The 57671-nt window shown below is 26.6% G+C and carries 50 protein-coding genes and 4 pseudogenes (1 of these 54 running past the window's edge); 39 read left to right on the forward strand and 15 right to left on the reverse strand.

Annotation, left to right across the window (positions count from 1 at the left end):
- Positions 1 to 452: MATE family efflux transporter (locus JWF52_RS04860; protein WP_286184009.1), on the reverse strand; the 452-nt coding region annotated here is incomplete at its 3' end.
- 84 nt (positions 453 to 536) lie between these two features.
- Here JWF52_RS04860 and JWF52_RS04865 point away from each other — a divergent pair.
- The 3 genes from JWF52_RS04865 to JWF52_RS04875 all read left to right on the forward strand — a co-directional run bounded on the left by JWF52_RS04865 (position 537) and on the right by JWF52_RS04875 (position 3486).
- Positions 537 to 1349 carry a MerR family transcriptional regulator gene (locus JWF52_RS04865; protein WP_208332219.1) on the forward strand — a complete coding sequence of 271 codons (813 nt, stop codon included), beginning with the start codon at positions 537 to 539 and terminating at the stop codon, positions 1347 to 1349.
- 42 nt (positions 1350 to 1391) lie between these two features.
- Positions 1392 to 2213 carry a MerR family transcriptional regulator gene (locus tag JWF52_RS04870; RefSeq protein WP_208332220.1) on the forward strand — a complete coding sequence of 274 codons (822 nt, stop codon included), beginning with the start codon at positions 1392 to 1394 and terminating at the stop codon, positions 2211 to 2213.
- A 73-nt stretch (positions 2214 to 2286) separates the two neighbouring features.
- Entirely contained in the window at positions 2287 to 3486 is a 1200-nt protein-coding gene (locus JWF52_RS04875) for an MFS transporter (RefSeq protein WP_208332221.1), read from the forward strand.
- Between the two features lie 194 nt (positions 3487 to 3680).
- Here JWF52_RS04875 and JWF52_RS04880 read toward each other — a convergent pair whose 3' ends face one another.
- Entirely contained in the window at positions 3681 to 4502 is an 822-nt protein-coding gene (locus JWF52_RS04880) for an AraC family transcriptional regulator (RefSeq protein WP_208332222.1), read from the reverse strand.
- 386 nt (positions 4503 to 4888) lie between these two features.
- On the opposite strand from JWF52_RS04880, the gene JWF52_RS04885 reads away from it, so the two are divergent.
- The 5 genes from JWF52_RS04885 to JWF52_RS04900 all read left to right on the forward strand — a co-directional run bounded on the left by JWF52_RS04885 (position 4889) and on the right by JWF52_RS04900 (position 11527).
- Complete coding sequence (locus JWF52_RS04885; protein WP_208332223.1) at positions 4889 to 6379, forward strand: amino acid permease; 1491 nt, start codon at positions 4889 to 4891, stop codon at positions 6377 to 6379.
- A gap of 123 nt (positions 6380 to 6502) precedes the next feature.
- Positions 6503 to 9616 (forward strand): beta-galactosidase subunit alpha, encoded by a 3114-nt coding sequence (gene ebgA, locus JWF52_RS04890; protein WP_208332224.1) that lies wholly within the window; start codon positions 6503 to 6505, stop codon positions 9614 to 9616.
- A gap of 305 nt (positions 9617 to 9921) precedes the next feature.
- Entirely contained in the window at positions 9922 to 10530 is a 609-nt protein-coding gene (locus JWF52_RS04895) for a TlpA family protein disulfide reductase (protein ID WP_208332225.1), read from the forward strand.
- Positions 10531 to 10532: 2 nt separating this feature from the next.
- Entirely contained in the window at positions 10533 to 10676 is a 144-nt protein-coding gene (locus JWF52_RS19215) for a CD1871A family CXXC motif-containing protein (protein ID WP_286184010.1), read from the forward strand.
- Entirely contained in the window at positions 10676 to 11527 is an 852-nt protein-coding gene (locus tag JWF52_RS04900; protein WP_286184011.1) for a 4Fe-4S binding protein, read from the forward strand. The genes JWF52_RS19215 and JWF52_RS04900 overlap by 1 nt, the downstream gene beginning before the upstream one ends.
- 180 nt (positions 11528 to 11707) lie before the next feature.
- Here JWF52_RS04900 and JWF52_RS04905 read toward each other — a convergent pair.
- From JWF52_RS04905 to JWF52_RS04915, 3 genes and pseudogenes are all read right to left on the reverse strand, one after another.
- A pseudogene (locus JWF52_RS04905) lies at positions 11708 to 12887 on the reverse strand (site-specific integrase).
- Positions 12888 to 12962: 75 nt separating this feature from the next.
- Positions 12963 to 13169 carry an excisionase gene (locus JWF52_RS04910; RefSeq protein ID WP_208332227.1) on the reverse strand — a complete coding sequence of 69 codons (207 nt, stop codon included), beginning with the start codon at positions 13167 to 13169 and terminating at the stop codon, positions 12963 to 12965.
- A gap of 16 nt (positions 13170 to 13185) precedes the next feature.
- Entirely contained in the window at positions 13186 to 13473 is a 288-nt protein-coding gene (locus JWF52_RS04915; RefSeq protein ID WP_208332228.1) for a hypothetical protein, read from the reverse strand.
- 306 nt (positions 13474 to 13779) lie between these two features.
- On the opposite strand from JWF52_RS04915, the gene JWF52_RS04920 reads away from it, so the two are divergent.
- From JWF52_RS04920 to JWF52_RS04975, 12 genes and pseudogenes are all read left to right on the forward strand, one after another.
- Positions 13780 to 14532, forward strand: coding sequence for an ABC transporter ATP-binding protein (locus JWF52_RS04920; protein WP_208332229.1), 753 nt, complete (start codon positions 13780 to 13782; stop codon positions 14530 to 14532).
- Between the two features lie 10 nt (positions 14533 to 14542).
- Positions 14543 to 16555, forward strand: coding sequence for an FtsX-like permease family protein (locus tag JWF52_RS04925; protein WP_353654875.1), 2013 nt, complete (start codon positions 14543 to 14545; stop codon positions 16553 to 16555).
- A 112-nt stretch (positions 16556 to 16667) separates the two neighbouring features.
- Positions 16668 to 18236 (forward strand): sensor histidine kinase, encoded by a 1569-nt coding sequence (locus JWF52_RS04930; protein WP_286184012.1) that lies wholly within the window; start codon positions 16668 to 16670, stop codon positions 18234 to 18236.
- Positions 18229 to 18828, forward strand: coding sequence for a response regulator transcription factor (locus JWF52_RS04935; RefSeq protein ID WP_353654876.1), 600 nt, complete (start codon positions 18229 to 18231; stop codon positions 18826 to 18828). The genes JWF52_RS04930 and JWF52_RS04935 overlap by 8 nt, the downstream gene beginning before the upstream one ends.
- Before the next feature lie 1719 nt (positions 18829 to 20547).
- Entirely contained in the window at positions 20548 to 21246 is a 699-nt protein-coding gene (locus tag JWF52_RS04940; RefSeq protein WP_353654877.1) for a Type 1 glutamine amidotransferase-like domain-containing protein, read from the forward strand.
- A gap of 234 nt (positions 21247 to 21480) precedes the next feature.
- A complete protein-coding gene (locus tag JWF52_RS04945; RefSeq protein ID WP_208332230.1) occupies positions 21481 to 22365 on the forward strand; it encodes a hypothetical protein in 885 nt (294 codons plus the stop codon).
- Positions 22366 to 23010: 645 nt separating this feature from the next.
- Positions 23011 to 25071: a rubrerythrin gene (rbr, locus tag JWF52_RS04950; RefSeq protein WP_208332231.1), complete on the forward strand. Its 2061-nt coding sequence runs from the start codon at positions 23011 to 23013 to the stop codon at positions 25069 to 25071.
- Between the two features lie 124 nt (positions 25072 to 25195).
- Positions 25196 to 26245 carry a [FeFe] hydrogenase H-cluster radical SAM maturase HydE gene (gene hydE, locus JWF52_RS04955; RefSeq protein WP_208332232.1) on the forward strand — a complete coding sequence of 350 codons (1050 nt, stop codon included), beginning with the start codon at positions 25196 to 25198 and terminating at the stop codon, positions 26243 to 26245.
- A gap of 16 nt (positions 26246 to 26261) precedes the next feature.
- Positions 26262 to 27637 (forward strand): annotated as a pseudogene (gene hydG / locus JWF52_RS04960) ([FeFe] hydrogenase H-cluster radical SAM maturase HydG).
- A 9-nt stretch (positions 27638 to 27646) separates the two neighbouring features.
- Positions 27647 to 28837: a [FeFe] hydrogenase H-cluster maturation GTPase HydF gene (gene hydF / locus JWF52_RS04965; RefSeq protein WP_208332233.1), complete on the forward strand. Its 1191-nt coding sequence runs from the start codon at positions 27647 to 27649 to the stop codon at positions 28835 to 28837.
- Positions 28838 to 29023: 186 nt separating this feature from the next.
- Positions 29024 to 29272: a hypothetical protein gene (locus JWF52_RS04970; RefSeq protein ID WP_208332234.1), complete on the forward strand. Its 249-nt coding sequence runs from the start codon at positions 29024 to 29026 to the stop codon at positions 29270 to 29272.
- 5 nt (positions 29273 to 29277) lie between these two features.
- On the forward strand, positions 29278 to 29643 hold the full coding sequence (locus JWF52_RS04975; protein ID WP_208332235.1) for a hypothetical protein: 366 nt from the start codon (positions 29278 to 29280) through the stop codon (positions 29641 to 29643).
- Between the two features lie 186 nt (positions 29644 to 29829).
- On the opposite strand, the gene JWF52_RS04980 is transcribed toward JWF52_RS04975, so the two are convergent.
- Together JWF52_RS04980 and JWF52_RS04985 are read right to left on the reverse strand one after the other, a co-directional pair.
- On the reverse strand, positions 29830 to 31089 hold the full coding sequence (locus tag JWF52_RS04980; RefSeq protein WP_208332236.1) for a M56 family metallopeptidase: 1260 nt from the start codon (positions 31087 to 31089) through the stop codon (positions 29830 to 29832).
- Positions 31090 to 31094: 5 nt separating this feature from the next.
- Positions 31095 to 31382: pseudogene (locus JWF52_RS04985) on the reverse strand (BlaI/MecI/CopY family transcriptional regulator); the annotation flags it as partial.
- A 276-nt stretch (positions 31383 to 31658) separates the two neighbouring features.
- Between JWF52_RS04985 and JWF52_RS04990 the strand changes: the two are divergent.
- From JWF52_RS04990 to JWF52_RS05000, 3 genes are all read left to right on the forward strand, one after another.
- Positions 31659 to 32132: a GNAT family N-acetyltransferase gene (locus JWF52_RS04990; RefSeq protein WP_208332237.1), complete on the forward strand. Its 474-nt coding sequence runs from the start codon at positions 31659 to 31661 to the stop codon at positions 32130 to 32132.
- A gap of 134 nt (positions 32133 to 32266) precedes the next feature.
- On the forward strand, positions 32267 to 32659 hold the full coding sequence (locus JWF52_RS04995) for a hypothetical protein (protein ID WP_208332238.1): 393 nt from the start codon (positions 32267 to 32269) through the stop codon (positions 32657 to 32659).
- A 294-nt stretch (positions 32660 to 32953) separates the two neighbouring features.
- Positions 32954 to 33211 (forward strand): DUF2695 domain-containing protein, encoded by a 258-nt coding sequence (locus tag JWF52_RS05000; protein ID WP_286184014.1) that lies wholly within the window; start codon positions 32954 to 32956, stop codon positions 33209 to 33211.
- A gap of 179 nt (positions 33212 to 33390) precedes the next feature.
- Here JWF52_RS05000 and JWF52_RS05005 read toward each other — a convergent pair whose 3' ends face one another.
- Together JWF52_RS05005 and JWF52_RS05010 are read right to left on the reverse strand one after the other, a co-directional pair.
- A complete protein-coding gene (locus JWF52_RS05005; protein ID WP_208332240.1) occupies positions 33391 to 34194 on the reverse strand; it encodes a MerR family transcriptional regulator in 804 nt (267 codons plus the stop codon).
- Between the two features lie 547 nt (positions 34195 to 34741).
- Positions 34742 to 36538 (reverse strand): M56 family metallopeptidase, encoded by a 1797-nt coding sequence (locus JWF52_RS05010; protein ID WP_208332241.1) that lies wholly within the window; start codon positions 36536 to 36538, stop codon positions 34742 to 34744.
- Between the two features lie 395 nt (positions 36539 to 36933).
- Between JWF52_RS05010 and JWF52_RS05015 the strand changes: the two genes are divergently transcribed.
- The 6 genes from JWF52_RS05015 to JWF52_RS05040 all read left to right on the forward strand — a co-directional run bounded on the left by JWF52_RS05015 (position 36934) and on the right by JWF52_RS05040 (position 43411).
- Positions 36934 to 37497, forward strand: a complete 564-nt coding sequence (locus tag JWF52_RS05015) for a GNAT family N-acetyltransferase (RefSeq protein WP_208332242.1) — start codon at positions 36934 to 36936, stop codon at positions 37495 to 37497.
- 106 nt (positions 37498 to 37603) lie between these two features.
- A complete protein-coding gene (locus tag JWF52_RS05020) occupies positions 37604 to 37744 on the forward strand; it encodes a hypothetical protein (protein WP_208332243.1) in 141 nt (46 codons plus the stop codon).
- A 429-nt stretch (positions 37745 to 38173) separates the two neighbouring features.
- Positions 38174 to 39313 (forward strand): AI-2E family transporter, encoded by a 1140-nt coding sequence (locus JWF52_RS05025; RefSeq protein ID WP_208332244.1) that lies wholly within the window; start codon positions 38174 to 38176, stop codon positions 39311 to 39313.
- Between the two features lie 215 nt (positions 39314 to 39528).
- Positions 39529 to 40938, forward strand: a complete 1410-nt coding sequence (locus tag JWF52_RS05030; RefSeq protein ID WP_208332245.1) for a VanZ family protein — start codon at positions 39529 to 39531, stop codon at positions 40936 to 40938.
- 150 nt (positions 40939 to 41088) lie between these two features.
- Complete coding sequence (locus tag JWF52_RS05035; RefSeq protein WP_208332246.1) at positions 41089 to 41721, forward strand: cysteine hydrolase family protein; 633 nt, start codon at positions 41089 to 41091, stop codon at positions 41719 to 41721.
- Between the two features lie 160 nt (positions 41722 to 41881).
- Positions 41882 to 43411, forward strand: a complete 1530-nt coding sequence (locus tag JWF52_RS05040) for a hypothetical protein (RefSeq protein ID WP_208332247.1) — start codon at positions 41882 to 41884, stop codon at positions 43409 to 43411.
- A 122-nt stretch (positions 43412 to 43533) separates the two neighbouring features.
- On the opposite strand, the gene JWF52_RS05045 is transcribed toward JWF52_RS05040, so the two are convergent.
- Together JWF52_RS05045 and JWF52_RS05050 are read right to left on the reverse strand one after the other, a co-directional pair.
- A complete protein-coding gene (locus JWF52_RS05045) occupies positions 43534 to 43710 on the reverse strand; it encodes an ATP-binding protein (RefSeq protein ID WP_208332248.1) in 177 nt (58 codons plus the stop codon).
- 12 nt (positions 43711 to 43722) lie between these two features.
- The gene (locus tag JWF52_RS05050) at positions 43723 to 44094 is read right to left on the reverse strand and encodes a pyridoxamine 5'-phosphate oxidase family protein (RefSeq protein WP_208332249.1); all 372 of its coding nucleotides are present in this window, start codon (positions 44092 to 44094) and stop codon (positions 43723 to 43725) included.
- Between the two features lie 260 nt (positions 44095 to 44354).
- On the opposite strand from JWF52_RS05050, the gene JWF52_RS05055 reads away from it, so the two are divergent.
- From JWF52_RS05055 to JWF52_RS05075, 5 genes and pseudogenes are all read left to right on the forward strand, one after another.
- Positions 44355 to 44858 carry an RrF2 family transcriptional regulator gene (locus tag JWF52_RS05055; RefSeq protein ID WP_208332250.1) on the forward strand — a complete coding sequence of 168 codons (504 nt, stop codon included), beginning with the start codon at positions 44355 to 44357 and terminating at the stop codon, positions 44856 to 44858.
- Between the two features lie 115 nt (positions 44859 to 44973).
- On the forward strand, positions 44974 to 45447 hold the full coding sequence (locus tag JWF52_RS05060; protein WP_208332251.1) for a MarR family winged helix-turn-helix transcriptional regulator: 474 nt from the start codon (positions 44974 to 44976) through the stop codon (positions 45445 to 45447).
- Between the two features lie 118 nt (positions 45448 to 45565).
- A pseudogene (locus JWF52_RS05065) lies at positions 45566 to 46858 on the forward strand (MFS transporter); the annotation flags it as partial.
- 250 nt (positions 46859 to 47108) lie between these two features.
- Positions 47109 to 47705 (forward strand): TetR/AcrR family transcriptional regulator, encoded by a 597-nt coding sequence (locus tag JWF52_RS05070; RefSeq protein ID WP_208332253.1) that lies wholly within the window; start codon positions 47109 to 47111, stop codon positions 47703 to 47705.
- A gap of 9 nt (positions 47706 to 47714) precedes the next feature.
- The gene (locus JWF52_RS05075) at positions 47715 to 48119 is read left to right on the forward strand and encodes a hypothetical protein (RefSeq protein WP_208332254.1); all 405 of its coding nucleotides are present in this window, start codon (positions 47715 to 47717) and stop codon (positions 48117 to 48119) included.
- Positions 48120 to 48306: 187 nt separating this feature from the next.
- On the opposite strand, the gene JWF52_RS05080 is transcribed toward JWF52_RS05075, so the two are convergent.
- The gene (locus JWF52_RS05080) at positions 48307 to 49176 is read right to left on the reverse strand and encodes a PhzF family phenazine biosynthesis protein (RefSeq protein WP_208332255.1); all 870 of its coding nucleotides are present in this window, start codon (positions 49174 to 49176) and stop codon (positions 48307 to 48309) included.
- Positions 49177 to 49455: 279 nt separating this feature from the next.
- Between JWF52_RS05080 and JWF52_RS05085 the strand changes: the two genes are divergently transcribed.
- Together JWF52_RS05085 and JWF52_RS05090 are read left to right on the forward strand one after the other, a co-directional pair.
- Positions 49456 to 50232, forward strand: a complete 777-nt coding sequence (locus tag JWF52_RS05085) for a nitroreductase family protein (protein ID WP_208332256.1) — start codon at positions 49456 to 49458, stop codon at positions 50230 to 50232.
- A gap of 16 nt (positions 50233 to 50248) precedes the next feature.
- Positions 50249 to 50614 carry an ArsR/SmtB family transcription factor gene (locus JWF52_RS05090; protein WP_208332257.1) on the forward strand — a complete coding sequence of 122 codons (366 nt, stop codon included), beginning with the start codon at positions 50249 to 50251 and terminating at the stop codon, positions 50612 to 50614.
- Between the two features lie 105 nt (positions 50615 to 50719).
- Here JWF52_RS05090 and JWF52_RS05095 read toward each other — a convergent pair whose 3' ends face one another.
- Positions 50720 to 51466 (reverse strand): EFR1 family ferrodoxin, encoded by a 747-nt coding sequence (locus JWF52_RS05095; protein WP_208332258.1) that lies wholly within the window; start codon positions 51464 to 51466, stop codon positions 50720 to 50722.
- Between the two features lie 111 nt (positions 51467 to 51577).
- Between JWF52_RS05095 and JWF52_RS05100 the strand changes: the two genes are divergently transcribed.
- The gene (locus JWF52_RS05100; RefSeq protein WP_208332259.1) at positions 51578 to 51859 is read left to right on the forward strand and encodes a DUF4180 domain-containing protein; all 282 of its coding nucleotides are present in this window, start codon (positions 51578 to 51580) and stop codon (positions 51857 to 51859) included.
- Between the two features lie 80 nt (positions 51860 to 51939).
- On the opposite strand, the gene JWF52_RS05105 is transcribed toward JWF52_RS05100, so the two are convergent.
- On the reverse strand, positions 51940 to 52503 hold the full coding sequence (locus JWF52_RS05105; RefSeq protein WP_208332260.1) for a cupin domain-containing protein: 564 nt from the start codon (positions 52501 to 52503) through the stop codon (positions 51940 to 51942).
- 293 nt (positions 52504 to 52796) lie between these two features.
- Here JWF52_RS05105 and JWF52_RS05110 point away from each other — a divergent pair, with 293 nt between their 5' ends.
- A complete protein-coding gene (locus JWF52_RS05110; RefSeq protein WP_208332261.1) occupies positions 52797 to 55499 on the forward strand; it encodes a cell wall-binding repeat-containing protein in 2703 nt (900 codons plus the stop codon).
- A gap of 331 nt (positions 55500 to 55830) precedes the next feature.
- Positions 55831 to 56196, forward strand: coding sequence for a tetratricopeptide repeat protein (locus JWF52_RS05115; protein ID WP_208332262.1), 366 nt, complete (start codon positions 55831 to 55833; stop codon positions 56194 to 56196).
- Positions 56197 to 56578: 382 nt separating this feature from the next.
- Here the strand turns inward: JWF52_RS05115 and JWF52_RS05120 are convergent, their stop codons facing one another.
- On the reverse strand, positions 56579 to 57671 hold the 3' portion of the coding sequence (locus JWF52_RS05120) for a Na+/H+ antiporter family protein (RefSeq protein WP_208332263.1). It continues 212 nt past the right edge of the window; only the last 1093 of its 1305 coding nucleotides appear in the window; its start codon lies off the right edge, out of view; the stop codon is at positions 56579 to 56581.

Here is a 57671-nt window from a genome sequence, read left to right on the forward strand (position 1 = left end):
AAAAATAGCTTTAATATTAAAGCAGGTGCAAATATTAAAAATACAATCAGATAATCAAAACAATTTTTATATAAGCTATCTGTTGCACCTAAAGCATATATTATATCCTTTATAAATACTACAGATATTAGAGCAACTATAATTCCAGTTGCTAATGCACTTAATGTAATAAGTGTAAAAGTTTCCTTAGCTTCCTGACTTTTACCTTCTCCCATATATTTTGCTACAATAGCATTTCCTCCAGTAGCAAACATAACGCTTATACCTATTAAAATATTTATTACAGGATAAACTATATTAGATGCAGATAATGCATTTGCTCCAACATATCTAGATAAAAATACCCCATCTATAATTGTACTTAGCGAAAAAAATACCATCATAATAACAGTTGGTAAAGTAAATTTAATTAAAGATTTTAAAGTTATATTATTATTTAATGAACTACTCATTATAATGTCCTCCTTGATATATCTATTTCTTTAATATATAATAAGGTATCCCGTTACAGGATAGTCAATAAGGAGAATAAAAAAATGAGATATTTTTCTACTGGCGAATTTGCCAAACTATTTAAAATTAATAAAAAAACTTTATTTCATTATGATGAAATAGGATTGTTTAAACCTGAAAAAGTAGAGGAGAATGGTTATAGATACTACGCTGAGAGTCAAGTTGACTTATTCAATGTCATATGGACTTTAAAAGATATTGGTATGCCTCTTAAGGAAATCAAAACTTTTATGGATAATAGAAATCCAGAAAATATTTTAGAACTTTTTAGTTATGAACATGAAGAAATTGAAAAAGAAATAAAAAATCTAAGAAGAAAGCAAGAAATGCTCTTTAACAAAATTAACATTGTTAAAGAAGGTAAGAATTTTAATAATGATATAATAATTGAAGAACAAGAAGAGGAATATCTATTACTTAGTAGACCAGTAAATAATAGTGAGGAGCCTTATGATTTAAATTGTTATATAGATCATTTAGATTATTGTTATAGAAAAGATTTATATATAGGCTATCCAGTTGGAGTTATTATAAGTAAAGATAGTATATACAATGAGGATTATGCTGATTATAGTTATTATTACACTAAGGTTAATAAAGATGCAGTTAATGAAAATATAATTGTAAAGCCTAAAGGGCTATACGTAGTTGGATATAAGAGAGGTTATTATGATAAAACTTATATTTTGTATAAAGAGTTGATAAAGTTTATTGAAGATAATAATCTTTGTATAGTTGGAAATTCCTATGAAAATGTAATATTTGATGAAGTGGTAGCGAAAAATATTGATGACTATATTATAAAAATATCTATAAATGTAAGCTATGAAAAATAGAGAATCTATATAAAATCATAAAAACTGAAAAGGATGAAATAAATGAAGCTTTCAATAGGACAAGTAAGTAAAATCTTTGATATAAGTAAAGACACATTAAGATATTATGATAAAATAGGAATTTTAACTCCTGAAGTAGATAAAAACAATGGATATAGATATTATTTATTAAAACATTTAGAAAAGCTAGGATTAATCCTTGGAATAAAATATTTAGGAATATCTTTAGCGGACATTAAAAAAACTATAGAAAGTGAAGATGTAAAAGAGTATAAAAATTTAGTGATAAGAGAAGAAGAAATAATTAAAAGAAAAATAAAAGAACTAGAAGGATTGCAAGAAATTATACATAATAGCAAAGAAATATTAGATAAAATAATAAACTTTGATAATGAATATGATTTTAGCAAACTTAAAATAACTGAAGAAAACTTTAATATTTATGGATTTGATACTAAAATTGTACTAAATTCAGATTTATATAAAAAAGATGAAGTGACAATTGAAAAAGAGTTAGTTCATTTAAATGAAGAGGCTTATATTTACATTTATAATATATTAGAAAATGAAGCTATAGAAGAAGATGAAACTATGGCTTTTATAAAAGAAAATGAAAATAATATAAGCTTAATACAACGATATTTAAAAGAAGATAAGATAGGACTTGTAAGGAAAAATGTAAGTGGTAAGTTTGTTACTACTAGTTTTTACGGAGCAATAAATGAAATAAATGATTATATAGTTTCCATTAATAAATATTTTAAGTGTGAAAAAAATAATATAGCGTATGTTAGCTATGAGTTTTATTTACCTAAGAAAAATGATGATGAGACGTATTTCGTAAATATAAGTTTAAGAATTTAAAAATATATATTGACCTTAGAGTTACTCCATTGTTTAGAATAGTAAATAAGCAATGTGACTTAAGGAGGATAAAATGAATTTAATTAAAAATAGAGTATTTATGACAATACTAATTACTGATATTATACAGCAAGCGGCTATATGGATAAGAAATATAGCTATAATGTTTTTTATTATGGATGCTACAAATGGAGATCCACTTGCTATATCATCATTAAATTTTATAGAGTTTTTACCAATGTTTTTATTAACATTTATAGGAGGGATAATAGCTGACAAATATAATCCTAAAAGATTGATGTTATTAGGAGATTCATTTAGTTTTATATCTTTTATAATATTAGGTTTATTTATTAAAAATGGTTATATAGGGGCTATATTTATAGCAACACTAATATCTGCTATTGTAACACAGTTTTCTTACCCAGCGTCTCAAAAGTATTTTAAAGAGTATGTAGATGAAGATAACATTGATGGGGCGATAGGAATATCTCAATTATTAGGTTCTTTATTTTGTGTTATAGGGCCTTTTATAGGGTCATATTTTTATTTTACATTTGGAATGGATAAAACTATTATTATAATAGCAGCTTTATTTTTAGTATCTGTAGCTTTAATATTTACATTACCGAGTAAAGAATTTTCAAAAATTGAAAGTGAAGGATTACTAGATGATGTAAAGCTTACATTTAAATATTTAAAGAAAAAGCCTATTTTAATGGTATTTACTAAGATGTTTTTAATACTATCATTTGCAATTGGAATAGCAAATAATTTAGATATATTTTTAGTGACACAAAGACTTGGGCTTGATGAAAGTTTTTATCAATTCTTTTCAGGAATAGCAGGTATTGGAGTTATTGTAGGTGGAGGTATTTATATATCTATATCAAAAAAATTAAACAATATTAAAATACTATATATGCTTATTGGAGTATTTGCTTTTACAGTATTTTTTGAAGGATATTCTACAATTGCATGGTTAACTATGTCACTTCAATTTATAGATAATGTTATAGGAGGAATATTAAGTGGATATGTTATGTCTATTATAACTAAAACTACAGATCAAGAATATCTAGGTAAAGTAAATGGATTAACTTCTACAGTTATGTATCTTGGAATAATGATAGGAACTTTATTATCAGGAATAATTGTAAAAGTTTCATCTATAGTAGTTGCATTTAGTATAGGGAGTATATCATTTGCTCTATGTGCTTACCTTTTGTATAATGCTAGTAAAAAAGGACTATTAAGTGATATAAAGGACTAGATTAAATATAAGATAAACCAAATGAAATGTAGCTATCAATTTAAAATTAATATAAAAAGAGTTATATTTAAATATTTTAAAGTATCTAAATATAACTCTTTTTATAATCCCAACATCTAAACTTGAGCAACGGACGCAGTCGTTGGCGACATGAAATTGTTCGCCCATACATGTATCAAGCGAAGCGAATTTTTCTATTTTATAAACAATTCTTTATACTTAATAGGGCTAGTATCCATATTCTTCTTAAAAGTCTTTGAGAAATAAGAAGGAGAAGAAAATCCTACCAAACTACTAATTTCTGATACAGAATAACTACTTTTTCTAAGTAAATCACAAGCTTGTTTAATTTTATAATTAATTATGTAATCTTGAGGGCTTATCATCATATCTTTTTTGAAAATTTTGAAAAAATGACTTCTATCAATATTCAAATAATCAGAAATATCAGATACAGATATATTTTTAGTGTAATTTTCTTTTATAAATTCTATTGATTTAGATATATAAACCTTAGATGGAATACTAGAACTTTGATAAGATGTTGAATGTTCTTTCATCAAAGTTGATAAAAATTGGTATAAATATCCTAAAGCTTCAAAGAGATTATTTGAAGTACAACTTTCATAAATATTTTTAAAATAGTTATCTATTTTATCATCTTTTGTATAATTGAATATAAAGTTTTTATCTTTAAATCCGCATAAAGATAAAAGTTCTTGTGCTTGTGTTCCATTAATGCCAATCCATCTATATACCCAAGGATTATCAGTTAAAGGGTAGTAGTTATTATCGGTAAAAGGTGGTATAAAAAATCCATCTCCCTTTTTTAAATGATGAACTTTACCGTCCATAAAGAAAAGACCTTCCCCTTCTAGTATGTAATGAAGTAGATAATAATCTATCTGTTCATATTGATAAGGGTCTCTAGGAGCACAATGCTCAAATCCACATTCATAAATATAAAGTTCACTGCTAGGTTTTGAATCTGTAGAAAATATACCGAACTTTTCCATAATAGCCCCTCCTATAATATGAGATTAAGTAACATATCTAACTTGTAGAAAATTTAACTTATGTCTATGAAAATAATTATATAAAATTAAGTTTTATACTTTGATTGTAGAAAAATTATGAATGATTGTCAACTTTTAATATGCAACAATAATACAAATCATTGCAACATTACTGTATTGATAAGAAAGTATTAAAAGTATATTATTAAAGTGTCAAGAAAACGTTTCACTAAAGAGGTATATATATGAAATCAAGGTATACTAGGGGAGATTTATAAATTTAAATGTATTTTGCTTAGTTTTAGCCATTATTATTTTTAAATTTGTTTTGTGTTTTTAAGATTTATTTATGTAACAAAAATACAATGATTAATAAGGAGATTATTATGAGTGAAAAAAGGGGAAGTCTTAGTTCAAGTGCTTTAATGCTTATGACATTTACAGCAGTGTTTTCATTTGGAAATATTATTGATAGTAGTGTAAACATTGGTTTAGCTACTGTACCATCTTATTTATTTGGAACAATATTTTACTTTTTCCCATTTGCATTAATGATAGGAGAGTTTGCATCTGCAAATTCAAATTCAGAGTCGGGTATTAATAGTTGGATAAAAACTTCACTAGGTGCAAAGTGGGCATTTTTAGGGTCATGGTCGTATTTCTTTGTTAACTTGTTTTTCTTTACATCATTACTTCCTAAAACTTTAATATATGCATCTTACGCATTAGTTGGAAAAAATATATTTGATGGAAAAACTGTTTTAATTTCAATATTATCAATAATACTTTTCTGGGGAGTAACAATAATATCAACTAAAGGGGTAGCTTGGGTATCTAAAATTACAAGTTTATCAGGGGCAGCTAGAATGGTACTTGGAATTGGATTTATAGTTTTATCTTTTGGAGTAATATTATTTTTAGGTAAAGAACCAGCACAAGAATTTAGCGCACAAACTATGTCACCAAAGTTTGATTGGAAATACTTTATGGTACTTGCTTGGGTACTTCAAGCAGTAGGTGGTGCTGAAAGTATAGGAGTTTATATAAAAGACGTTAAGGGTGGAAATAAAGCATTTATAAAAACAATGTTATTTTCAACAGTACTTGTAGGAACACTTTACGCATTAGGGGCAGCAGCAGTAGGTTTAATAGTTCCAGCAGAGACATTACATGGAAACTTCTCAAATGGTTTATTTGATTCATTCTTATTACTAGGTTCTCATTATGGAATAGGAAATATAATAACAAATATAGTTGGATTTATAATGCTACTTGCAAGCTTAGGTTCATTAGTACTTTGGACAGCAGCACCAGTTAAGGTATTATTCTCTGAAATACCAGAAGGTATATTTGGAAAATGGGTAGCTAAAACTGATAATCAAGGAAATCCAATTAATGCACTTTATCTTCAAGCAATGATAGTAACAGTACTTTTAATAATACCAGCACTTGGAATAGGTTCAGTTGATACTTTACTTGAAATATTAATAAATATGACTGCATCAACATCTTTAATCCCAGTACTTTTCTTCTTAGTAGGATACATTGTTTTAAGAGCTAAAAAAGAAAATACTGTAAAAAGAGATTTCAAAGTAGGATCAAGAGGATTTGGTATAGGAATAGGTATATTATTACTTGCATTATTCAGTTTTGTATTTGTAATATCTTCAATACCTTCACCAGCAGACATAATGGCTTATTTAAATGGAACTTTAGCAGAAGGTTCTGCAAATCCAATATTTGTTTTAGTATATAACGTATTAGGATTAGTGATATTTTTAGGATTTGCATTAATATGTTGGAAGAAATATGAAAATAAAGTTGGTAAAGATGTAGCTAATGAATTAGTAGATACAACTATAAAAGGTGCAAGATAGTAAAATTTGCTTGATTAAAATTTGTATGAAATAAAGGACCTAAATATAGTATTTAAATTAGGTCCTTTATTTAAAAATAGATAAATCTTTATTAAATAATATAAATAAGGGGAGATAAAAACTATGAAGCTATGGGAAAACATTAGTATTGATGGAGTTAATAGACTAGAGGCAAGAGCGCATTTTCAAAGTTTTGAATCTAGAGATCTAGCATTACTTGGAGAAAATAAATACACTCACAACTTTAAAAATCTAAATGGTAGCTGGAAATTTTTATTCTTAGATGCTCCAGAGTATTCACCAGAAGGATTTTTCAAAGAAGATTTTAATAGTGATTCATGGGATAATATATTAGTTCCAGGTAACTGGCAATTACAAGGGTATGGTAAAATGCACTATTCAGATTTATGGTATAACTTCCCTATAAATCCTCCATATGTACCAACAGAAAATCCAACAGGAATATATAAGAGAAAGTTTAATATAGATAAATCTTGGTTAGGAGAAAGAATAATACTTAAGTTTAATGGTGTTGACTCATCATATAACGTATGGATAAATGGAGTAGAAGTAGGATACAGTAAAGGTGCTAGAATACAAACTGAATTTGATATAACTGATTGGGTTAAATTAGGAGAAAATGAATGTTGCGTTCGAGTATATCAATGGTCAGATGGTACATATTTAGAAGACCAAGATATGTGGTGGTTAAGTGGTATATTTAGAGATGTTGAACTATATACTGAACCTGTTTGTGGAGTAGAAGATATAAAAATAGTTACTGATTTAGATAGTGAATATAAAGATGCTACTTTAAATATAGATTTAAAATTTAGAAAAACTAATAATCAAAATGTAAAATTTGAATTATTAGATATAAATCAAAATATAGTATTTGAAGATTTTGTAAAAACTCAAAATGGAGAAGTTAATTACTGTAAAGAAGTAAAAAATCCTTTAAAGTGGAATGCAGAAGAACCAAACTTATACACTTTATTAGTATCAGTTTATGAAGATGAAAAATTAATACAAGTAATACCTCAAAAGGTTGGATTTAGAAAAATTGAGTTAAAAGGTGAAGTATTCTTAGTAAATGGTGTTGCAATTAAATTTAAAGGGGTAAACAGACATGACTACAATCCTAAAAACGGAAGAGTTGTAGCAAAAGAAGAAATGATAAAAGATATATTATTAATGAAACAACATAATATAAATGCAATAAGAACTGCTCACTATCCAAATTCTCATTATATATACGATTTATGTGATGAATATGGAATGTATGTAATAGATGAAACAGACCTTGAGTGTCATGGATTTGAACTTACAGGAGATTATAAATGGATAAGTGATGACCCAGCTTGGGAAAAATCTTATGTAAATAGAATTACTAGAATGATAGCAAGAGATAAAAATCATCCATGTATATTAATGTGGTCACTTGGAAATGAATCAGCATTTGGATGCAATTTTAAAGCAATGGCATCTAAGGCTAAAGAAATAGATCCGACAAGACTTGTTCATTATGAGGGCGATTTTAATGTTGATGAAAGTGAAGGGCCAGTGTCAGAAGTTTATAGTACAATGTACACTTGGTTAGAACATGATAGTAAATTATTAATGGATAAGGTAATAAATGATATTAAAAAGCCTCATATATTATGTGAATACTGTCATGCGATGGGAAATGGCCCAGGAAATCTTAGAGAATATCAAGATTTATTCTATGCTTATGATAAATTACAAGGTGGATTTATATGGGAATGGTTTGACCATGGTATAGAAAGTAAAGGCGAAAATGGAGAAACTTACTATAAATACGGAGGAGATTTTGGAGATGATCCAAGTAATATAAATTTCTGCATAGATGGACTTATAATGCCAGATAGAAGTGTATCTCCAGGATTATTAGAATATAAAAAAGTTATAGAGCCAGCCGAAACTCATGTTGTTGATTTAGAAAAAGGATTAATAAAAGTAATAAATAGATATGACTTTAAAAACTTAGATTGCTTAGATTTAGTTTATAGTATAAAAGAAGATGATAAGGTTATAAGTTCTTCTAGAATACCAATGCCATCAATAACTGGTAGAAGTGAAGCAGAGATTAAATTACCATATAACTTAGACTTTGCAAAAACTAAAGGCTCAACTTATTACCTAAATATATCTTATGTATTAAGAGAAGCTACTTCTTGGTGTGAGGCAGGTCATGAACTTGCAACAGCACAATTTGAATTGCCAATAGTAACTGAAAAGATTAAAGTAACTCCAAAAGGAAGTTTAGAAATTATAAAAGAACATTGCAAATTAACGGCTAAAGGAGAAAACTTTAAAGTAGTATTTGACTTAGTAAGAGGTAATATTTTAGAAATAAGTAAAGATGATTATTTATTGGTTGAAGAAGGCCCAAGACTTAATTTCTGGAGAGCTCCAATAGATAATGATATGTATGTAGTTGAAGACTATAAGAAAAAGTATTTTATGCACTTAATGCATGAGGTAGTTACAAATGTTTCTTATGAAGAAAAAGAAAACATGTTATTATTTAAAGTTGAAACAATAAATGGAAGCACAAACTCTGCATGGCATTACAAGTCAACTTATGAATATACTGTTTTAGGTAGTGGAGATATATTAGTAAATGTATCAGGAATTCCAAGTGGAAGAATTGAAACTGCACCAGAAATGTTACCTAGAATAGGATTAAAACTTAAAGTTAACAAAAACTTAGATAATGTTAAATATAAAGGTAGAGGCCCAGGAGAATCTTACGCTGATACTAAAGAATGCAACTTATTTGGAGTATATGAAAACAGTGTAGATGGGCTATTTACAAATTATGTTAAGCCTCAAGAAAATGGAAATAGAAGTGATTGTTCTTGGGTAAGATTAAGTGATGATAGAGGAATGTCAGTAATGGCAGTAGCTAACGATAAACTAGATTTTAGTGCATCATATTATGAAGATACTGATTTAGAATATGCAAAACACACAATAGATTTAGAGAAAAGAGATTATATAGTATTTAATATTGACTACAAGCAAAATGGAGTAGGAACAAACTCTTGTGGACAATGGCAACTAGATAAGTACAGATGTAAATTTGAAGAGTTTAACTTAGGATTTAAGTTTAGTGTATATAATAATAAAGAAATTTCTGATTTAGCAGTAGCTAGGGAGGAATTAGTATTAGATTATATAACTGATAAAGACAAAAATTTAGTAATGGCATAAGTTAAAAGCCTAGTATTACAGAGATAAAATCTGTAATACTAGGCTTTTTTATATATAAGGCAATTATATTCTATCTGATTTATAGGTTGCTGAAGAAACGAATAAAGTAAATTTTTATGTTCACAAATAAGATTAAAATACTGTTGTTTCAATATTATTAAAGAATATGATGCTTCGTTATTCAATATGATATTATTGTTTTACGATAAATAAATATTGACTTTCAATTTTGAATATTATATCTTAGATACAGGGATAAGTCCTATCAGAAATATAAAATATATAAATTGAAAAAGGAGAAGAAAATGAATAAGTTAATTAAAACATTAATAAGAGTATTAATCACAATAGCAATAATTTTTACAGCATTAGTTGTAATTCTTCGTTTCTTAGGACCAGCTGATGTAATTGTACTTACAGAAGAAGAAGAAAAACAACAAAAACAACAGGAAATAGAACAATATAAAAATACTAATCTTAAAGGGTTTAAAGCAAAAGACTTAAATGGAAAAGAAATTACTTCAGATATATTTAGTAAATATAAATTAACAATGATAAATATATGGAATACAGGGTGCGGTCCATGTATAGAAGAAATGCCAGAAATTGAAAAACTTTATGAGGATTTACCAAAGGATACTAATATAATTTCAATATGTACAGATGCAGGAGATAGTAAAAAGGATTTAGATTTTGCAAAAGAAATTATGAAAATGACAGGAGCTAAATTTACAACATTAATTCCAGATGAATTTTTAAAGAGAAATCTTACTGATGATGTACAAGCATTTCCTACAACAATATTTGTTGATAGTGAAGGAAAGGCTGTTGGTACGCCTCATTTTGATGAACAAACAGCTAAAGCGTATGAAAAATCTATAATTGATCGATTAAAATTAGTGGAGGCAAAGTAATAATGAAAAATTTACAGCATTTTAGTAAATATATTTTGCTTCTAATTTCAATATATTTTATCTGTATAGGTATATTAAGGCAGGAGCACCTTATGGTTTTAAAAAAGGCTGTGAAAATTTGTCTTGAATGTATTGGAGTGGGATAATGAAAAGAACGTATATTCAAATTATGGCAACTGTACTTTCAAATGGGTATATTGCTGGATTTTTTAAAGGAAAAATTTATGAAGGAAAATCAAAATACATTTGTGCACCGGGATTAAATTGCTACTCTTGTCCTGGTGCAGTAGCTTCTTGCCCAATAGGGTCACTACAAGCAGTTCTAGGAGGTAAATATTACAACTTTTCTTATTATGTAGTTGGAATAATGATATTATTCGGTGTACTTTTAGGTAGATTTGTATGTGGATTTTTATGTCCGTTTGGATTTATACAAGACTTGCTTTATAAAATAAAAACACCAAAGTTAAAAATTCCAAAATATATTGATAAACCTTTAAGATATGTTAAATATCTAGTGTTACTTATACCAGTTATACTTTTACCTATATTTTTAACTAATAAATATGAAATCGCCCAACCTTATTTTTGTCAGTGGATTTGTCCAACTGGAACTTTAGAGGGTGGAATTCCACTTTTAATAAAAAATGAAGGATTAAGACAAGTAGTAGGATTTTTATTTAACTGGAAGATAGGTTTACTTATTTTAACAATAGTTTCATCTATATTTATTTATAGACCATTTTGTAAGTACATCTGTCCATTAGGTGCTTTTTATTCACTTTTTAATAAGCTAAGTTTTTATAAAATGAATTTAGATAAGTTTAAATGTAGCGGATGTAAGGCTTGCGAAAGAGCTTGTAAGATGAATATAGAAGTAACAAAAGACTGTAATTCAGGTGAGTGTATTCGTTGTGGAGATTGTAAGAGAGTCTGTAGTAAAGGAGCTATTTCATCAGGATTTGAAATTAAAATATATGATAAGGCAAAAGCTTAAAATTTAATATTTAAATAAAATTAAATGTAAATTTTAAATTATTTTTACAAATCTTTATAAATGTATGTAAGTTCTTTGTTTTCAAGGTTTGCAGACATTTATACTACCTGATAATACTTATATATCTTTATATTTATTCCCATATTTTCACTATCAAACGTGGTATAAATCGTGGTAAATTTATATCATCAAACTTCTCATTTCTTCCTTTATACCATCAATAGACGCATGAGTATATAGATTTAAAGTAATATTAATGTTTGAATGTCCCATGATGTACTGTAAACTTTTAGGATTCATATTTTTATTTGTCAATCTAGTACAGAATGTATGACGTAAAATATGAGGTGTTATTTTGGGTAATTCATTTTCCTGGTATTTGTTATATTTCTTTGTGAGATTAGAAAAAGCTCCTGTATAATAAGCATTAGTCATGGGATATACTTTTTCATTAATAAATAAGAAATTGCTATATCCATCAATCTCTATATAATTAACTTTCTGATTTCTTGGCATAACACGTTTAAACGCTTTGCAAGTTTTATCACTCATAGGAATATAACGTGTTCCACTTTTTGTTTTAGGGATTTCTATATAGTACCCAACCTCCTTATTTCTCAACAACTGATGATTGACATGGATAAGATAATTTTCAAAATCTATATCATTCTTAGTCAATCCACATAGTTCTGAAATACGAAGTCCTGTTTTTAACAGTATAACAAGTTTATCATAATATTTACGCTATGTTCTATCTGTTTTCGCAAAAGATAAAAGATGTTCTTCCTGCTCTTTAGTAAGTGCTTGTTTTGAATTAGAATTCTCTTCTATAACTGTACTCAATACAAAATCGAAAGGGTTCTTTCTTACATAATCATCTGCTATTGCAATATAAAATGAAGCTTTTAAAGAACGTTTATAGTTATTTATAGTTTTATACGCATAACCGTTTTCTTTCATGCGTAAAGCCCATTCTTTAGCATCTGGTGGCAATACTTCTTGACCCTAGCTTATCTTGTTTTAATAGCTTCATAAGCTGTTTACGTTGATATTGAGTGCTTTTCTTTATATTAGCTCTATTTGAGTTTTGTTTTGAGTAGAGTTGACAAAGTGTCATCTTCTTACCTACAGTATCTATACCATCTTCTATATCTTTTCTTATATTTTTTTCTTTTTCTCTAAGTGATAGACAATCACGTTTGCCTTTTGGAACACTATCTGTTGGAACAAGTTTCCAAGAATATACAAATTGTGTTTCTCTTAATGCGTCTACATATTTATATAAGTATTTTCCATCCTTTCTCTGACTCTCTCCAGTTTTTAAAATACGACCTTTACTATATCGTCTTTTTTCCGACATTATATCTGCTCCTTTCAATAGAAAGAGCCTTGATATGATATATTAAAATAATATCATATATAAGGCTCATTTTCATTAAATAGTACCTAGTTCATTTATTACTTGTTCAAATTGTTTTCGTTTAATCTGAACACGATTCCCATTCATAATAAACCAATTAGCATGCTTATTACTTTCTACCATTTTACGGAGTTTATTGTGTCCTATATTAAAATACTTTGAAGCTTCTTCAATGGTAAGAATATATTTTTCCCATACAGGAATGTCTTTTTTTATACTCATCGAATCCCTCCATGTATTATAGTTTAGTACTATACTGAATATACGGTATGAGTTCTTCACGTTCCATACGTTGTAAATGAGCCGTAAGTTTACTCGTAAGAGTAGGACTATAATGCACCTTAGAAAGCATATCATCAATAGATTTCAATTCCCAAAGAGCGTTATGTTCTTCTAAAAAGTAAACCCATTTAATAGCTGATAATACGCCTCCATCTTTGAGCCATTGTTGTGTTTCTACAAGAGAGTTTTGAGGTCGTTGAATATTCAATTTCAAAGGCTTTATAGCACCTAAAAACGTCCCCAAAAACGACAAGTTTTCCAACGACTTTTATTTTTTTCCTTCTAAAAAATTTCTGGCTTTACTTAGACTAGAAACACTATAAACGATGTAGTATTTTTCTAAAATTCTAACTAATAAAGTACACAAAGCATTATTATCCTCTATAATTAGTATGTTTTTCATCAAATCACTTCCTTTTAAAGGAGCATATTACATTTTATTGTGTAAAGCGTGAGTAATTCACGCAAAAAAGATTGCGATATTTACTCATGCCTTATATTTTTTAGAGAAATATAATTTTGTTATACGATAGCGAAAGGAGATATTATAATGCGTACGATATTAAAAGTAAATGACATAACTAAAATTTATTCAAAAGGACAAAAGCCAAGTTTAAATAAGGTTTCCTTTGAAGTTGTAGAGGGTGAGTTCATAGGAATTATGGGAGCATCTGGGTCTGGGAAGACGACACTATTAAATGTCCTTTCTACAATTGACAAAGCTACAGATGGAGAAGTGTATATCAATGATGTAAATTTAAAATCTCTTAATGACACACGTTCTGCAGATTTTCGTAGAGATAATTTAGGCTTTATTTTCCAAGAATACTTTTTATTAGATAGCCTTACTATTCAAGAAAATATAGCAGTTCCTTTAACAATGCAAAAGCTACCACCAAAAAAAATAGAAATTAAAATCAAAAGTTTAGCAGAAAGATTTGGTATTGCGTCACAACTTAATAAATATCCAAACGAATTATCTGGAGGACAAAAGCAACGTGTTTCAGCAGCTAGAGCAATTGTTAAAGAACCAAGTATCTTATTTGCAGATGAACCAACTGGAGCTTTAGATTCAAATTCAGCAACTGAATTATTAAACGCTTTATATGAAGCAAACAACGAATTAAAAACAACAATTTTAATGGTAACACATGATCCTTACGCCGCCAGCTTCACAAATCGTATTTTGATTTTTAAAGATGGACATATTGTTCAAGAACTACACAAAGCTACTAATAAAAATAGACAACTTTTCTATGAGCAGATTGTCAAAGAAATTTCTAAATTAGATATCAACAGATAAGGGGGAAATTATGATGAATACATTTCATATGGCGATAAGAAATCTAATAAAAAAATTTTCTTTTTATTCACTTTATTTGATTTCTATTGCATTTGTTATAACGGTATTTTTCGCATTTACATCTTTTTCAGTTAATACAGTTATGATAGAAAGGATTTCTACTGATGGTCGAGTTGAAACAATGTGTACTGTAATATCCGTATTTTTAATGGTATTTGTACTATTTTATATGACTTATTCTAATCGTTTTTTCTTACGAAGACGAACAAAAGAATTAGGTATATATGCATTAATGGGTTACCGTAAGGCAAACATATTATCTTTATTAATATTTGAAAATATTTTAATCTGTTTTGGTGCAGTTATAGTTGGGATTATATTTGGTGCATTTGCACATAAAGGAATTATTTTCTTGATTAACGAATTGCTTAATCTGGGTATCAACAATTCTGAAATACACCTTTTTGATTTTAATGCAATTTGTAAAACTGCTCTATTTGTATTTATAGTAGTGCTTATATTAACAATTTCAAATAGTATATTTCTTTATAAAACATCTTTAATGAATTTAGTACGATATGAAAAAAGCGCCGAAAAGAAAATGAAGGTTCATAAAATATCGGCATTTTTAGGATTCATTATGATTTTAGGAGGTTATTTATTAACTTTAAATATCCTTATAGGTTCAAATTCTTTGTGGATAACAATTGGATTTTATCAAATAGGCTTATTAACAATGTTTCTTGTTGTCATTGGAACGGTGTTTTTTATCGCTTCTTTTCTTCCGTTCATAGTTCAAGTAAGTAAACGTAAAAAGAAAATATTTTATACAAGTACAAAAATAATCTCAACACCTAATTTCATTTATCGTATTCGTTCAAATTCTAAAACACTTATTATGCTTACTTTGTTGTCAGCCGCCACATTAACAATATCTAGCGTTATGGCATTAACACTTTATTATCCAATTGCTTCTGTTGGAAGGATAGCTCCATCAGAGATTGAATTTAAAATGGAAAATGACACAAAAATACAAGATATAAAAAATCTTATAAAACAATATTGTTCAAATGAAAATGATATTTCCTTACTAACAACAGACATTTATAAAGTTACAACTGTATCTGATAATTTACCAAAGGAGTATGATATAGGAGCTTCAAAAAATAGAGCAAATAATGAAAATGTATTGCGTGAAGCAGGATTTGAATGTATCTCATATTCACAATATATGAAGTTACTAAAGGTACAAGGGAGAGAGAAAGTATTAAAAGGACTTACACAATTAAATGATAATGAAGTAATATTGATGAAATACCAACCTAATGATACAGTATCAGAAAAAGGGAATAAATACTGTTTAAATTTTGGAACAGTAGAAAAAATAGTTATTGTAAAAGAAGTATCATTAGATAATGCAATTTCTTTTGCCAACAGTATGGGCACTTTAGTAGTCAGCGATAATTTGTACAATGATATTTCAAGTATCCAACATCCATTGTCAACGATTGTAAGCATAAATGGAGATTCAATCCAAAATAATGAAACTCTATATAGTGCTTTATCTGATTATTTGAATAATAGTCCTTATTTACAAGGGAATTCACATAGGATAAATGAACTTATATATTTAAATAGTTCAACAATTCTTTTAATTGGTTTTCTTGTGATATTATTCTTTATTGCTGTTGGAAGTATTTTATATTTCAATAATGTTTCTTCTATAACTGATTCAAAATCAGACTACGAGATTTTAAGAAAAATAGGTTATACAAAAAGCTATATAAAAAAAATTATCAGAAAACAGGTATTGACTTTTTTTAGTATTCCTTTCTTTTTAGGATTACTAGATTGCATATTTGCAACAATGGTATACAAAGTAGGGTTAATGCAAAATCTGTTAGGAAGCTCATTTAGTCAATATATTCCTGTAATTACTGCTGTTCTATTAACCATTATTATTTATACAATTTATTATGTTTTAACTGTCAGAGCTTGTTATAAGGCAGCACTCAAATTATAAAATATATATGAAAATCCAGTCAGATCAGTATCATAGAGCGATTGACTGGTTTTTCTTGTTTCATATAATCTGCTATAATTATTTAAAAATACAATATGAGGAGTGATAAATATTGAAAGGATTGACAATAAAGAAGGTATTTTTTATCAACCATATTTTATCAATTTTATTTATGTGTAGATTAGTAGCAGGTCAATCTTCATTTAAAATACAAAATTTAGTGCCGTTATTCCTATCTACATTGTTTTTAATAGATGTAACATATATAATTTCATGCAATCTTCGAGAAAATAAAATACTTAATCTTTTCAGCGGATTACTGACATTAGATAGCTGGTATTTATTATCTTCATCTAAAACTATGAATGGTATGAATATATTTTTTCTCTTATTAAATCCAATCATTATAACGTGTTCAATTAAATTTTGTTTTTTATTTATTTTCCAAGGCTATAAGTACAGATTTAAAAAAACAACTGATTTTTTATTGCTGGTATTCTGCATTGGTACATTAATAAGTGTATTATTTTCTAATCAAGTATATGCCAGTATGTTTGGAATACAGTTTATTGGAAGTTTAATATGTGTTCTTTTTATTATTTTTTATCATTGGAAACGGATTTGTTTTGTTTTGAAAAATGAATGGAAAATTGTGATGTTTTCAATAGGCTTGACATTAGTGATATTCTTTATCTATTACTTAATGACACTAAATTTAGATGATCATATAGGAAACTTTGGAATGTATATTGTAGTGTTTTTATTTTCGATAAGCGTTCATGGAATAACTTTTAAAGAAAGTAAGAGTATCCCATTAACAAGCATATTTTCTTTACGTCAGTTAATCACTTTTATCTCAGTAAGCATAGTGATCTTATATATGACAATATCTGCTTTGGATTATTCTTTCATAATTTTTGTGATTATGATTAACATACTTTTTGCCATTGTTTTTTTGTGCAATATCATCTTAGAACAAAATTTAAAGAATAGATACAGCACAATAACTATAAACAGTAAATATATGATTACATTAAATCAATTACTGAACGAAGAACGATTAAAAACAGAATTTGCAACTTTTTTACATGATGAAGTATTACAAGATTTACTTTCCGTCAAAAATATGACAAGTAGAAGCAATCGACCGGAAGTACAAAAAATCATTTATGAAACTCTAGATAATTTAAACGTACATATTAGAAATCAAATGCATGATTATCACCCGATAATCTTAAAATCTTTAACATTAAAAGAAAATTTAGCTAACTTGATTGAAGGTGTCTCTGAAACTTTTCCAAATAGAGAGATAAAAGTTTCTTTTGAGTGTTCTGATAATTTATTTATTGCTAAACCCTATGATATACTTATATACAGATTGACGAAAGAATTGTTGACGAATATATTTAAACATTCAGATGGTAAACATGCGTGGATAATATTATCAGTAGAAAGAAATGTATTGCGATTAAGTGTTTGTGACAATGGAAGTCAAAGTATTTCCATTGAAAATGCAGAAAAACCAAATAAAATCAAACACAAGGGACTTTCTTCTATAAAAGAGCAAATAGAAGATTTAGGGGGGCATATAATTTTTTCAAAAAACATACCGCAAGGTGCTCGCATTGAAATTGAAATTATAATGAATGGAGATGATTCTTATAAACATTTTATTGGTTGATGACCATATACTTTTTGCAAAAAGTTTAGCTATTGTATTTGAAGAATATGAAGAAATTGAAAATTTTCACACAACTCAAAATGTAGAATCTTTAACAGAAATTATATTACAGCAGAAAATAGATATTGTTCTAATGGATATAAACCTCGGTAAACTAAGTGATGAGGACGGGTTAAGTATTGCAGGTAATATAAAAAAGGACTTACCTAACTTGAATATTATCATATTAACAGGATATGATTTACCAGTATATAAGCATGAAGCAAAAAAATTAGGGATCAGTGGCTTTCTCAACAAAAATATTAGTCCGGATAAATTATTTGATTCGTTGCTTAGAGTATATCAAGGTTATACTTGCTTCTCACTTGAAAATAATGAGCTAATTATTGAGGAGCTAACAAATACAGAAAAAAATATTTTATTTTTGATAAGTTGTGGAAAAAAAAGAAAAGAAGTAGCGAAAGATTTATATATTAGTGAAAGAACATTATCTAATCATTTGCAACATATATATGAAAAACTTAATGTAACTTCATCTGTAGAAGCAGTAACTAAAGCATTGCAAATGGGTTATATTACACCTATGTTTTAAAGAAAATCGTAGGTTAACAGTTATTATTGTTAACCTACGATTTTTGCAATTAAGTAGTTATTACTATCGTAAAATACAATATAATTTTGATATCGAGTAACCCTTATTATTTTTATGAGTTGTCGATGATAATAATTCATCTTTGTTGTTTTTCAAATTTTTAAATTTATTTTGAGACTATAGGTTGCATTATTTTAGTTTTTCTTAACAAAATTTTGATATTCAATATGATATAATTTATATAAAACTTATGAAATTAGTTGAATATATGTCAAAAATTTTTAGGAATAACTATATATAAAAAATAGTGTTAAAGGTATAAAAAAGAATGATGTTAATAAATATTTTTAAAGATAAGTAAATGTTATAAGTGGTATAAAAGATTTAATTATAAAATGAAAATAAAATGGTAGAATTAGGTGATATTATCTGATAATGAATTTAAAATTGATATGATTAATAATATAATGTTTATATCTATAATACAAATAAGTCTTTCTATCCAATTTTAGGCATTTTGGATAATTAGATGTAGTCTTTCCTATACCTCATCCTAAGAGAAATTGGCATTTACAATTATTGAATTAATATTTTTGATTATCACGCTTATCAAAACAAAATTTTTAATATTTTAAATTAGTTTTTTATTTGTTCTTCTCTCATTTTATTTAGGATATATTTTGTTTCTATTTTAAATTTAAAAAGAAAAAAGCGATTAAGTTTTTTCTCTTAATCGCTTTCACTTTAATTACTAGTTATTTATATTTGTTTTTTTGATTTTTAATCCTAAGCATACGGTTATAAAAAGTAATAAAACTGATATTAACAAATATTCAATACCACATTTTAAACACAAGGGTATTGATATAATAGTTAATCCAGAAAGTATAAAAAACAGTATAATGTAACTAATGTCCAAATTTTTATTTTTCATTTTATACCTACTCTCTTTGTTATTAATTTAAGTATATATACTTCCAAATTTATTTTACAAGTATATATTGCATTATTTTGAATTTCTTATGAAGATAGATGATGAAACAAATATAAAAATTTCTCTTTTTTAGTGAAAAAATTATAAGTAATATACTAAAAAATCACTTCTAATCCTTTAGAAAATTGAAGTGGATAGAATTAGAAAAATACGTGACATATAATAAATATAATTGAACGAGCTTTGAATTATGGAAATATAGAAATAGGATATGTTAAGCATAAATAATCTAACTATATCATATTAAGACTTTTTCATTTGTGGTAAATTAGTAGTAAAATAAATGATTTTCTATTTATTAATTCACTATAAACATAGTATTTTAGTGGATAATCAGTATTTCTACTTAAAATTTATTATAAATATAAATTAAAAAGGGGGAAGAATAGAGTGAAAAAAGTCACAAGTATTATAATTATGATTTAGAATCAGCAGTAGAATACGAAATTGAAAGACTAGCTTTTATACATGAAAATTTTTTTGAAGGTACTGGAACACAAGAACTTAACAACAATAGTTATGTGAATGGTGTTTGTGAGTATATGTGTTGGTTGCCTATTAAAAACTTAAAGGATTATATTGCTTATCCAAGTTTTTTGCAGATAAATTATTAAATATTGTAATTTATCAATAATTTAATATATAAAGCATTTTTTAATTATCAATTATTAATAAAGTTAAGGAGATATATTATGGGAACTATAGTTGCAATTGGTGGATGAGAAATAAGAAATTTTGAAACTTTAGAGATTGATAAATATATAGTTGAATCTAGTGGAATAAAAAATCCTAAAACATTGTTTATTCCTACAGCTAGTGGTGATGCATTAGCTTATGTAGATATATTTAACAAAGTTTATGGTGAAAAATTAGAGTGTAAAACTGATTCATTATTGCTATTATCACATAATTTAGAAGATAGTGAAATTAAAAATAAAATACTCTCATCAGATTTAATTTATGTAGGTGGTGGCAATACAGAAGAAATGATGAGAGTATGGAAAGAAAAAAATGTAGACAAATATTTAAGAAGTGCTTTTGAAAATAATACAGTATTGTCTGGACTTAGTGCAGGTTCAATATGTTGGTTTAAGTATGGTCATAGTGACAGTAACTCATTTGAAAGTAATGATGATAATTGGAAATTCTCAAAGGTAGAAGGTTTTAGTTTTATAAATGCTATTCATTGTCCTCATTATAATGAATATGGAAGAGAACGTTTTGATAAAATGATGTTATCTAGTAGTGAAGTTGGAATCGCACTGGAAAATAATACTGCTATTGTATTTAAAGATGATAAGTATAAAATAATAAAAAGTGATAAAAATGCAAATGCTTATAAACTGTCTAATCTAGGTAATGGAGTTATTTCAAAAGATATATTAGATAATAAAGAATTTAAGGATGTATCAAAATTATTGTAAAATATTTTTTATGTTCATTTAGTTTTTAATAAAAATCTTTAAAATTTTACGTTAGAATATACTTTAATACACATTAGTAATTGATGTGTCTTTTTTGTTAATGCTTTTTAAATGTATTTTATGGAATATTATTTAATTTACTTTTATTATCCTACTATATATAATTTAACTAAAGTTTACTATATAAATTATTATGGTAAACATATAACGCAAGACTTAGAAGGGGATGGCAAAATGGATATATTTTTAAAATTGAGTACTATGCAGATATCACTAGGTATTACATTATTTACAGCGGGGATTATGGTTAGAAAATCTTCTGAAGATGATAATAAAAAAGGGTTTTTCAACAAAATAAAAAATCAAGGTATATCTAATACGATTCTTGGTATGACTGCATGGATAATGCAATATTTAAATAAAGATTTAACCATTATATCAATTATTTTATTTGCAGTTGGAACTTTATTTACTTTTATATATTTAATAGTAAATTTAATTTTACTTGTTAAAAACATCAGTACAAGTAAAACTAATAAAATAATTATAATAATAGGTGTAGTAGTAATTTCTATTTACATGTTCTTTGGAGATTCTATTATAGATAAGTTAGAAATAGGATTTAGAAAATTTAATGAGCCCATTACAGTAGGTAAAGAATTTTTATTTTATAAATGTGATAACAAATCTCATGGGAGTGAGAAAATTTATATGACTATAAATAAAATAGAAAAAGATGAAGATTCATGTACTGTTATGGATTTTAATTTAAGATATGAAGGAAATCAGTCAATCAAATTAATTGATGAAGGAAGAAGTTTTAGTGATTTATGTAGTTTTACAACAAATTTATCTAGTGATAAGTTAGAAGATGGCAATTGGTCAGATGATTTTGTCATAGAAGATGATATGAATTCAGGTGTGATACATAGTGAGTATACAAATAAATTACCTAAGGTGATTAAGCCTGGTACAACATTAAATAATTTGACTCACCCAGTAGCAATTATGGGTGTAAGGTATGATAATATACCAGTTAAGGATATCAATATAGAGATTGAAACAAAATTAAAAATTCAACATGACGGGAAAAAAATAAGAGAAAATATAAACAAATAGTAAATAAAGAGACATCCAAGATTCAGAAATTTTACATATAAATCTTGAGTGTCTTTTTAATTTTTAAATGTAATAACTAAAGAGGAAACTCTGTTATACAAACCTATTTATTAGTCTTTATTAATGATTAATTATTTGTTAGATATTCTTACAATATATTCAATTGATTGTAAATTAAATTAGACATGATTAATATATTAAGTTATATAGTATTTTAATATGATACTCTTTTATTCAAACATTATATTTTATATTTAGAGTAGTCTATTGTTTTTTTATGTCGCTTTCATCTCCTCCATATATTTCTGTAGACGTAGTTACCGTTTCTTGGTTTGGTGTATTGCCATTATTTTTAAACTTCATGATTCCATATCTTTTTATTATTTCTCTATTTTACAAATAGATTAAAGTAATAATAAATCTTTTTTTATTTTAGCTTCTTTTGAATAAATAAATTATTCCCTAATTACAATAATGATTGTTAATATTAGCCTTAATTTAAACCAAGCTAATATTATTACAAATAAAATATATATTAGTTAGATTTAAAATTAATATTGACATAAAAAAATATATAATATAAACTATAAATTAATAATAGTAACGATTACTATTATTAAAATAAAAAGAAAGGGGGAATATAAAATGAGTAAACATTTATCAACAGATATTCGTGTAGCTATAGAAACTGATAGTTATTCGATATGCCGAGATGAGGAAAAATGTATAAAATGTGGTTTATGTAAAAATATCTGTACAGATTACATAGGAGTAAATGGGAATTATTCATTAGAGAATACAAATGATGTTGCTGTATGTATTGATTGTGGGCAATGTGCAAATGTATGTCCAACATCAAGTATTACAGAAGTATACGATTATAAAGAGGTAGAATCTATTATTCAAAGCAAAGACAAAATAGTTATATTCTCTACATCACCAGCTGTCAGAGTTTCTCTAGGTGAAGAATTTGGAATGCAAGACGGTAGCTTCGTCGAAGGTAAGATGGTCTCACTATTACGTAAACTTGGTGCAAGTTATGTTCTTGATACAAACTTTGCTGCAGACTTAACAATTATGGAGGAAGCAAGTGAGCTATTGGATAGGGTACAAAATAAAGAAAAGCCATTACCTCAATTTACGAGTTGTTGTCCAGCATGGGTAAAATATGCTGAAACATTCCATCCAGATATATTAGAGCATATATCTTCAGTAAAGAGTCCAATTGGAATGCAAGGACCAACTATAAAAACATATTTTGCAAAAAAGATGGGAATAGATCCACTAAAAATTATCAATGTGGCTGTCACACCTTGCACTGCTAAAAAATATGAAATTCAAAGAGAAGAAATGAACGCATCTGCTGAATATAACAATATTGAGGAAATGCGTGATATGGATTATGTCATAACTACAAGAGAATTAGCTTTGTGGTCTAAAGAGAAAAATATTGATTTTAGTAGTTTAGAAGATAGTAGCTATGATAAGTTAATGGGGGAATCCTCTGGTGCAGGAGTTATATTTGCTAATACTGGTGGTGTTATGGAAGCTGCATTAAGAACAGCATACTCATATATAACGAATGAAAATCCACCAAAAGAATTTTATAATTTAAAAGATGTTAGAGGCATGGATGGTGTCCGTGAAGCTACTTTAAAAATAAATGATATTGATATAAATATTGCAGTAATTTATGGAACAAAAAATGTATCTAAATTTATAAATGAAATGCAAAGTGGAAAAAAACAATATCATTTTGTTGAAGTAATGACCTGTCCAGCTGGATGTATTGGTGGTGGTGGACAACCAAAGGATACTAAATTTAAAGGAGACTCTCTTAGAGAAAAACGTATAAAGGGACTTTATAAAAGAGATTCTGAAATGAAATTAAGACTGAGTCATGAAAATGAAGAAATAAAAAAATTGTATGAAGAATTTTATGGTAATCCATTAAGTGACTTAGCTAAAAAAATGTTACATACAATTTATTTTGATAAAAGTGAAAATTTGGGAGGAAAAAAAATGAATACATCAGTTAAATATAGTTGTTCAATATGTGGTTATATACATGAGGGAGAGTTAGAGGATGGATTTGTATGTCCTATATGCAAACAACCTTCAACAGTTTTTGTAAAAATAGAAGATCAAACAAATAAAGAAAATGAATCTAGCAATAAATATAAAGGTACTAAGACAGAGAAAAATTTAATAGAAGCTCTATCAGGAGAGTCAATAGCAAGAAATAAGTATACTTTCTTTGCAAATGTAGCTAAGAATGAAGGTTATGAACAAATTCAGCATATATTTTTAAAAACAGCTGAAAATGAAAGAGAGCATTCTAAGTTATGGTTTAAAGAACTAGGTTACTTAGGAAATACAAGTGAAAATCTTCTTCATGCTGCTGAAGGTGAAAATTATGAGTGGACAGATATGTATGAGAAATTTGCTAAAGAGGCTGAAGAGGAAGGGTTCTTCGATTTGGCGAAAAAGTTTATATTAGTAGGTAAAATAGAAAAAGCTCATGAAGAAAGGTATCGTAAACTTTTAAACAATGTTGATATGAAATCTGTATTTGAAAAAACAGAAGAAACAATGTGGGAATGTTTAAATTGTGGACATCTTGTTATGGGTAAAAAGGCTCCAGATAGCTGTGAAGTGTGTATGTACTCTCAAGGATTTTTTGAGGTTAGAACTGAAAATTATTAATATATATTAATTTAATTTAAATAATTATTTATTAAAATATATTTAGCTAGGTGAAAAATAAATATTTTACCTAGCTTATTTTGTTAAAAACTTCACCAAATATTAATCTATAAGGAGTAATTTCATGTATATAAATGAAATAATAGAAAAATTATATAACGAAAATAATGCGACAAGAGAAGAACTTATATATCTTATAAAAAATATTGATGAAGAATCTAAAAAGATACTTATAGAAAAAGCTCATAAAACTAGGCTTAAACATTATTCTAATAAAGTTTACTTAAGAGGGCTTATAGAACTTACAAGTTTCTGTAAAAAAGATTGTTTGTATTGTGGTCTAAGACGCAGTAATAAGAATGCTCAAAGATATAGGCTAGATATAAAAGAGGTTTTAGAGTGTGTAAGAAAAGGAGATAAGTTAGGTTATAAAACCTTCGTACTCCAAGGTGGAGAAGATATGTATTATAGTGATGAAGTTATAATAGATATTATCAAAGCTATAAAAAAAGAGTTTCCTCAAAATGCAATAACTTTATCATTAGGAGAAAGAAATTATAAATCTTATAAAAAGTTATTTGAGGCTGGAGCAGACAGATATTTATTAAGACATGAAAGTGCATCTAAAAAGCTATATGAATCTATACATCCAGGAGGGCGTTTTGAAGAAAGGTTTAATTGTTTAAAAAATTTAAAAGAAATTGGATATCAAGCCGGAGCTGGATTTATGGTTGGAATACCAAACCAAACTGATGAAGATTTAGTTGATGATTTAATATTTGTAAAAGAGTTTGAGCCTGCAATGTGTGGAATTGGACCTTTTATACCACATAAAGATACTCCGCTAAAGGGATTTGGTCATGGTAGCTTAGAAAAAACGATAATATGTTTATCTATAGTAAGGCTACTTTTACCAAAGGTGCTACTTCCTGCTACAACAGCTTTATCAAGTATTGATAAAAACGGAAGAAATGCAGGTATTGAAGCTGGAGGTAACGTAATAATGCCAAACTTATCTCCTATGAGTGTAAGGAAAAAATACTCTCTATATAACGACAAGGCATATATATTAGATGAAGATGCAGAGTATAGAAAGTTAATAGAAGAAAAAATAAAAGAATTAGGGTTCGAAGTTGAGGTTAATAGAGGAGATAATATAGATTTCATTAAATAAAAAAGGAGCTTTGGTTATGTTTATAAATCACGACTATATATATGAGATATTAGAAAAAACTAAAAATCAATCAAATGATGAGATTAAAGCAGTACTTAAAAAAGCTAAGAAAAGAGAAGGTTTATCTTATGAAGAAATAGCTATATGCTTCAAGCAGAAGATGAAAAAGACTTAAATGAAATATATTCTTTAGCTGGAGATATAAAAAAAGATATTTATGGAAAAAGAGTTGTTGTGTTTGCACCTCTTTATGTAAGTGACTATTGCGTAAACAATTGTGTTTATTGTGGATATAAAAGAGACAACAAGTTTATAAGAAGAAAACTTACAATGGAAGAAGTTGCTCAAGAAGTAAAGATATTAGAACAAATGGGTCACAAAAGGTTGGCTTTAGAGTTAGGGGAAGACTCAGTCAATACTCCTATAAATTATGTATTAGAATGTTTAGACACTATATATAAAACACAAAATGCAAATGGAGAAATAAGAAGAGTAAATGTAAATATCGCTGCTACAACAGTAGAAAACTATAAATTATTACATGAAAAAGGAATAGGCACATATATCTTATTCCAAGAGACTTACCATAAACCTTCTTATGATAAAATGCATCCAAAGTCAATAAAAGGTGATTATAATTATCATTTAACATCTTTTGATAGAGCCATGGATGCTGGAATAGACGATGTTGGTGCGGGAGTTTTATTTGGACTTGCTGATGCAAGGTTTGAAGTACTAAGTTTAATGATGCATAATAAACATTTAGAAGAGAAATATGGTGTTGGATTCCATACTATATCTGTACCAAGACTTCAAGAAGCAAGTGGAGTTAACTTAGAAAGTTATCCACATTTATTAGATGATAAAATGTTTAAAAAAGTAGTAGCTATACTTAGAATAGCATTACCATTCACAGGTCTTATACTATCAACTAGAGAAACTGCATCTATGAGAAAAGAGTTATTAAAGTATGGTGTAAGCCAAATATCTGCAGGTTCTTCAACTGGTGTTGGTGGATATAAGGAAAGGGAAGAAGGTAGAGATATAAAGCAATTTAAAACTAATGATGAAAGATCTCCAATTGAAATTTTAAAGGAACTATTAGATGATGGTTATATACCAAGTTATTGCACAGCTTGTTATAGAAAAGGTAGAACTGGAGATAGATTTATGAAACTTGCAAAGTCTGGGAATATAAAATATGTATGTGAACCAAATGCTATAATGACACTTCAAGAATTTACATTAGATTATGGTGACAAAGAATTATATGAAAAAGCGCAAGAAATAATAAAAGTTGAAGTTGAGAATATAAAAAGAGATGATATAAAAGATTATACAAAAAATAGCTTAGAAAAAATGAAACTAGGAAAAAGAGATTTTTATATATAGGAGGTACATATGAATAACACTCCAAATGCAAATAGAAAACATATAGGTATATATGGAAATACTAATAGTGGAAAATCATCATTGATGAATAAAATATTAGGTCAAGATATATCATTAGTATCTAGTATAGAAGGTACAACTACTGATCCTGTTCAAAAGGCAATGGAACTTATTCCTTTTGGACCAATTCTTTTAATAGATACAGCTGGCCTTAAAGATAAAAGCGAGCTAGGTAATATAAGAATACAAAAAAGTTATGAATACATGAAGAGAATGGATCTAGCTATATATGTATTAGATGGAAAAAATCCGGATATATCAACTTATAAAATCTGGAAATATAAAGCTGATAAATATAATTTAGATCATATCTTAGTTGTAAATAAGTTAGATAAATTAAGTGTAAATGAAATTAGTAAATTAAAAGAAATATCAGAAGAAGCATTATTTATATCAGTAAAAGAAGATATTAGCATTGATGCATTGAAAGAAAAATTAATAAGCACTCTTGAAAAAGATGAAGAAAAGTCTATAATAGGAGATTTGCTAGAATATGGATCAAAAGTAGTTTTAGTGGTCCCGATAGATTCAGAAGCCCCTAAAGGAAGGATTATACTTCCACAAGTACAAGTAATTAGAGATTGTTTAGATCATGGTATAAAAACATATGTAGTAAGAGACACAGAACTTAAGGAAGCAATAACTGAGCTAAATAATATTGACTTAGTTGTAACTGACTCACAAGCATTTAAACAAGTTGAAGATATAATACCTAAAGATTTAAAGCTAACTAGCTTTTCTATATTATTTGCAAGACAAAAAGGTGAACTTAGAGAGTTTATAGAGGGAGCAAGAAAACTAAAAGACTTAAAACCAGGTCAAAAAGTATTAATATGTGAAAGTTGTACACATAATATAAGCCATGAAGATATAGGAAGAGTAAAAATCCCTAATATATTAGAAAAAATAGCAAAAGGTAAGTTAAATTTTGATTTTAAGGTTGGATATGACTTTATAGAAAATTTAGAAGACTATGACTTTGTAATACATTGTGGCGCATGTATGGTTAATAGAAAAAGTGTAATAACTAAAATAGAAAAATGTAAACAAAAAACTATACCAATAACTAATTATGGATTAGTAATTGCATACTTTACAGGAATATTAGATAGAAGTATTGAATTATTTAGAGATAGATAAGATTATTTTTTGTTTTATATATTTACTATTTTAATAAGAGAATAGAAAATATATTATATAGTAGGTTAAGGTTTAAATAGAGTTCAAAATTATTTTATTATTCGACAAAATATTTGATTTACTTAGGTTATAATCTAAAAGTAGTAAATAAAATAAAGCTTTAAAGCTGAATTAAGGAGATTTCAGATGATGTATGAAGGTAATAATGAATCATGGTCAATTTTTACTTCAAAGGATGATTTATTAAATTTTGTTATATTTACAGGTTGTATGTATAATTTGATTGATGGCAAAAACTTTGATGAAGAAAATGAGCGTTGGCCGACTAATATACTTATTTCAAAATTTGATGATTTGCATCTTGAAAAACTTAAAATACAGTGGAGCGAATGGTTTAATAATATTATTAATGAAAAATTAGGAATGCTAATTTAGATGAGATGTGTAGCTTTATTGAAGAAAAGTATGATGTAAATAATTTTTCACAACTTAAATATGTTGAGCTAAGAGAATGTTGTAAAAATGCATATCCTCATTTCGTTGATTGGTGGAATATGCAAGCTGGTGGTAGAGTTGCACTGTCTTTTTATGAATTTATTGGTAATAATAAAATTTCTGAATATATTAGTGAATTAGAATGTAAGTTAAATAAAAAATCTAAACCATTTAAGCTCTACTTAGATATGGTATATACAGGGGTTCCTAAAGTATTAGATATTAATGATAAGTATATAATAGTTACTCCTGATGGGTACTTTAATTTAAGTAGAGATTGGTGGATAAATAAGTTAAGCAAGTTAATCTAGTAATATGAAAATCTATAAATCTTGCTATAATAAAATTAACTATAGTTATATATTTTGAAGTTGAAAAATTCTATATGTTAAGGTTTTAATGTAGTTTTAGAAACTGATTTATTTTAAATACAATAAAAGCACTCCTTATTTAAAGAAGTGCTTTCTATATATTAATTAAATTGTATATAAAATATATTAGTTATTATTATCTTTATATAAAGAATCTGTGTTAATTGAATATGAAACATCTGAACCAACTAGCACTCTTTTACATTTACCAGTAAATAGAAAATCAATAGCATAATCTACTTCTTTTTGTGTCAATTCATCGAACTTTCTATCTTGATAAAATTCCATTTCATCTTTCACATCACTTCTTTTAACCTTTTTAAGGTTATTTTTTAGCTCTTCATCTGTTATTATCTTAGGTCTTACTTGAGAATTTTCATTAGATTTTGGATCAATTTCATTGTTTATTTCTGATTGGTTAGCGTAAGCTGTATTTTGTTTGTAGATTAGATTAAATGATAAAATTGATAATGTTGAAATACCACATAAAAATAGTGTTATAAGTGTTCCTTTTTTACGTTTTTTTAAATTCATCATTCCTTCAACTCTCCTTTTAATTAAATCAATTTGGTTAGTATTAAACTGAGAATAAAGCATATTAGATTTTAGAGTATTTCTATATCTTAATGTGCTAACTAACACTAAAGCATACTCTTTGATATCATTTATATTAGATTTTTTAAGTACTTTTTCATCGCAAGAAAGTTCACATTGTTCATGAAAATATATTTTTATTATTTTTATTAATGGATTAAACCAGTGAATTGCACAAGCAATCATTAAAAATAATTTTAATAAATTATCTTTTCTTTTAAAATGAGTTAGCTCATGTCTAAAAATCCACTTTAATTGTTTTTTATCATAGTCCTTATTAGGTATTATTATCTTACTGCTTAAAATATTTATTAAAGCAGGTGAAGAAAGTCCATCAACTTTAAATACATCAATATTTCTTTTTATATTTAAAGCTTTCTTTTCTTCTTCAAAACTATTTATTATGTTATCATCAGTTACTTTATAAGCTATATTTTTTATCTTTTTATAAAATATGATTTGTTTATAAATATTTCTAAAGATAACATATAAAGTACCAAATATCCAAATGACAAATAGTATTTTAACATAATTTAATGAACTGCTATTTTCATTATTTATGTAGTATATACTTTTCAGAGTTGTATTATTTTGAGTTTTTAAAAATTCAAAAGGCAAATATATTTCTATATTTGATATAAAAAGCATTCTTAAAGTTATCAAAATGCAAAGTATATAATTTAATTTATAAGTATATTTACTTAGAATTTTATCTTTTAATAAAGCTATTAATATAATTGGTATGCTTATATATATACTTGTTTTTAAGATATCAAATATGACATAGCTCATAGTAATTACCTACTTTCTATCCATTTTTCTAAGGATTTAATATCTTCTTCTGATATATCCTTAGAATCATCAAGAGCTGATATCATACTAGATAAAGAGTTGTCATGCATAAAGCTAAAGAAGTCTTGAGTTTCAAACTTTAGATATTCTTCGCTATTAATTAGTTGATAATAAAAGATGTGTCTACCTTCTTTTTCTGATTTTAAAAATTCTTTTTCCACTAGTCTCATAAGAGTTTTAGATGTGGTTCCTTTTGACCAATTATACTCTTCATTCATAAATTTTGTAATATCAACAGACGCTACCCTAGGTTCTTCTTGAGCTCATATGTATTTCATAACTTGAAGTTCTGTTCGAGGAATTTTTTTCAAATTTAACACCTTCCTTTCTTACGGCAACTGTCTACCTTTATACTTAAAGTGTAGTACGACAATTGCCTTCTCGTCAACATATTTTTATTTAAATTACAGGGAAATAGATGTGTTCATAATAAGAAGTTATAAGTTCTGCTATAATTAAATTAAAAATTGTTATAAAGTGCCAATTAAATTTATAAGTGAGGTTATATAATGATTGAAACTAGTAGATGCATATTACGATGCTTTAAAGAAAAAGATTTAGAATTATTTATAGCTTATAGAAATAATGAAGAATGGATGAAACATCAAAACCTAAAATATTTATCAAAAGACGACTATAGAAAAGATTTGTTAGGTCATAAAAACATTAATGAAGGGATTAGATTTGCTATTAGTGACCGAATTACAGATACTCTTTTAGGGGATATTTATATTATAAAAAAAGAAAAAACTATTTCAATAGGATATGCAATTAATCCAATTTACTCTAGAAAAGGATATATAACTGAATCTGTAAAGGCTGTGCTTCCACTAGTTAGAAAAAACTATCCTGAATGTGAGATTATAGCAATGACTAAAAAAGAAAATATTCCTTCGAAAAATTTATTACTTAATTTAGGTTTTATATATGATGAATGGATAGAAAAATTACAAAGTGAAGTTTATATTTATCCAAACGAATAAAATAACACAAGTATAACTATATATTGAAAATCAAGAGAATAGTAAGGTTAAATTTATTGTTCTTTTAGTTTATAAACTAATAATGATAATAGTAAATAAAATCAAGCTTTAAAGCTGAATTAAGAAGATTTTAGATGATGTATGAAGATGGTAATGAATCATGGTTAATCATTACTTCCAAGGATGATTTATTAAATTTTGTTATATTTACAGGCTGTATGTATAATTTGATTGATGGAAAAAACTTTGATGAAGAAAATAAGCGTTGGTCAACTAATATACTTATTTCAAATTTTTATGATTTACATTTTGAAAAATTTAAATTACAGTGGAACAAATGGTTTAATGATATTATAGATGAAAAAGTTAATCATACTAATTTAAATGAAATGTGTAGCTTTATTGAAGAGAATTATGATGTAAATAATTTTTCAGAGCTTAAATATGTTGAATTAAGTGACTGTTGTAAAAATGCATATCCTCATTTTGTTGATTGGTGGCTAAACAAGCTAAGTAAGTTAATATAGCAAATTTAAATATAAATTCACTATGATGCATTGTTTTAAATGGTAATACTCCCATTTTTGATGTTGTTTGTTTCAGAATATACTATCATGCCTATAAAAATAGGTAAAGTAATGGCTTTTAAATGTTAGAACTTAATAGTAAAGGTGTCTTATTATACTGTTCATAAAAACATCCGTTTTAGTGGACAGTTGTAGTTTGATAGATATATTATAATTAAATTAACATTTCAAGTATTTACATAGAAAATATTTTAGGAGGTGAGCACTTATGGACAAAAAAAGAAGAAAGAACTATTGAAAAAATATGCTAAATCTCAGAAAGATGAATTTAATAATTCACTTCCTTTTATCAAAGATTTATTTGAAGAATTGTTTGACTACCTTGATGAAACTTTAGAAACTTATGGATGTGATGATACTTTAAAATATACTATAGAGTTTTTAAAGAACAATGAATTACCTTTAGAAAATTCAATTGAATGGTTAAATGAAAATGGTGGTTTTTGTGATTGTGAAGTGTTAGCAAATATTGAGGATAAGGTATTAGACTAATTATATTTTTATAGAGAATAGTAAAATTACTGTTCTTCTATTATGTCCAATAAAACATTAGTTTTCTTTAACAATTCTTAAAATTTCACTTTAGGGACTAGTTACATATTTAGAATAAAGTTAATGCCATTAGAATCTAAATACATGGATTCTAATGGCATTTTTACTTAATATAAAAATTATTTCACAGGAAAGCAGACCTCTGTTACAAAGTTAGCTGGATTTTTTTCTTCATAAGGTCCAACTAAGTATATGTTAAACATTGGTCCAGCTAGTTCAATATTATTTTGATTTGACCATGAAATTATAGATTCTGTAACATCATTTATTTGATTATATGAACCTTTAAATACACAGCTAACTATTTTCTGAGCAGGAACTTCCTTAAACTCAACATTTCCAACTGAGTTTCCTAATTCTTTTACTGAGATTTGTATTTCAACATCAACATCAGATTCTTTATACTCCCCATCATGGAAGATAGCCGTTGAATAACAAGGGTAAGCTATTTTAATATCTGGACCAGAGTTCATAAGTTCTCCCCAAAGTATTCCTTCCATATTGTAGCTTGGTATTGTTTTTCTTAAACTAGCAACCTTTCTGCTAGGCATCTCTTTTGAGTTTACAGTATATTTCATTAAATAATCCTCCAATTCAAATCTATTAATTGTATTTTCTAAAAGTCTTAATTTCTCTTTTATAAGTTCACCTTCGTGAATTAGCTCTTCTTTTCTCTTTAAAAGTCTTTCCTTTACTAAGTCAGATTCATTACTTGAAAGTAACCCCGAGATTGTATTCAAACTGAATCCCATAAACTTTAAAGCTGTTATTTTATTTGCTTTATCAAGTTGTGTTTCTGAATAATATCTATATCCATTAGATTCATCTATTGTATCTGGAATCAAAAGTCCTATTTCGTTATAATGTCTAAGCATTCTAATGCTAATACGAGTGAATTTTGAAAAATCGCCAATCTTTATCATCTTATTTACCTCACATATATATGTTATTTCTGAGCTCATTTTTATTATAAAGTCTACCATAATGATAGAGTCAATAATTAATTTAGATAAATTTTAATATAGCTAATCTATGGGTAGAATTTAGCATTTATTTTTAGTCAAAATTTAAGAACTTATTTAATTCTTAATTTTTGTCTACGATATTTTTATATGTTTTCATAGACACCTTAAGGTAAAATAAACAATTTAGATAGATTTAAATATATGTAAGTGGCTTAAACTATTTATAATAGTAAATCTCTAAACTTAAATAATGTAGAATGCAAAGATGAAAGAGAAGAATTTAAGTTAAAGGATGTTTATTTAGAAATATCATCTAAAGATAAAACTAAAAAATATGAACTTAATAGAGCAAATTCATATAGAGTATCATTTAAGAAAAAAGATTTGACTAGGAAGTTATAAAAAGAATTCAATAGCTACATATAAAAATAGATTAGTTAAAAAATAGAAGTAAATAATCAAAATAAAACCGATAGCATCTAATATAGAAGCTATCGGTTTTAGTTTAATTATTTATAATCTTAGTAAAAAGATCTTTTTGATTTATAATATAGCTTAAATTTATAACTATAGAATTATTATATCCAGGTCCAGGTTTATTATTTGATGTAGAAGAATCAAATAAAGGTGCCTCAGAGTTATTATTTGAAAATAACTGTAGGAAAAGTATCTTCCCATTTGAGTCATGATAAACTATTAATTTACCATTGCCTTCTAATATGATTCTTTTATTAGAATTTTTAAAACCCTTATATTTATTCATTATATCATCTTTTGTTAGAGATGGATTTTTTTGAACATCTTTAACTATTGATAGATATGTATCATATAACTTTTTATCTGCACCATTATAATTTATATTATTTGATATTTTTTCTAAAGTATTTAAGTTTTTAGTATCGATAAGTATTTTAAATGATTTATCTTCAGCGACTTCTGGATAATTTTTTAAATATGAGCCGTATAAAGTAACTTCATCATTTTCTTTAGTGTCTTTATAATTTAAACTAGATAGTTCTTGAGTTTCTGATTCATATTTTAATGTTAAATATTTTGATCCTTGTCTAAATATTTCTTCACCTTTAGATTTATTATCTTCTTCAGGTGTTATATTTACAAGCTTTAAAATATTTTCAACATCAGATTTAGTCATAAATTCATTTAACTTTTTCTTTTCAATTATATCAAAGTAGCCTTGTTGAACTTCACTTAACGTATCTTTACTTGTGACAATCTTATCTTCATTACTTTTAGCACTAGACTTTGCACTAGTTAAAAATATTGGAGATGCCACTACTAAAATTAATACCCCAACTAAAGTAATAACTATACCATTTTTCTTTTTATTTTTCATAAATTTTATATTCATAATCCTTTTTTCCACCCCTTTTTTATCATCTGCCATGCTAATTATATTTGGATAAAATTTTAGCTTATTAACTTTTGAAATTACATTTAATAATGTAATACCATAATTGTTATACTCATTATGTTCTAAACTAGAAAGTACTTTTTCATCCGTAGCAAGTTCAATATCTTCTCTTATTTGTCTAAATAAATACCATAAAAATGGATTGAACCAGTGTATTGATTGAAGAACTATTAATACACAATTCATAACATTATCTTTTCGTTTGAAATGTGATAACTCATGTAAAAATATATATTCTAGTTCTTTATCCTCTAAATCAATAATACTTAAAGGAAGTACAATAGTAGGTTTAAAAATTCCCATTATAGCGGGAGATCGCATTGTATCACTCAAAATTAATCTAATACTAGATTTTACATTCATTTTTTGTTTCGATTTAAAAAATAATTTTTTGAGTCTTGAGTCTAAAGTTATTTGATTTTTTCTTAAGTTTTTAATTAATAGAATATACGAAAAGCTAAAAAGTATAATAAATCCTAAACATACAGTAATCCATATATGACTTAAACTTAAGTTATTATTTATAGAAGTTTTTTCTATAGGAATTATAGGATTATTTCTTTCTATATTTTCATTAATATCTTTGTTTGTACTAATATTTTCAGTTTTATGTACTGGTTTATTTATATTGCTTTTATTTTTTGATATGTCCGTGTAAATAATATTTTTAGTTTCTATTTTGTTGAATATACTAAAGTTACTTTGTGGACCAAAAGGAAATATAAGTTTTATAATCAATATCATCCAAATTAAATAAATCCACTTAGGTGTTAATTTATTTTTAAAAATAAATTTAATAAGCAATATAAAAACACCAATAACACTTGCATAAAAAGTACTTTGAATTATAGTTTTAAATAATTCATTCATATTATTTTGCTCCTCATAACAAACCCCCTAGTTAAAGATTACAATTGTAATTCTTAAGCTAATATTACACTTGTAATCCAAAAATGTCAAGGTAAATTATTCTAAATAATATAGATAAAGTAAAGCCGATAATACCTAAAATAGATAATATCGGCTTTTAACCATATGAAAAAAGTTAACCTTTATATAAGTGGTTCATAAAATTGAATGATGTATACTTTATATTTATAACTAAAATGGACTGAAATTGCATTTTTATGGATTGAAATTAATAACTATATATATAATTATTTTTTTAGTAAAATATATATTATAGAAACTAATAATTCTAAAATAAAATAAAAAATAATAAGATATAAAGTGATTATTTATAAGGTTTAATTGGGGGGCTAATTTTGATTAAAATTGAAACCGAGAGATTAGTAATTAGAGAGTTTTTTAGTAGTGATTCAAAAGCTTTAAATAAAATAGAAAACCAATTACATATTTTAAAATGGATGCCAGACTTTGAAAGCACCCTGGGTGAAACTATAAGTTGGATTGATTGGAGGGTGGGTCAGTATCTAAAATATAATAGAGAAAATCCTACTGTAATGTTGGGAATTACTTTAAAAAAGACTAATCAATTAATAGGATTTATTGGAATTGACTCTAAAGAAGAAGTAAATAATGAGACAGAAATTGCATACTTTATAGACCATGACCATCTTAATAAAGGATATGCAACAGAAGCTAGTCAAGCTATTATAAATTGGATTTTTAAAAATAGTGATATAGAATTTTTAATGGCAATAATTCAAATAGGAAATCAACCATCTCAAAGGGTAATTGAAAAAGCAGGATTTGAAAAATTAGCTACTAAAACCTTATTTGTATTTGGAGAAAATGAAGATAGAGAATTTTATTATTATAGATTATACAGAAATAATTATTATATATCTTTTGAAAATGATAAGTAATTAATATATTTTGAATTTAATAATGTAGAGCATTTTATAACTTTGGGCTATAATAAAATATATAGGCTATTATAAGTCTATATATTTTTTATAAAAGGAGAGAAATATGAATATACTAAAAAGTAATTTTAAAAAATTTTTAGTAGTACCAATATATACTCTTTATATATTAATATTTGGGCTTTTACTAGGAATTTATTTTGGAAATGATCCTTGGGAGAAACTAATTTCTTGGAAAAACAGATAAAAATACTTACTTTGTGTAGGTATTTTTTTATTTTTTAATGATTTTAAATATATAATAATACGTTAATAAAATATCAAAATATCCTTTATGACCAAAACTTATTTTAAATTTCCATAATATTTTAATGTATTTAATTTGCTGATACCATTTAACCATAGCAAATAATTATCAAAGAGGAAGGATGATATTAATGAATTATTTTGAAGAAATCTTAAAATTACATGAGGAAAAAGTTGGTAAAATTGAAGTGAAGATTTTAAAGGTGTTTTAAAGTAATTTAAAATGTTAATATTTATGATAATAACAAGATTAAATTAATAATTTATAAAAATGATAGATTAAGTGAGACAATATAAATTATAATAAAAGATGACAAATTTAGGAAATATATACTATAGTATTTTCAATACTATTTTTAGGAGGACATTAATGAATAAATTAAAAGACTTAAAGTTGAAAAATCAACTTATTATTGTTACATATATAATGATTTTTCTTATTATTATAATAAAACCAACGCTAATACCAAATACTTTTAGGAAATTAATAACTGCATTTAAACCATTTATAATAGGTGGAGCAATTGCATTTTTGATTAATATTCCTATGAAACTTATTGAAGAAAAAATAGTAAAGCCTTTAGGTAAAAAGTATAAATATTTAGAAAAAATGTCTAGAGTTATAGCTTTGATATCTGCACTTACAATTGTTTCTGTTTTAATAGGTGCATTTATAAATTACATAGTGCCTCAGTTGCTTGATAGTTTAATAACTTTAACTGATGGAATTCCAGACTATATAAAATCACTGCAAAATTACATAACTGAAAATTTAAATAAGTTAGACGTAATTAAATATTTAAATACTGATATACCATCACTAATTCAAAAGGGATTATTATATATTAGCAATATTACAAATATGATTATATCTAATTTATTTAACTTTACACTTGGTATAACTAATTTCTTTGTAAATTTATTTTTAGCTGTAATAATAGCTATATATATTTTACTTAGTAAGGAAAAACTTATTCTACAATTTAAAAAATTAATATACGCTTTTATTAGTGAAAAGAAATGTGAAAAGATATTATATGTACTAAAGTTAACTAACTATAAATTCTCTAGATTTATATTAGGGCAATCTACAGATGGGTTAATACTAGGAACAGTATTTTTTATTGCACTTTCATTATTTAAAATACCATATGCACTGCTTATAAGTATATTAATACCTATTTCAAATTTTGTTCCAATTTTTGGTACATACATAGGTATAGCCATATCTGCATTTATAATTCTTATGGTAAAGCCTACAGCAGTAATATTATTTTTAGTAATAATAATTACGATACAACAAATAGATGGTAAATTTATATATCCAGTAGTAGTAGGCAACTCTTTAGGTCTTTCATCTTTATGGATATTACTAGCTATAGTTGTTGGAGGTAATTTATTTGGAATTTTAGGAATGTTATTAGGAATGCCACTTTTAAGTGTAGTGTATGAACTATTCTCACAAACTGTAAACAAAAGACTTAAAAATAAGGATATAGATATTTCTTAAGATTTTGAGATAATATATTATTCTATAGATGATTCATTAATATAATATACAACTAAATTAATATTTTAAATGGCCTATTTATAGGTCATTTTTTATGCGTATTTGGGATAATTATGAAATGTTAATAAAACGTAATAAATGTAGTCATTTTAAAGTAAGACTTCTTTAATAAAATAAACATATAGAATTTATAAAATTAAAGGAGGAGATAAAAAATGAAGTATATACTAATGGCATTTCAAATTTTTCCATTGTCACTACTAATAACAGCTATAATTTATATTATAATTTGCAAAATAAAAAATATTAATATTAAAGGTCGCAATAGAACAAAGGCATTATCAGAGTTTTCATTAATAGGTTTTTTCGTAATGTTTATATACGTTACACAGATAATGGATTTTAATGGAGGTTTAGGGAGTGGATTAAATTTAAAACCACTACATCCATTTTATATATCTGCTAAATATGGAACAGTTAATGGAGGTATGATAAGCCAAATATGGTTAAATGTATTAATGTGTATACCTTTAGGGATTTTATTACCTATTGTATTTCCAAAACGTTTTGATAGATATTTACCTGTATTTATAGTATCTTTTGGACTAACTTTTGCTACAGAACTTATACAGTTATTAACAGGTAGAAGTGCAGATATAGATGATATTATTGCAAATACAATTGGGGGATTATTAGGGTTTGCAATTTATATTTTTTATTATGGTATGCGTTACTTATTTAATAAAAAGAAAGGTGATAATACATTTAAAATCTCTAATTACAAATTAAAAGTTGTTATTTCGATAGCTATTTTACTAATAACATTTAGCCCTTTTGTAGTAATAAATATCATAGAGTCTCAAAGTGAATTTGGACATGTATATTATGGACATTTAATGCCAGAGAAGATTGTACTTAATAAGAATATAAGTACATCAGATACAAAGTCAGTAGTTTATAAGATTTATTTTACTGAAAGCCAAGAAGAAGTAGGAAAAAGAATAATTAAAAACTCAGGATTTAAAAACTATAAATTTGATAAAATTGAAGATAACACAATGGTATACAGTGAAGATGATAGCAAATCCATCTATGTATATAAAGATAATACCTGGAACATAACCTATGGAGTTGCAAATAAAGTAAATAAAAGAAAACTACCAAACGAAGAAAATGCTACTAAATTAGCAAAAACATATTTAGATAAATTTGAAATTGATACAAATAAATTAAAATATGTAAAGCTTGGAACTGATTATGGTGATGATAACTTGCATTTAATATTTGAACCTATAGAAGAGAAAAATAGTAAAATAAAATCTGTAGGTGAAGTAGTTGTTGAGATAGGTGAAGATGGGAAATTATTTGGAATAAGTGATAGACGAGTACAAGGAAAATATTATAAAGAGGTAGATATAATAAAACCAGAAAAGGCAGTTGAAGTTGCAAAAGATGTTGGTGTTGGGGATACTATGGGAACAGCATATATTAATGATATTAGACCTTCTTACTATGTACAAGAAGAGACAGGATACTTAATTCCTACATGGAATATTAAAGGAAACATTACTTATCCAAGTGGTCAAACTAGTGAGTGGAATCCTAATATAGAATCAATAAAATAGTTACAAATAAAACAATCTTTTATAAAAATTTAAGATTTATAAAAATAAGTTACTTAAAAGTGCCTAATTGTAGCTTATTTATTTAAGGATTATTATGTATTTAAGATAAATAAAGAAAAAATACATTAAATAATTTAGGGAGTTGGTTATATGAATTTTGATAACAAAGACACAGCATTAGTACTTGTAGATCCACAAAATGAATTTTTACATCAAATGGGAGCTGGATACTCATTAGCAAATGATGTTTTAGAAAATAATAATACTATAGAAAATATAGAGTCTCTACTTAAAGCTTCAAAGTCAAAAGGATATAAAGTATTTGTATCACCACATTATTACTATCCACATGATCACAAGTGGCAATTTGGTACAAATGGTGAAAATATGATGCATGGTATGAAAATGTTTGAAAGAAAAGGTCCATCAGATGCAGTTGAAAAAGATTCAAGAGCAGATATATATGATTCATTTAAACCATATATAGAGGATGGAGAAACTGTAATAGCAAGTCCACATAAAATATTTGGACCTCAAACAAATGATTTAGTATTACAATTAAGAAAACAAAAAATTGACAAGGTAATACTAGGAGGAATGAACTCAAATATTTGTATAGAATCACATATGCGTGATTTAGTTGAACAAGGTTTTGAAGTTTATATAGCAAAAGATGCTACTGCTGCACCAGGAATGGATGCTTATAAAGCAGCTGAAATAAACTTTGATATGTTATCAAGTGGATCACTTACAACAGAAGACGTTATAAGCAAATTAGTATAATAAAAAAAGCTATATCATTGATTTGATATAGTTTTTTATTATTATTTGAATAACTCTTTTAAAATTATAAAGATTTATATTAGTAAAACTTAGGATTTTATATAATTTATTTGATACAAGTCGATAAAGGTTATAAAATAAAGAAGAGGGAGGGGATCGCATGAAAGAAAAATTTCGTTCTGCTTTAGGGATGTCATATTTTATATATGTAGCACTTTTTATATCAATTATAAATAAAGCAGTACAAGTAGGATTATTTAAAGATAACAACCCTATAACGCAGATATTTGGAAAGATAAATTTTGAATCACCAGTAGGTGTAGGAAGTACCTTATTCTTTATTATTTTTTACTCGATTACTTTTTATATTGTAAAATCAGATACTGACAAAATAATAATATGTGAAGATGAAAATATAAAAAATAAAATTCACAAAAAGTTAATTATATATAAGATAATAATAGTGTTAACCATTGGGTTCGGAACATATATAACCTTAGCTTCTAATAATATAGACATATTATTTACAAGTATATTTTTGATAATAGATAGTGTACTTATTCTTTATGCAAAAGAAGGATACTTAAAATCTTATTTATACAATAGACAGGTTCAATGGTCTAAAGAAATAAATAATGAAGATACTGATAAAGATACTTATAAATGGAGAAAAAAACGTAAGTTTAATGGATATGTAAAAATAAACTCAAAGCATAGATATATGAATATACTTAAGTATATTCCAACAATTATTTTTGCAATAGTTTTTATGATGCCAGATTCGATTTTAATAAGACTTTTAATGGGATATATTTTATTATTTAATATTGCCGCGGTAATAGAAAATTTATTTAGTCTTTATACAAGTGCTAAAGGAGTATGTACATCAGTTAAAGAGTGTACTAATAAAGGAAACCACTACTATAGGATAGTTGTTACAGACTATGAAAATAAAACAGAGATGGAATTTAGAATAGAAGAACTATTTAATATATGTGAAATGGACACAGTAGAAGTGGTATATGGAGTGTTTAGTAAAAGATGTATAATGATAAATAATTTTATTAATATGCCAAAGAAAAGTCTTAAAAGTACCTATTTTTCATTATTTGCATTTTTGGTAATTATAATAGGTATATTTATAAAAGCTTTCACACTGCATACAAACGAGTATGAATATAACAATGCTACATACGAAGATACTGAATATAAAAATGATATAGAATATATGAATAATCCAGATATAGTATTAACAGGACAAGAAATTTTAGATTTATACGAAAATACTAAAAAAGATACGCTTAATTATGAAATTTTTCATCCTGAAGAGTACTATGTAGAATCTACATTCAATACATTTGAACATTATGAAGGTATGGTTAAGAGACAAATAGTAGATGAAAAAAGGTATGGACAAATTTTATATCCATATTCTTATGATAGCTATGACAATAATATAACTCTTCAAAGAGAAAGTGCAATGTATTTAACAAGTTTAGTGCTACCTTCAGATGCAAAGGAAGAGAGGTCGTTAGTTAATGAAGGTTATGGAATAGAGAGTAGAGTTTATTCATCTAGTAGAGGAACTTTTGTAGTTAGAATGCAAAGAAAGCAATACTTTAATGGTACAGAGCCTTATTATAACAAGGATGAAATAGTAGATATTAAGTATCTTAAACTTATAGAATAAATAATAGTTAATCTTATCATAAGTAAGGGAACATGATTTTAGAATATAAATAATAAAAAGAACAGTATAGGATAAAAAGTGCTGTTCTTTTTTATTATTTTCATTCATTTACATTATTTCAACTAGTTTTGAGATATGCACTTTTTAGGACAAGAAAGTTCACATGCTCCACAATCAACACAAGCTGATGAATTTATTATTCTTTTTTTATCTTCTAATTGTGCTATACATCCGACTATACATACTCTTTCACAGGTTCCACAAGCTACACAATTAAATTTATCAATTATTCTAGGCATAGTAGACTCCCTTTATAAAGTCTGTTTACAAGAGTTAACTGTAACTTCTAATACTCTTGTTAAGAAAGGAAATTTATCTCTCATCATTTTAAAGTTATCCCCATCTTTTAAGAATTTAGCAGTTCCCTCAAGTAAAAATCCAGTTCCCATATATCTATAGCCCATTACTTCGTGGCTACCTAGCGTTAATTTAACATTAGGATTAATATTTATATTATTCTCTGTGTTTATCATTGCAGCAGCTGGAATTAATATTTTATTTTCTTCTACAATAACTAGATAGCTATTCCACGTATTTGATACATGAGCCTCATTATTTGCACAAGTAACAATAGAAACAACCCCTTCATTATTTAAAACCTCTAAAAATTTTTCTGTAAACATTTTATATTCCTCCTTAAATTATAGATAAATATTATCGTCGATAAATATTGTCTGGAATTATAATATAATAATTTTTTTAATGTGTCAATAAAAAGTTCGCTTTGCTCATGTCGCTCAAGTAGTTTGACCACACGTGGCTCAAACGGTTTTGCCCGTTGATAAAAATCTTATTTTAAGTTGAATACAAGTAAGGTATCTTGAATCAAATTTAATAATAATGTATGATAAAGGTATTATTTTTTAAAGGAGCGTAAAATTAAATGAAATTTTCAGTAGGAGTAGAATATGCACTACATTGTTTACTATATATGGTTAATTTAGAAGAAAATAGATCAGTTGGAATTAGGGATTTAGCAACATTTCAAGGTATATCAGAAAGCTATCTGTCTAAGGTATATGCAAGATTAAGTAAATCTGGAATAATAAAATCTGTACCAGGAGTAAAGGGAGGATATGCATTAGCCCGTAGTGCAGATAAGATAACATTTTGGGATGTTGTAGAAGCTGTAGAGGGAAGCGAACCATTCTTTCAATGTGCAGAAATAAGGCAAAATAATGTATTACTAGATAAAGATAATTTACCAGATACACATACTAAGTGTCCTTGTTTAATAAAGGTAGTAATGTTAGAAGCTGAAAATGAAATGAAAAAATATTTAAATAATAAGACATTAGAATGGCTATATAATCAAGTATATAATAAGATACTTCCAAAAGAGATGGAACAAGCAACAATCGAATGGTTTAAAAATACAAAAAAATAATATTATAAATATGATTATATTAAATAAACCTATAAAATAAATTCAAGTTACATTAAGTTTGATATTTATTTAATTAGTAAATTTATAAATACACCAACAGGTGGGAGGATAGGCCATGAATAAAGAAGAACAACTAAAAGAGGGTTTTAGGGATTTGTATAGCAAGATGGATTGGCTTAATAGACTTAAGATGGAAGAGGCACTTAAAGGATATAAGTCTTCTGAAATTCATTGTATGGAATATATTGAAAAAAATACAGATTCAAATGTGACAAAGCTTGCAGATGCTTTTTATATGACAAGAGGTGGCATAAGTAAAATAATCAAGAAACTTATAAATAATGGACTAGTGGAAAGTTACCAAAAGCCAGATAATAAAAAGGAAATATATTTTAGACTGACTGAAAAAGGAAAAGAAGTTAACAAAGTGCACGAGAAACTGCACAAAGAATTTGAAGAACGTGATAAAGTAATACTTGATCAAGTAACTGAGGAACAATATGAAAGTATATTTAGCTTTATAAAAACCTATAGTAACCATTTAGATACAGAAATAAAGAAAGTGCGTGAGGATGTTAAATCCAAATAAAAAATGCAGCCTAACTTAATTGAAAAGAAGGCTGCATTTTTTATTATCATCATTTTGTTGACAAGGAAACAAAATGGTGATACGATTGATATGTTTCTGAGGAAACAAAAATCAAAAAGGAGAAACACTAACTATGAATAAAAAGACAATATTATCAAAAGATTTTTTACTTGTTGCAGTAGGGCAGATTATTTCTCTATTTGGCAATCAAATATTAAGATATGCACTCCCCCTTTATCTACTAAATAAAACAGGTTCGTCTGTATTGTTTGGTAGCATTATGGCATCTTCCTTTATACCTATGATTTTACTCTTCCCTATAGGAGGTATAATTGCAGACCGTTTTAACAAAAGAAACATCATGGTAATTCTAGATTTTAGTACGGCAATACTGATTTTTATGTTTTATTTGCTATCAGGTAAAATGGATATTGTTTTACTAATGGCGATTACACTGATTATTTTATATGGCATACAAGGTGCCTATCAACCAGCAGTTAAGTCAAGCATACCTACTTTGCTAGATAAAGAGTATATAATGAAAGGAAATTCAATTGTTGATGTGATTAACTCTTTGGGAAATATGATTGGACCAGTAATTGGTGGTATACTATATTCAATTGTGGGATTAACACCGATACTATATGTGAGTATAGCTTGCTTTTTTCTTTCAGCACTAATGGAAATGTTTATTAATATTCCATTTGAAAGAGAAAAAGTAAAAGGTAATATACTATCTGTAGGTTTTAATGATTTAAAAGAAAGCTTTACATTTATGTTTAAGAAGAAACCTGTTCTATTGAAAGTGTCTTTAGTATTTTCCTGTGTAAATTTATTACTAACTACTTTAATTTTAGTTGGATTACCAGTCTTAATTACACAGCACTTAGGATTTGAAGCTAACAAAGCTAATAGACTTTACGGATACGCACAAGGAGTAATGGCTTTTGGTAGTATATTAGGAGGTTTGCTTGCAGGAGTATTTTCAAAGAAATTGAAATTAAAAACAAGTCCACTGCTTCTAATAGGATGTTCATTATCTGTATTAATAGGAGGCATCGCGTTACAACTACTAAAAGATCCAATAAAAATTTATATTGCATTAGTACTTGGAGGTGTTTTACTATTGATATTTTCTACATTATTTTCTATTCAAATAATGACATACCAACAAATTTTAACACCAAAAAATTTAACTGGAAAAGTAATTTCATGTGTTATGTGCATCTGCATGTGCACAAATCCCCTTGGTCAGTTTATTTATGGTGTTGTATTTGATAAAATAGGAAACCGCATGTATCTTCCATTTTATGTAGCAGGATTTATAATGATTGGAATTAGCATTTTTACTAGTCATATTTTCTATGAAATTGACGGTCATATGGAAGAAAAAGCAAATTCTAATTTATAGAGTAGATAAAATGATAAATTTAAGAATTGAAAGTATTAATCTTGGTCGGATGGGTATTTTTTTCTTTATTTTTAATCTCTATATCAAGAAAAATAATATTAATAGAAATTCTAACTCATTTGAGTTTAATAAGAACATATATTTTAAAATTATTTAAGATTCAGAGTGGAAATAATTGATAAAAGTAGTTAAGTATATTACACTATGATTTATAAATGAACAAAAATTCATTCATAAAAAGGAGATATACATGCCTAAGACGAAAATACAATGTGAAGAAATAAGAGAGAAAATGAATAAAAAAATTATAGAAGGTGCTATTATTTACTTTGCAAAAAATGGTTATGCAGGTACTAAAATTAGTCAATTAGCAAAGTCTATAGGGATTGGTCAAGGAACATTATATAATTATTTTACTTCTAAAGAAGAGTTATTTCTAGAAATACTAAAGAAGCTTAAATTACAAAATGAAAGTGGATTTGAGAACTTAGCGAAGGTACAGATAGATGCAGAAAGTAAAATAAAGTTAATTTCAGAGAGTATTATTAAAGAAATTGAAAATAAGACTATTACAGCATACTTATTTGTACTAAATATAAGAATGATAGAAGAAGGTACTATTGATAATGTATTTACAAAATCTTATGAAAATGTGCCTACAAAAATACTAGAAGATATTATTTTACAAGGCCAAAGTGAAGGTCGTGTCGTTAATGGAGATGCTTATAAATTAGCGGACTATTATTGGAGTGTTGTTCATACATTAGCCCTTATGAATATAAATAGTAAACAAAATAAAAATATAGATCAAAATTGGTTGGATAGAATTTTATTAAAAGATAGGTAGGTGAAAAATTTGCTAGATTTAATAAAAGGTATTAGCGTTGAGGTAGCAGGATATTTAGCGGTTACTATGTTAGTATTAATTATTATAGTTCATGGACTGATTATATTAAAATTATTACCTTATACATGGATAAATGGAGGAAAAAGTATATCCTATGAATCACAAAGAAAACAATCTATATTAGGAATAATAGTATTAACAATATCAATAGTATTATTACTTGTTGCAAGTGAAATCATTACTGTTAGCATACCAAGTATATTATTTAGTATAGTACATATTGTATTGTGGATTATGGTTATACTGCTTGTAGTTAGTACAATAATGCAACTTTTGGGAACACATTTTGAAAAATATGTAATGAGTATAATAGCGTTTATATTATTAGTATGCGTGCTTAGGATTGCGATATAGATAAAACTATGGAAAGCGTGCTGTATAGAGTAAAGTATGTAAAACCGTATCACAAATAAGTGATACGGCTTTTTATTAATAAACTATGCTTTAAATCTTATATTTAGTATTTAAATTACTATTAAGCATGTTATCTGCCTAAGTTTAATATATTTCTCATTTAATTTTTGATCCAAAATCGGTGCAGTTATATTTCAACTTCAATTTCAGATATATTTAATGCTTTTCCACCTACCAGCACCCCAACAATCTCTTTATTTTTAACTTCTAAGGAAATAATTATTTCTGAAGGTTTTTTCATTGAATAACCTTGTTCAATAACTATATACTCAGTATTGTTGGAATTGATTTTATCATATTTAAACAGATAACATGCAAGAGCTCCGTTGGATGTACCAGTTGCAGACTCTTCTGGTATTCCGTAAAGAGGTGCAAAATTTCTGCAGTGAGCATCTGAATTATTAAGTGAATCTAGTGTAAAGATATGATAACCAACAGCATTATATTTTTTGCTAATCTCTTCTACCTTTTTAAAATCTGGTTTTATCGCTGTTAATATTTCTATATTTTTGATAGGAACAATGATGTCTCTTAAACCAGTAGATACTATTTGAACTGGTAAATTTTCTTCTATTTCATCTAGAGTAATATTCAAAGAATCTGCAATTTCTTCTTTACAGATTGTTTCGTAAAAGGTTGGAAGGTTTTGATTCATTATGATTGACATATCTTCTTTTATTTCTATATTTAAAATTCCTGCCTTAGTTTCTTGTGTGTATATACCGGGCTTTATTTGACCTAGACTCAATAATAAATAATAAACTCCTACTGTAGCATGTCCGCAAAGGTCTACTTCTTCAGTAGGGGTAAAAAATCTTACCTTAAAATCTGCAAGATCTGACTTCATTACATAGGCGGTCTCACTAAAACCAATTATACCTGCAATTTTTTTCATATCATTTTCCAAGAGATGATCAGCATTAAACACAACCGCGGCAGGATTTCCTCCTTCAATGGATTTTGCAAATGAGTTTAATGTAAAAGCTTTTATTTTCATAATACTAAATCTATCTCCCTTCATGAACTTTATAGTTTTTATAAGTTATAAAGTACTTTAACATTTAACAAGAAAATCCTCCTAGTAATAAAAAATCATAAATTATTGATTGATGATTAAGTAATGTAACTATCAGTCTAATAACTTTAACTTTAATTTTTATGTGATTAAAAATACGTTAAAAATTTAATGGTAAACAAATTCTTTACCAATGAAAATAAAAAATATATACATGCTATAATGGTTTAAACCAATAAGCGAAAGGTAGATGAATAGATTATGAAAGAACAACACATAATTGAAGTTAATAAAGACATTTGTATTGGATGTGGTCTTTGTAAAAATGATTGCCCAGTAAATAATATAGTTATTAAAGATAAAAAATCAGTAATAAAAAATCAAGATTGTATAAAGTGTGGGCATTGTGTAGCTATTTGTCCCACAAAGGCTATTACAATGACGGGATTTAATGAACCGCCGATTGAATTTACAAAAGAGCCTACTTTAGATCCAAATGAATTGTTAATGGCAATTAAGTCAAGAAGAACAATACGTAAGTTTAAAAATAAAGAAGTACCTTCAGAAATTATAGAGCAAATTATTGAGGCAGGTAGGTTTACACCTAGTGCTAAAAATGCACAAGATGTATCATACATTGTTTTAGGTGATGATAAAAGTAAGTATGAAGAAATTGCAGTAAAATTTTTTAGAAGAATAAAACCAATCGTAAGTCTTTGGATGAAAGATGCGAAAGAAGTTACCATTGATGATAATTTCTTTTTCAAAAAGGCACCTATTGCAATAATGGTAGTAACGAAAGATAAGATTAGTGGTTCACTTGCAGCATCAAATATGTCATTAATGGCAGAGTCTTTTGGACTAGGTGTACTATATAGTGGATTTTTTACAAGTGTAGTAAATAATTCACCAAAATTACGAAAACTTTTAAATCTAAAATCCAAGGGTTATGTGTTGACAACTCTAGTTCTTGGATACCCAGATGTGAAATATAGACGTACTGCACAAAAAGAGACTGCGAATGTCAGATATTTATAAATGTTAAGGAGAACTTATGGAAAAAGAATGTCAGGAAAGATTAAAAGAAATAACATCTAAATTTAAAGTATGCCGTAAAGCTATTTCTGCTATGGGGGATGAAACTAGACAGTTGATTCTACTTACACTTTTGGAGAGTGACTTTAATGGAATTCGAGTAGGCGAAATCACAGAGAAAACACATCTATCTAGACCAGCTGTATCCCATCACCTTAAAATACTAAAAGAAGCAGAAATTGTGAATGTACGTAAAGAAGGTACAAAAAATTATTACTATCTTGATTCAAAGGAATCTCAGTGGGAAATATTAACTGAACTGATAAATCTTATATTTACTGGAATACAACACATTAGTAAAGATGATTCAAGGAAAGAGGAATAGATTAGTATAATTAAAAATTATGTTTAAATAATTAAGAGAGTAATAGGGTCAAGTTTAAATAGTAATACACCATTTAAACTAGACCCTATTACTAATATTGTATATTTATTTTGGACAGACATACCTTATCATACCCATACTATTTTTGCCATATTCAATAGCCTCTTTTGGGCATCGACAAATACATGCCATGCAATGAGTACAATTATTTCCCCAGATTGGTTTCCCATTTTCAAGTTGAATATTTCCAAGTGGACAGACTTTTTCACATTTTCCACAGGAAATACAAGCATCTGTTATATAAAATTTTTTAGAATGAACAAATAGTGGATAAAAAATATCATTTACTAAACCACTGTTGAATTTATCCTTAAATGTTACGTGATGTTCTGGAAATGCTAGATTATTTCTAATGTATTGTGCTGTATCTGATATTATCTGCTCGGATTGTTCTATTATCGCTAGCGCCTCATTTTCATCAGGTGACTTAAAAAGTGCGATATAATTTTCAGGCATTATTATAGATTTACATCCCTTATAATTCATTCCTTTTGATACGCATAGTTTCTTTAGATATTTGTCGGCATCTCCTTTTGAACCTCCACAGGTCATTACAAAGTAAATATCGCGATTTCCACATAATTTTGTTTTCATAAGCCACTCATGAACAATACGGGGAATACGCCATGCATATGTTGGTGCAACAATAACCCATGGTTTATCAGAAGTTAAATAGGAATAATCACAATTTCGGATTTTTCCAAAGAGATTCAATGATTCACCCTCAATCTCTTTTTCAATTCTTTTTGCTACATAGGCACTGTTGCCCGTGCCAGAAAAATACATAATCATAACCTCAATCACTCCTTTAGTAAATTAATTTCAAAAATTTTAATTAATTTAGTTTATCTCTATCTATACTTATTATATTTTCTACCATAACATTGATTTTTTTGTTAGTATTTGCTAAATATTATAGCAGACAAAATAAATATTAGGGTATTAGTAAAGAAATTCGTTACCATTAAGATAGCAATATCTATTATTGATCTTAAGCTAAGTCTAGCAGGCATAGCTTTACAAAAATTTATGAATTATCATATAAAAGTTTCAGTTACCATAGAAAATAAGAATAAAATTCAAGGAAGATTTAAAGAATTACTTAATGAACTAAACAAGTCAAATGATTTTAGAGTGTTTAATAATATTAGAGATGCTGAAAATTGGATTATAAATGCTGATTAAAGGTTAGAATGTTTTGCTGTAAAACAGCCTTATACGAAAATTTAATCTTTCATAGAAAGCTGTTTTACAGTGATTTTTGATTAGTATCTGTAGTTAGATTCAGCAGATTCTGCATCTGCTTTAGTTTTATGAACTGTATCACGTGGATGCTCAGGTGGAGCATAGATAGCATATAATTTAAGTGGTTTATTTCCTGTATTAATTACATTGTGCCATTTACCAGCAGGTATCATGATAGCGTAGTCATCAGAGATTTTTCTTTGAAAATCCAAATTATCTTTACTATCTCCCATTTTAACAAGTCCTTCACCTTCTTCAATACGTATAAATTGATCACCTGTTGGATGAACTTCTAAACCTATGTCATCTCCAACATTAATGCTCATTAAGGTAACTTGTAAATTATCTCCCGTCCATAAAGCAGTACGAAAAGTATTATTTTGCTCAGTAGCCTCATCAATATTAACTACAAACGGTTCAGAACCATAATCCTTCAATTTAGTAAATGGTCTCTTATATATTGGTGTTTTATGTGGGTACATATTATACATTTGTGCGTTACCCCAGAAAAGGTATGGGTACATATTATACATTTGTGTGTTAACCCAGTAAGGATATGGATATGGCTTAGGAATATTATACATATTTATCTCCCCTTTTATATACTTTATATCATTATATGATATATGTTTAGATAAGATGATTGGCTAACAATTTTAGTAGAGTAAGGCAAGAATAAGTATATCACAAGTAACGTAGCATGCTTTATAGTATTGCTATAAGACTATCTAAATACAGAATATATTATCGAAAAATGTAAAAATTGGTTATTGTAAAATAAGTATTAAAAACATATTTGTTTCATGATAAAATTAATTTAAACATAAATAAATATTAGAATTTATTTATAATTTAATTTATATGGTAGGGAGATAAAATGAATAAGAATACAAAAAAAATAGCATCAATTGTACTAGTAGCATCTTCTATAACTAATGTGTCTACAATAGGAGTATTTGCAGAGGAACTTACTAATAATAACTCAACAAAAACCGAAAACATAAGTACTAAAGCTTTGCAGGAAAAAGATATTGTAAATATACCTGATGAAAATTTAAAAAGGGAATTAAATTATGCATTAAGTCAAAAAGTAGATTCTAATATAACAGTTAGACAATTAAGTAGTTTAAAAAAATTACCGTTAAGCAATAAAGAAATAAAAAACCTTGAAGGTCTTCAATATTGTACAAACTTAACTGATTTACAAATATTTAATAATCAGATAAAAGATATAAGTCCATTAAGTAGCTTAGGAAATTTAACAAATTTAAGTATGTTTAACAACCAAATAAGCGATATAAGTGTATTAAGTGACTTAATAAATCTAACAAATTTAAATTTAGGTGGAAACCAAATAAGTGATGTAAGTCCATTAAGCGAACTAACAAGCTTAAAAAGCTTAAGCTTAAGTAGAAATAAAATAAGTGATATAAATGCACTAAATAAATTAATAAATCTAACAGATTTAGACTTAGAGGGAAATGATATAAGTAATATAAGTTTACTAAGTGGACTAACTAATTTAGAAAGGCTAAATTTAAATGAAAATAATTTAACTAATACAAATGGATTAGATAAGTTAATTAATTTAAAGAACTTAAGTTTATGTGAGAATCAAATAAATGATATAAGTTCATTAGGTAAATTAACAAGCTTAGAATCTTTAGGTTTACACACTAATCAAATAAGTGATATAAGCTCATTAAGTAATTTAACAAATTTAAATTCTTTAACTTTATTTACTAATCAAGTGAGTGATATAAGTCCATTAAAAAATTTAAAAAAGTTATATCATATTAATGCTCGTCATCAAAGCATAGTATCACCAACAATAGTAAGTCAAGCAGGTGAAAATATATCTGTTAAAAATGAAGGGGTAGGTATGGATGGTGAACCTATAGTACCTAAATATATATCTAATGGTGGTATATTAAATAAATCAACTAACTATATCACTTGGAAAAGTGCGAATATATCAAATGTAGATAGTGTATCGTATGATTTTGAATATTATGATAAAGAAAATGTTCAAATATTTGCAGGTAAAGTTACTCAACCTATAGAATCAGTTTCGGAAATTAAAATAAAAAATCCTATTTCTGGTATGTATGTAGGTAATAATCATAAATTAATAGCAAGTGTAAATGAAAAAGATGTAGAAAATGTGACTTGGTCAGTAGATAATGAAGATATAGCAACTATAAGTAAAGATGGTATATTAAATGCTAAAAAGCCAGGTAATGTCACTGTAACTGTTAAGTTAAATAATAGTGACATAAGTAAAAGTATTAATGTAGAATTAGTAAACTTTTATGACAATACAAATATTCCAAGCATAGTTAAAGATGTTATAGATATAAATGTATTTACTCCTATATATTCTGATGCTAATGGAACACAAAATAATCCAGTTATATTTAACTTAAAAAATAATGCAACTTTAAGTGATGTAGATAAATTTATAAATGATATATCAAATTTATCACCAAATATTTTAGAGTCTAAGGTAGAGGGTAATTATACAATATATAAAATAAGAATAACTTCAGATAGTAAAACATCAAATTATTCATATATAGAAATAAAAATAGATAATAATATGCCAAATGCTACTGAGATAAATCAAAAGATAAATAAATTAAAAGAGTACAAATCTAAAATAAATGAATTAGTAGGAATCAATAGATTTGATACGGCAGTTAAAGTTAGCCAAACTGGATGGAATACAAATGAAAATGCAGTTTTAGTTAATGCTAATTCATTAGCAGATGCATTATCAGTAACACCATTTGCAGCGCAAGAGAATGCTCCAGTATTGTTAAGTAATTCAAATAGTTTAAATCAAGCTACAAAAGCAGAGTTTAAGAGATTAGGTGTCAAAAAAGTTTATGCAATAGGTGGAACTACTGCTATTAGTGAAAATATAGTTAATGAACTAAAATCAATGGGTGTAACAGTTGAAAGAATATCTGGTAAAGATAGATATGAAACTTCACTTGCTATTGCAAATAAATTAAATAATGTAAATAAAATTGCAGTAGTAAATGGAGAAAATGGATTTGCAGATGCAGTAAGTATAGCACCAGTATGTGCAAGAGATAATATGGCAATAGTTTATACTTCACCTAGAAATGGTCTTAAAACATTTGAGAATTATATAAAGAATAATAATATAGCAACAAGTTATGTTATAGGAGGAACAACAGTGCTTCCAGATAATTTAATAACAGAACTTAAAAATCCTGTAAGAATAGCGGGGTCAAATAGAAACTTAACTAACTTAAATATAATAGAGAGATTTTTCTCAAATACAAATCATAATAACCAAACAGAACTTAACAATATATTTGTAGCTAAAAATGGTTATGGAAGTCCAAATGATTTAATAGATGCATTATCAGTAGGGGTATTAGCATCAAAACAAAATGCACCAGTAATGTTAGTAAGTCCAAATGGATTAGATAAAAATCAATCTACAGCACTTTATTATACATTTTCAAAGCAACTAACAAAAGTTGGAGGAAATGGAAATGAGACAGCGTTTGAACAATTAAAAAATCAAGTGAACCATATAAAATAATAATATTAGATTAATATATAAAGAAGAGTTTAAAAATAACTCTTCTTTTTTTTATAATAATATATCTATTAAAATAGATTATATAGAGAGTTAAAGAATGTTATACAATTAACGTATATTTAAATCAAATAAGGAAAGATAGAGAAACTTATATGTACAAAGAACTGCTAAGCATAGTATATAAAATTTATAAGGAGATAAGTATTTTGAAAAATAATTGGTTTACTGTATGAATAAACCATAAATTTAAATTTTTAAGGAGGAGATTTTTATTAATAGAGTCAAAAAATCCAAGATACAATATATTTTAATAATAGGCATTTTATCAATTTTGAGTATATTGGCAATGTTAATACTATTTATATATGATTTTATAATATTAATGCCTATTATATCTATAATTTTACTTATTCCAGGTAGAGTTCAAGGATATTATTATAGAAATCATTTTAAAGGCAGAAAACTATTAAATAAAAAGGATTATATGAAAAGTATTAAATATAGTAAAGAATTTATAGAAGATATAAGACTAAATAATTGGAAAAAGAAGCTAATATTCCTTTCTTGGGGTATTTATAGTAAAGATATAGAAGCAATGACATTAAATAATTTAGGAGTAGCATATTTAGAATTAGGAGATTTAAAAGTTGCAAATGAGTATTTTAATGAGGCTATAGAAATAGACTCACTATATTGATTACCATATTTTAATCTTAGCATACTAGGAAATGTTAATGGAGATATAGAAATGTCAAAAATATTTTATAAAAAATCGGTTGAGCTTGGATTTAAGCAGACGACATTTGATAATGTAATACAAAAAGCACAACAAATCTTAGTAGAAATAGAAGGTTAATTAAGAAGGGACTTTTGTTTATATGACTCTTATTTACTTTATACAATATTAAACTTTAACAATTTTACAGTATAAATGATATTATTATTTAGAAATACTAAAAATCTAGTGTGATAGAGTAAAATACGACCATTTGTAGTATAAAATAAAAACCGTATCACAAGTAAGTGATACGGTTTTTTATTTAAATTAATAATTAGATTTAACTATAGAAAACCTAATCTTATAACATCATTGATCCTATAATACCGAATATTAAAAGTGGTATATTATAGTGAAGGAATGTAGGAACGCAAGTATCCCAAATATGATCATGTTGTTTATCGGCATTAAGACCTGCAGTTGGTCCGAGAGTACTATCTGAAGCAGGAGATCCAGCATCACCTAAAGCACCTGCAACCCCTACTAATAATATGATAGCTTGTGGGCTAAATCCTAAACTAAGTCCTAATGGGCAATATATTGCAGCTATTATAGGTAAAGTACCAAAAGAACTTCCTATACCCATAGTTACTAATAGGCCAACTAAAAGCATAAGTATTGATCCTATAAGCTTGCTATCTCCAACAATACCTGTTACTGAAGCTACTAAAGCTTCTACTGAACCAGTTTCTCTTAATACACTTCCGTATCCTGCAGCTACAAGCATTATAAATCCTATAAGCCCCATCATTTTAACTCCACCATCTAATAAATCATCTACTTCATTGAATTTAATAGCGCCTGTTAAAAATAGTACAATAATTGCGCAAAGGCCACCTAGTGGCAGAGAACCTGTTTTAATTTGCACAAAAAATGCAGTTGCAGCACCTAAAAGTGCACACCAGTGTCTCTTTGTCATTTTTTCATCTATTTCATTTTCATCTATTCCGTCTATTGCTACATCTTTATAGTTTCTTGGTTTTCTATAAGTTATAAATACTGCAATAAGTAATCCTAAAATCATACCTATTGCTGGTATCCACATTACACTAGTAACCATGTTTGTTGTAGTATCAATTCCATTTGCAATCATTTGATCTCTAATAATATTTTGAAATATTAGACCAAATCCTACTGGAATTGCTATATATGGTGTTTTTAATCCGAATGTTAATGCGCATGCAACGGCTCTTCTATCTATTTTTAATTTATTCATAAGTTTTAATAATGATGGAATTAAGATTGGTATAAAGGCTATATGTACCGGGATAAGATTTTGAGAAAAACATGATATAAATGCGATTAATAATATTAATGTTAATTTTTTTCCTTTTACTACTTTAGAGATTTTTCTTGCTAATATTGAAGCTAAACCTGTTTTACTTACAGCTATA

It is taken from the genome of Clostridium sp. CCUG 7971 (genome assembly GCF_017590215.1).
Classification (GTDB): Bacteria; Bacillota; Clostridia; order Peptostreptococcales; family Peptostreptococcaceae; genus Faecalimicrobium.

What these genes read in the sequence shown, in the direction of transcription:
- JWF52_RS05085 (WP_208332256.1), top strand. Translation starts at nt 49,456, where the DNA reads ATGAAAGAACAACACATAATTGAAGTTAATAAAGACATTTGTATTGGA.
- JWF52_RS19215 (WP_286184010.1), top strand. Translation starts at nt 10,533, where the DNA reads ATGAAAAATTTACAGCATTTTAGTAAATATATTTTGCTTCTAATTTCA.
- JWF52_RS05080 (WP_208332255.1), bottom strand. Translation starts at nt 49,176, where the DNA reads ATGAAAATAAAAGCTTTTACATTAAACTCATTTGCAAAATCCATTGAA.
- JWF52_RS05110 (WP_208332261.1), top strand. Translation starts at nt 52,797, where the DNA reads ATGAATAAGAATACAAAAAAAATAGCATCAATTGTACTAGTAGCATCT.
- JWF52_RS04865 (WP_208332219.1), top strand. Translation starts at nt 537, where the DNA reads ATGAGATATTTTTCTACTGGCGAATTTGCCAAACTATTTAAAATTAAT.
- JWF52_RS05070 (WP_208332253.1), top strand. Translation starts at nt 47,109, where the DNA reads ATGCCTAAGACGAAAATACAATGTGAAGAAATAAGAGAGAAAATGAAT.
- JWF52_RS04870 (WP_208332220.1), top strand. Translation starts at nt 1,392, where the DNA reads ATGAAGCTTTCAATAGGACAAGTAAGTAAAATCTTTGATATAAGTAAA.
- JWF52_RS04990 (WP_208332237.1), top strand. Translation starts at nt 31,659, where the DNA reads ATGATTGAAACTAGTAGATGCATATTACGATGCTTTAAAGAAAAAGAT.
- JWF52_RS05055 (WP_208332250.1), top strand. Translation starts at nt 44,355, where the DNA reads ATGAAATTTTCAGTAGGAGTAGAATATGCACTACATTGTTTACTATAT.
- JWF52_RS05095 (WP_208332258.1), bottom strand. Translation starts at nt 51,466, where the DNA reads ATGATTATGTATTTTTCTGGCACGGGCAACAGTGCCTATGTAGCAAAA.
- JWF52_RS04880 (WP_208332222.1), bottom strand. Translation starts at nt 4,502, where the DNA reads ATGGAAAAGTTCGGTATATTTTCTACAGATTCAAAACCTAGCAGTGAA.
- JWF52_RS04970 (WP_208332234.1), top strand. Translation starts at nt 29,024, where the DNA reads ATGATGTATGAAGGTAATAATGAATCATGGTCAATTTTTACTTCAAAG.
- JWF52_RS04920 (WP_208332229.1), top strand. Translation starts at nt 13,780, where the DNA reads ATGCGTACGATATTAAAAGTAAATGACATAACTAAAATTTATTCAAAA.
- JWF52_RS05035 (WP_208332246.1), top strand. Translation starts at nt 41,089, where the DNA reads ATGAATTTTGATAACAAAGACACAGCATTAGTACTTGTAGATCCACAA.
- JWF52_RS04980 (WP_208332236.1), bottom strand. Translation starts at nt 31,089, where the DNA reads ATGAGCTATGTCATATTTGATATCTTAAAAACAAGTATATATATAAGC.
- JWF52_RS04975 (WP_208332235.1), top strand. Translation starts at nt 29,278, where the DNA reads ATGTGTAGCTTTATTGAAGAAAAGTATGATGTAAATAATTTTTCACAA.
- JWF52_RS05005 (WP_208332240.1), bottom strand. Translation starts at nt 34,194, where the DNA reads ATGATAAAGATTGGCGATTTTTCAAAATTCACTCGTATTAGCATTAGA.
- JWF52_RS04895 (WP_208332225.1), top strand. Translation starts at nt 9,922, where the DNA reads ATGAATAAGTTAATTAAAACATTAATAAGAGTATTAATCACAATAGCA.
- JWF52_RS05105 (WP_208332260.1), bottom strand. Translation starts at nt 52,503, where the DNA reads ATGTATAATATTCCTAAGCCATATCCATATCCTTACTGGGTTAACACA.
- JWF52_RS04945 (WP_208332230.1), top strand. Translation starts at nt 21,481, where the DNA reads ATGGATATATTTTTAAAATTGAGTACTATGCAGATATCACTAGGTATT.
- JWF52_RS04910 (WP_208332227.1), bottom strand. Translation starts at nt 13,169, where the DNA reads ATGAGTATAAAAAAAGACATTCCTGTATGGGAAAAATATATTCTTACC.
- hydF (WP_208332233.1), top strand. Translation starts at nt 27,647, where the DNA reads ATGAATAACACTCCAAATGCAAATAGAAAACATATAGGTATATATGGA.
- JWF52_RS05060 (WP_208332251.1), top strand. Translation starts at nt 44,974, where the DNA reads ATGAATAAAGAAGAACAACTAAAAGAGGGTTTTAGGGATTTGTATAGC.
- JWF52_RS05025 (WP_208332244.1), top strand. Translation starts at nt 38,174, where the DNA reads ATGAATAAATTAAAAGACTTAAAGTTGAAAAATCAACTTATTATTGTT.
- JWF52_RS05010 (WP_208332241.1), bottom strand. Translation starts at nt 36,538, where the DNA reads ATGAATGAATTATTTAAAACTATAATTCAAAGTACTTTTTATGCAAGT.
- JWF52_RS05090 (WP_208332257.1), top strand. Translation starts at nt 50,249, where the DNA reads ATGGAAAAAGAATGTCAGGAAAGATTAAAAGAAATAACATCTAAATTT.
- JWF52_RS05040 (WP_208332247.1), top strand. Translation starts at nt 41,882, where the DNA reads ATGAAAGAAAAATTTCGTTCTGCTTTAGGGATGTCATATTTTATATAT.
- JWF52_RS04925 (WP_353654875.1), top strand. Translation starts at nt 14,543, where the DNA reads ATGATGAATACATTTCATATGGCGATAAGAAATCTAATAAAAAAATTT.
- hydE (WP_208332232.1), top strand. Translation starts at nt 25,196, where the DNA reads ATGTATATAAATGAAATAATAGAAAAATTATATAACGAAAATAATGCG.
- JWF52_RS05045 (WP_208332248.1), bottom strand. Translation starts at nt 43,710, where the DNA reads ATGCCTAGAATAATTGATAAATTTAATTGTGTAGCTTGTGGAACCTGT.
- rbr (WP_208332231.1), top strand. Translation starts at nt 23,011, where the DNA reads ATGAGTAAACATTTATCAACAGATATTCGTGTAGCTATAGAAACTGAT.
- JWF52_RS05050 (WP_208332249.1), bottom strand. Translation starts at nt 44,094, where the DNA reads ATGTTTACAGAAAAATTTTTAGAGGTTTTAAATAATGAAGGGGTTGTT.
- JWF52_RS04995 (WP_208332238.1), top strand. Translation starts at nt 32,267, where the DNA reads ATGATGTATGAAGATGGTAATGAATCATGGTTAATCATTACTTCCAAG.
- JWF52_RS04885 (WP_208332223.1), top strand. Translation starts at nt 4,889, where the DNA reads ATGAGTGAAAAAAGGGGAAGTCTTAGTTCAAGTGCTTTAATGCTTATG.
- JWF52_RS05020 (WP_208332243.1), top strand. Translation starts at nt 37,604, where the DNA reads ATGAATATACTAAAAAGTAATTTTAAAAAATTTTTAGTAGTACCAATA.
- JWF52_RS04875 (WP_208332221.1), top strand. Translation starts at nt 2,287, where the DNA reads ATGAATTTAATTAAAAATAGAGTATTTATGACAATACTAATTACTGAT.
- ebgA (WP_208332224.1), top strand. Translation starts at nt 6,503, where the DNA reads ATGAAGCTATGGGAAAACATTAGTATTGATGGAGTTAATAGACTAGAG.
- JWF52_RS05030 (WP_208332245.1), top strand. Translation starts at nt 39,529, where the DNA reads ATGAAGTATATACTAATGGCATTTCAAATTTTTCCATTGTCACTACTA.
- JWF52_RS04900 (WP_286184011.1), top strand. Translation starts at nt 10,676, where the DNA reads ATGAAAAGAACGTATATTCAAATTATGGCAACTGTACTTTCAAATGGG.